This window comes from Saccharomonospora sp. CUA-673, assembly GCF_001942305.1.
Taxonomy (GTDB): domain Bacteria; phylum Actinomycetota; class Actinomycetes; order Mycobacteriales; family Pseudonocardiaceae; genus Prauserella.
On the sequence record NZ_MKKE01000022.1, the window covers coordinates 172325 to 228551 of the forward strand.

Sequence of the window (56227 nt, forward strand, 5' to 3'; positions counted from 1 at the left end):
CAGGCAGCGGGTCAGGATCACCGGCGGCGAGCGCTTCGAGGCGGTGGCGGGAGAAGGAACCGACGAGAAGTTCGACGGCTTTGCGGACCTGGGTGCCGAGGGCCTCGGTGATCTCCTCCGCCTCAAGCTCGCTGCGTTCGAGGAGTTTCGAGAGACGTTCGTCGGTGTCTTTGGCGCGGAAGCGGCGTTGGTCGATGAGGGTGAGGAAGGCGTCGCGGACCAGGTGCTCTTCGCCCCAGGTCGCGGCATCGGTGATCGCGGAGCCGGTCGGCTTGTCGCGGTGTGCCCAGACGATGGCCCACCAGCGGCCGTCGGTGACGAGGCCGATTTCGACGTCGGCTTTGCGCAGGAGCGCAGCCATGCGGTCGATCTCGGTGGCGGACCAGCCGTCGAGGCCGGGGCCGCGAAGGTCGTCGCTCGGGTCGACTATGCGTAGCAGGGCTGCGTGGTCGGCGACACGCCCCTTGAGGGCGCCGTCCGGGCGAACACGGATTTGCTCCCCCGGGGAGTGGATCTCGACGTCAGGCGGCAGATCTGGGGCGGGGACGCGGAGGCCTTCCCAGTCGACCAGCTGGTCGAGGACCGTGGCAATCCAGGTTCGGGCGATCTCGGCATACTCGTCGCGGTTGTCGGGCGTGCGGGCGTCGTAGGCGCGCAGCCAGTCGGCGTATGCCTGTTTGAACGTGACGGCGCGGTCGTTGGTGTCGCCGAGCCGGTCGACGCCGGTGGGCCAGACCGACTTCACCACCGGGAGGCTCAAGAAGGGCCCCTCGGTCTCGAACTGCCCGAGCCAGGAGTGATCGACTTCGGTTTTGCCGCGCTTGCTCATCGGATGGTCACCTTCCCAGAGGCGGCGTCCTCGGGTGCGAGCGCGAAGACCACCGCGGCGTGGAACGTGCGGGCCTGGACATCGGCATATCGGGCGTCGACGGCGGCCAGTTCGCGATCGCGCTCGTCTCCCAGTGCTTCGATGCGTTCGCGGATCTGTCGCAGGTCGCGCTCGGACTGGCGGCGTTCATCGTCGAAGAGGGCGAGTTGATCGTCGTCGGCGAGTTCCTTCGCCTGTTGCAGCGCGTCGGTGAGGGTGTGGCCGAAGCGGTCGAAGATCGCTTTCACTCGGTCGCGGTCGGCCTGGTGTCGCTGGGCGAGCTGCTGCTCGACGTCGCGGCGGCGTCGGCTGACGCGGTCCTCGACTGCACGGGCGACGCGGGCGCTGAGGTCGTCGGCGGCGGCGCTGCTCCATGCCTGGGCTAGCTGCTGAATGACGCTCGCCGGTGGGTGCTGGAGCTTGTCAGCGTCCAGTGCCTTCTCGAGCAGAGCTTCGGCCTTTTGCTCCCCGACTGCTTGGCGTTTGGCGAGGCGAGTGCCCGCGAGGAAGACTTCCTCGTGGAGCCGGAGTCCGGCTTCACCGATCAGAACCATGCGGGTGACCGCGGCGGCGAACGACTCCTCAAGGTCGGGGACCACTACGGCGGTGACGCGTTCGAGGGATCGCTCGGTGCCCCAGAGGGCGGCGCGGAGCCGTTTGGTGGCGCGCTGGAGGAGTGGGCTGCCGAGGTGTTGGTACACCACGTTCGGGTCGCCACCATCGTCGGCCGGAGCGAGGACCTGCGGGTCGAAGGCGATCGGCCGGAGGTTGTCGGGGTCGAGCCGCGTGCTCAGGCCGCAGGTGACCTGGTCCCAGGACTGATCGAGGTTCGGGAGCCGGAAAACCGGCACGTCGGTGCGGTCCGAGCCGATCTCCGCCAGCGGCGGGATGCGGTCGAGTTCGAAGGCGGTCTCGACGACACGCTGCAAGTTCGCCGGGCGCAGGTGGAGAGTGTCGCGGCTGGCGGCGAGCTCGTCGGCGAGCTTCGTGAGTTCGGCACTCATCCCGCGGCCGCCGGCGAGCATGGCACTCATCGGGTCCTTCTCGGCCTTCGTTTTCTTCGGGATCACCTCGACGCCGCCGAGCTGCCGCTGGATGTCTGGCGCGATGATCTCGTTGGCCGAACCGAGGTCCTTCATGATCTGCGAGACCTTGATCGCGACCCTCGCGAGGAGCTCGACGTCCGCTGCCAGGTCGTCATCAGTTGCGACGGGCTGGAAATGACGGATCTCCGGCGCAATGGCCTGACCGTAGCGGTCGACCCGTCCGATCCGCTGTTCGAGCCGATTGGGGTTGAACGGGATGTCGAAGTTGACCAGCCGGTGACAGTGGTTCTGCAGGTCGATGCCTTCTCCTGCTGCGTCGGTGGCGAGCAGGATGCGGACGCGCTCCTTGGCCGGGTCTTCGTTGAAGCGTTCGCGAATCAGCTCACGCTGCTCAGCGTCTGTGCTGCCGGCGATGACGCCGATCCGGTCAGGTTCCCAGCCCTTCTGCCGGAGGATGTCGCGGATCCAGTCGAGGGTGTCAACGTACTCGGTGAAAACTACGACCCGCTCGTTGTTCCATCGTCCGTCCGGTCTGCAGACCGCTTCGAGGTAGGTGAGAAGCGACTCGAGGCGGGCGTCGGGACGGGCGTCGTACCTGTGGCCCCAGTTGCTCAACCACTCCAGGTCCTGCTTGTCCTCGTCAGTGAGCGGCGGGAGGGCGTTCTTGGTCTTCTGTAGCGTTTGCATTTCCGGTTGCTCGACCTTGCCCTCCTCGGTCTCGTCGGCGTCGGAGCCGATGACCTCGTCGTAGAGGCGGTCGAAGTCGTCCGGGAGGCCGCCGGTGCGGGTCTGGCGGTAGACATCGAGAGTCCTGGCGAAGGCGGCTGGCGAAGAGAAGAACCGCTTCTTCAGCAGCAGCGTCGCCATGTCCTTGGCAGTGCGACTTCCGTTGGTGTCGGCGACAGCCTTGTCTCGCCGCTGAGTGAAAGCGAGGAGGCGAGCGTAAGCCTCGGACTCCCCTTCGGTGGGTTCATACGGCAGGGCTTTGACCTCACGCTGGACGAAGCGGCCCTCGATGTCGCGCTTGAGGCGACGTACGGCGACCTCCTCGAGCGACTTCTCATCCAGCGCCGTGCCCCGGACGAAGCGCTGCGGATCGATCATCTCCAGCAGTGCCGTGAAAGACTCGGTGTAGCCGTTGTGGGGCGTCGCCGAGAGGAAGAGGCGGTGCTCGCTTCGCTCAGCGAGATCGCGGACCGCGATGGTGCGCTGGGAATCGACGGCATACCCCTGGGTGCGGCCGATCTTGTCCCGCCGCGAAGGCGCACTCGGGGCGACGTGATGTGCCTCGTCGACGACAAGGATGTCGTAAGCGAACCGGGAGGCGGTGCGCTCATGGCTGTGGAAGGCATCGCGGAGCTGACGCTGTGCGCGGCGCCCGGCAGCCAGGACATCGACACGATGGTGCGTGGGAAGAGCGTGAACGGGTTCGCGTGGACTCCGTGGCTGCGGCGGACCTCGCGCATCGTGTCGGAGTTGATGATGGTGAAGTCGAGCCCGAACTTCTCGGCCATCTCTTCCTGCCATTTGAAGGTCAGACCGGCCGGGCAAACCACAATCGCGGTTCGGGCGCGGTGCCGAAGGAAGAGCTCCTGCATGACCAGGCCAGCCTCGATGGTCTTACCGAGACCGACGTCGTCGGCGAGGAGAAGGTTGACGCGTGGAGCGCGGAGCGCGCGCACAAGCGGCTCGAGCTGGTAGTGCTCGATCTTCGCACCGGAACGGAACGGGGCTTGAAGCGTATTGTCATCCGCGCTGGTCACCGCGCCCCACCGGAGCGCATCGATGAATGCCGCCAGTCGAGCCGGGTGATCGAACCGCTCAGCCTCAATCTCGGTGGGAAGGTCTTGGGGCGGCGTCAGGCTACGGCCAGGCTCCAGCTCCCAGACCACGCGAAGCTCGTCACCGAGGCGATCGTCCTCGACCGACTGGAGACTCACGGCATGCTGCAACTGCTGCACCGCGTCATCCTGCGCGCTGCGCGGCAGACTCTGCTGCTGTACATCAGTCACCGCCCAGTTGGCGCCCCGAACATTGACGATCTGGCCCGGCTCGGGCACCGCTGTCGCAGCTCCATGCGCTTCCTCCGCCATCACAAACCGATCCTAGCGAGAAGAAGCCCCTGGACTGGGGTGAAGCGCCGGGGAGTTGCTGCAACGATCTATGGGACCTGAGTTCGCTTGTTCAGAAGCAGGCGTGGACCGATGTCTGCCCACAGCGTGCAACCGGACCAGCGGACGCCACGCTCCGCACACGCCCAGTACACGCCCCGGTACACCAAGTCCGACAACGACGTCGCCTCACTCGCCGACCTCATCGCCGCACACAACGCGCAAACGACTTCCTAGAACGCGGTCCAGACCCACGGCCGGTCGACCTCGCCGCGTAGGCACGCGATGCGGTGGCGGGTCTCGCGGGCGGCATCAGCGCTGCCCGCCGCCTTCCCGAGCACGAAGGCGACCCAGCGCAGCTCCTGGATGTCGGCGAGGACGCGAAATGCCGGCGTGATCGTCACGTCGTGGCCACCGTAGGCGGTCACGAACTCCTCGTAGTCCGCGCGGCTCACGCGCGCGAAGTCGGCGCGGTCCACCGCTACGGGAATCAGGTCCCAGTCCTGGTAGCCACGGGAGACGTGTTCGAGGTCCAGCAGGATCGGCGGACCACCTGCCACGGGTACCGCGACGTTGCCCTGCCACGCGTCGCCGTGCACGACCCCGTCACGACCATCCGCCTCGACCTCGGCAAGCCGTCCGCGCAGGTCTTCGACCCGCTTGCCCAGCCAGGCTCGATCATCACCGGGCACATGATCCGCGGCGGCGATGCGCTCCGCGACGCCCGACAACGGGTCGAACCGAGGTAACTCCAGCTGGTCAGGAGGACGCAGCGCATGCACTTCGCGCAGGACGGCTCCCAGCTCGGCCGTGGTAGCCGGGCGATGCTCCGGCAACTCGTGCCACCACGTGACGGGACGTCCGTCCACCACCGTCGGGTGCGGGACCTCGTCGAGCGCCCTCACCACGGTGACGCCGGACGACGCGAGCCACCGCGACACATCGATCTGCCGGGGCGCGATGTCACCGGTTCCCGTCGGCCCGACCCTCGCCACGATCCTCCCCGGCAACCGGTACATCACGTTCGAGCCGTCACGGATCAACTCCGCTCCCGTGACATCCAAACCGGCCTCGCCTGCCGCGACGGTCAGGACTTCCTCTGCGCTGGTCAACGGTCGGGCCACCTCGCCGATGGTGTCACCCGAGGCGCGCGATCTCACGTCGCAGGTCGGCAACATCGCCGACCTGCGTATGCGCACTCGCCGCCTTCCCCAGGCCATGGAGTTCGGTGGCCAGCCGGGTCGAGCGCACGGCCGCTGCGGAAGCGCAGCGCATCGACGTCGTCTATCAACGATTCGCTACGACCCAGCCATCGCCTCCTCTATTACAGTGCCCCAGTGGCGCATTATTTGCTCGTGATCGGCGACCGTGAAGCCCTCGGGTGGGTGCTGACAGCGCAACGCATGGCCTTTCCTGCCATGAACCGCAGCGAGACACGCAGCCTGGTCCCAGGCGACACACTGCTGTTGTACACAACACGTGGCTGCTTCAAGAACCCGACCAGAGATCGAGGGCGAGTCATTTCCGCAGGCACGGCTCGCACCGCGGTCTCGCCCTTAGAAGAGCCGATCAGCATCGCGGGACGCGAGTTCAGTGCCGGGTGCGAAGTGACTTTCGACTTGGCCACGCCGTGGCCGACCGGCGTGGCGTTAAGTCCGCTAATAGCCGAGCTCGACACGTTCGCCGATGCCGGCGCGAATTGGAGTATCCGGCTGCGCCGCCCACTCGTACACCTGACTGACCGGGACGGCGGCACCATCCAGAACCGCCTCGCGGCCCTCGAACCTCAACCGCTGGACAAGGTGCTCGACGACTACGCTCGCTGGTGGCGCGCGTCGCGACGCCCGTGATGGCATTCCGCCCGTCAGGATTCAGCCTTGAGTCCCCAGATCAACCACTAACCTGAATCCAGTCGAGCACCACCGGACACCTCTGGGTATGGAGGAACTGGTCAAGGCCCGCGTAGACGTCCTCGAGCGGCACTTCCGCCTTCGCTGGCAGGTACGACGGGTGGAGGCCGCCAAGCATGTACTCCACCTCGTCCTCGTTCGTGCCGTGCGCGGGGACATAGTGCTCGTCGCCCTGGCCGAAGGCGAGCACACCGACTCCGGGCTTGTCGCTGATGCCGAACTCGAGCTCGACATGGTCAGCGGCGCGGACATCCTTCGGGCCCGCAGCGATCACCCAGAAATGACCGACCTCCAACCCCTGCGCAGCGAACTCACGGACACGGGCAACGAACGCGTCGACATCCGGCACGTCGTCGACGTGGAATCCGGTCAGCTCAAGCAGGTCGGTCATGGTGCTGCCCCCTGTAGGTACGTGTGAACGGCTTGCCATTGACGTCCGTGCCGAGCACGGTCAGTGAATACCCCGCCGGGAGGATAGCCGGCAGGTACTCGTGGCAACCGCCCGTCGCGCCCGGCTCCGAGCCACACGGCGCGTGATTCAGGACGAGCCTGCCCTCGCGCTCCCCGCGTCTGATCATCATCGTCGCTGTCTTGATCTCCACATGGTTCGCCAGACGGCGTGCAGCGGCACTTGGGATGCCGCGCTTGAGCATCTCGGTTTTCGCCTCCGCCGCCCACGGGTCGTCGCGGTTCGGCGTGATGTGGCCGAGCTTCCGACCTCCGATCTCGGGATACGCAACCACCCGCGGCGCACGTTCGCCTCGACGCGGACGCGGCGGCAGACGATCCGGCGTCGGTGCGGCGTCGGCCGGGTACCGGTCGCCGTGCGCGTTACGGACCTCGCGCGGCTCCGGGCGCTCCTGCGGCGCCGCCGGTGGGCGGGCACGTTCAGCCTTGAAATCGCTGCAGGGTGGTGTCGACGCCCTCCTTGAGCTGCGCCATCGCTGCCACCGCAGTACCCAGCGCGTCCGTGGCCTGGGCTGCCTGCCCGTGCAGCATGCCGCCCACCTCGGTGTTACCGAGCGCCGCCACCAGCTGCTGCATGATGCTGTCCACCTCGTGCGCCTGCGCGAGGATGCCGCCCTGGATCTCGTGACACCGCCCCGACGCCATGTGCAGCGCCGCCAAGGTTTCCTCATGCGAGGCCATCGCTTCCCCTCCCCTGACGCTCATCAGCGACTAGCGGGCCGGTCTGCCGCGGCGTGCGCGCCAGGCACAGCTCGCACGGCATTCCCGTCGGGTTGTCCACCCGCTGCAACTGCACCGGCGCGAACGACGCACCGCACAAGGCCGTGACCCGGTCTGGCGGCACCGTCGTGTCCGGCAGCCGGAACACATGGCTCACCCGCTGGCGCAGGCCCACCACTCCCGGCAGCGGCCTGGCCAACAACATCCCATCGCTCACGCGCCGGCCTCCCTGTCTCGGCGGCCCACCAGTCGGCGCACGACACCGCGCCGCACACCGTGCGCACGACGCGGTGTCGGAACAGCAGGCGCCAGCACCGCCGCACACGCACGGCACACGGGTCCGTTCGGCACGATCGCCGCCGACATCTCGACCACGTGTCCACACACCGCCGCGCACCGCCCACCGTTGGCACGCCCTATCGCGAACGCTTCGTCCTCCACCGCGTGATCGCGGCAATCGGCCGCGCACCGGAACCACGTGGTGTAGACCTTCGACCTCGCCGTCACGCTCGACGCAGCGTCGGTCGGAGTTATCGCATGTGTCATGTCGACCGCGTTTCTCCTGGTCATGAACAACAACACGACCAGCACACCAACTCGCGCCACCGGGAGGCAGTGGCCATGCCGTGGCCGCGGGGGCACCACGCCGTCACACGGCCGACTTCTAGGGTGTGCGTATGACGATTCGCGCGGTGTTCTTCGACGTCGGAGAAGTGCTCGTGGACGAGACCACCGAGTACGGCACCTGGGCCGACTGGCTCGGCGTTCCGCGGCACACGTTCTCGGCTGTGTTCGGCGCGGTCATCGCCCGCGGACTCGACTACCGCGAGGCGTTCCGGGTGTTCCGGCCCGGGTTCGACCTCGAGACCGAGCGACGTCACCGCGCCGAGGCAGGCGAGCCCGAAACCTTCACCGACGCCGACCTCTACCCCGACGCACGCCCCTGCCTCGCCGCACTCCGCGACCAGGGCCTGACCGTCGGCGTCGCCGGCAACCAAACAGCCCGCGCCGAGTCGATCCTGCGCTCACTCGACCTACCGATCGACGTCCTCGGCACCTCCGACAGCTGGGGCACCACGAAACCGTCGACCGCGTTCTTCGAACGTGTCATCGCCGAAGCCGGCGTTCCGGCCGAGCACATCCTCTACGTCGCGACCGCCTCGACAACGACATCCGCCCCGCCGTCGAACTGGGTATCCGCACCGCGGTCATCCGCCGGGGACCGTGGGGGCACATCCTGCGCGGCGATGCAGCCACCACCATCCTCGGCACCGACGTCGAAGCGGCCTGCCTGTTCCAGCTGGACAGCCTCGCCCCACTCGCCGACCTGATCGCCGCACACAACGCGCAGACGACTGGCTAGTCGACCGCCACAGCAGGCAGCCGCAACGCACGCGTCCGTTCGACGAGCTCGACGCCGGCCGGCGTGCCCGCCAACGCCTGTTGCACAGCGGGAATCCGCTCGACGGCCGCGCCATACGGGCGGTCGCTCAACATGTCGCACGCCCGATGCGCGAACGACGCCGCGTGCTCGGCGTCCGTCGGCGCGTGTGCTGCGGCCAGGTCGAGGAGGACGACCGCGCGCTGCTTGTCCGCCTGCGGATCCAACTCGGCAAGCGACCGGTCCAACCACCGTGCCGCCGCCTCGTGTCGCCCGGCGAGCAGCTCCGCATTGCCGGCGAACGACGCCAGGCGAGCCGGGCTGAAGAAGTCCAGCCACTCCGGATCCGTGCCGTTGGTGCCCAGGGCGTGCTCAGCCTGGCGAATCCGCTCCCGCGACGACTCACCCTGACCGGTGCGAGCATGCACCTCGGCCGTGACGCAGTGCAGCCAGGCCCGCAGGTTCGGGCCGCCGCCGAACCGTGCGTGCGCCTGCGCGACATCCAAGTGGCGCTGCGCGGCGACACCGTCGCCCGCGAACCCCGGCACGAACGCACGATGCGCGGCGATCGCCGCCGCCAGCGCGTGATCGCCCGCGTAGTCGACGGTCGATTCGGCCTGTTCGAAGCATCGTGTCGCCACCGCCGGGTTCCCGAGGTCGAAGAACGCGATCCGCGCCGCGAGCAACGCCGTTTCGGCCACCGCTGCTGCGAGCGGGTCGTCACCCTCGCGACTGGTGGTCGTCTGACCCAGCAACGTCAACCCGAGCCGGAGATGACCGAGCGCGGCATCCCACATGGTCTCCGCCGGCGTGGTCCAGTACAGCGCACGTTGCGCCGCGGTGGCGTTTGCGTACGACTCGACCGCGCGGGGGTCGCGTGCATGTCCGCGGCCGTTCCACGCCGCGTCTGCCTCACCGACGGCCACCGAAGCAAGCAGGGGCGACAGGCCTGCGGCGACGGCTGCGCGGAGAAACTGCTGGCGGCCCAACCCGCCGCGTTCGCTCATCAACAACCTCCTCAGCTCCGCGCTCACCATCGCATCCAACGCCCCACTCGGAACTGTGACCTCCTGCGGTTGGAACTCCCGTTCCTCCGGGGTCAACAGGCCGAGCTCACTGGCGGGAAGGTCGAAGATCAGAACGAGATGCTTGCGAAAGCGAGGCTCCGGCCATCGCTCGCCCGACTCCCAGCGGCGCACCGTGTGCGCGGTCAGCCCCGATTCGCCGTCGCCATGGGCGCGCATGCTCTCGGCGACCTGGTTGACGAGTTCGTCGCGGCTCCACCCGCGCTGCAGCCGCTCCCAGGTCAGCCGCTTGTTCGGCGGATGTCGACGATTACCGCCGTCGGCCATGTCTGATCACCCCTGCGCAAACCGGTGCACCACCGGTGACGGTATACGCAGCACAGACCGATCGGCCAGACATCGCAACGACTGGCCACCCAGTGGCCACTACATCCCGAGCCAAAGCATCTGCGCCCGGCAGCTCCACCGGAGCATGCGATTGGGCGCGTCTTGCGGGTCGTCCAACCGGACGGCACAGTCCGGGATTACACGGGAGAGGAGCCCTCATCATGAAGTTGGTCGCGGCTGTACCGACGTTCCGCGACGGTGTCGCGGGCGGCGAAAGCCTGACCCTCGCCACCGACGACGACGTGGCACGCCTCGTCAAGCTGCTGTCTCGCGACGACGCCGACACCGCCAACATCCAGGGCACCGACGTCACCCTCAGCGCCCACGTCGCGCACGGCTACGGGTACCTGCTCTACGCAGGGCCGGACGGCTACGTCGTCAGCGACGGCGACCCCACGTCGCCGGCCGTCGAATCGGAAAGCGGATTCCCCGCGCAGAGCGGCATCGCGCTCGACCGGTTCGCCGAAGCGCTCCGCCAGTTCGTCCGTACCGGTCGCCTGCCGGAGTCGATTTCCTGGCGCGATCTCTAGCGGCTGATCAACGACGACTCAGCTCAGCGGCCGGACGACGTCCGTAGCCTCGGCAGTGTGGATCTACTGCCGTTGGACGAGTACGTGCGATCGCTGCCCCGGCGACACCTGGCCGGCGGGGTGTTGTTCCGCAGTCCCGACGGGCGGGTGCTGCTCGTCGAGCCCAGCTACAAACAGAATTGGGACATTCCGGGCGGCGTGGTCGACGCCGGTGAGTCGCCGTGGGCCGCGGCCGTGCGCGAGGTCCGCGAGGAGATCGGCCTCGACGTGACACTCGGCCCACTGCTCGTCATCGACAACACCACCACGACGCCCGCATGCCCGAGAGCGTCGCGTTCGTCTGGGACGGCGGCACCATCACCGACGCCGAGGTCCACGCCCTCACGTTCCCCGACCCCGAGATCGTCTCCGCCGCGCTGCACACGCTCGACGAGATGACCGACAAGGTCGGGCCCATCGTCGGCCGGCGCATCGCCGCCGCCGTCACCGCCGCCCAGACCGGAACCCTCCTGCTCTGCAACGACGGCGCACCGGCGTAGATCAGTACGTCCACTCCCAGCCGGCAGGACCGTTCATCGCCATCCCGGGATCGAGCGCGAGCGACCCGCTTGCCTCGGGCACGATCAGCTCGATGGTGCCGCTGTACTTCTGATTCACCCCGAAGTTCATCGGCAGCGCCTTCTCATGGGCGGTGCAGGCGCCGAACTCCGCGCCGTGGGAAACGCCCGACGAGTCGATCTCGACGAAGTTGTACGGGTTGAGCGTGCTGGAGGCATCCATGGCGGTCAGCTGGTCGTCGCCGGTCGCCACGCGTACGTGCAGGACGAGGGTGTGCCCGGACTCCGGTGGCATGCCGTACGCATCGCAACCGGGGTCGACGTCGATCCTGTCGATGGTGAACGACGTGCCGGAACTGCCGCCTTCATCACCCACCGGACCCGTCCACGCCTCGTCGCCGAGGTTCATGGGCAGATAGTTCCGCTCGTTCGTCCCCGGCTGGTCGAACTCGTCCACCGGCTCCGGCGTCGGCAACGACGGCGCCGATTCGATGTCGACCGGCCCGGTCGGCGTGGCACCGGACGGCGCGTCGAAGTCCCGCGCGATGCGGTCCAGCTCCTCGACCGTGTGCTGCTGAACCAGCACCGTGATCGTCACGGCCGCAACGCACAACACCACCCCGATGGCCGCCACGATCCTCTTGGTCCCGAACAACCCGATGATCCCGAGGACGAATCCCACGGCCGCCGCGATCGCCGTGACGTTGTTGACGATGATCACCGGCGAGCGACCACGCCGACAATGCCGAGAATCAGGCCTGCCCAGGCCAGGGCGACGAACTTGGCCGGGGGCGGCTGCGCCGCCGCGACAGGTGGGTACGGCTGTGGATACGGATACCCGGACATGGGCAGCACCTTCGGGGGTTTCGGAGAACTTCGATGGACAACGTGGACGTGCTCAGTCAGTTGGGGCGCTCAGTCAGCGGAGGTGCTCACTCGCCGAAGCCGTCGCACGATGCGGCGGCGAACTGCCCCTGAGCGGTGCTCGTCTTCGCCTCCTGACCGTCGACCGACACCGAGCACGTCACGCTGCCGCCCTCCGGGCCGGTCATCACGGTGAGGCTGCCACCCCTGAGCAGGCCCTTCGTGGTGAGTTCCTTCGACCACGGCAACTCGCTGACGTCCTCCTGGTTCATCGCCATCCCGTCGTCGCCGAAGGTCGTGTAGTCGATGGACGCGTTCGGTGCATCGCCGGTCACCTCGTAGCGAACGGTCACCTCCCGTCCGGCTTCCCGGCTGACGTCGTTCGCGGCTTTCCCGAAGACGCCGACCCACAGAATGCACATCAGAAGACCCACGGCCGAACACACGATCCCGGCGATCGACAGCCCCTTGTTCGTCGCCTTGCCCCGCCGGGCACGCGAGAAACCGAGCAACGAGAAAATCAGACCCAAAATCACCAACGGCCACGCGACAACGCCCACCAAGGGGATGAACGAGAAGACCAACCCGACCAGTCCGAGCACAAAGCCCGCCGTGCCAAGGCCATTACGAGGCGGCGCCGCCTGCGAACCACCAGGGGCCAACGGGTTGGACTGATACTGCGGAACGGACATATCGGACCACTTCCTCGGGTGCAGAATTCAAGCGACAGCCGTTTTTCGCTCGCCCGAACCCGAGGGTTACATCGCGATACTAATTCGTTACCGACGACATTTCGACCACCAGGAAACCGAGAATCAAACCTGTTTCCCGACCATTTCTCGGCAATCTTGACCGGACCCAGATTTCACCGGAGTCGCCCAGCAACCCTCGCCCGCCGCGCAGCCCCGCCGCGCAGCCCCGCCACACAGCCCCGCCGGACCGGCCAGCGGACCCGGCGACACCGGATGCGCCCCTCGAGGGCCGATCATGACAAGCAAACCTGCCGACTCATCACTGCGTATTTCGCAGCATCTGAAGATTTATCTTGCTGATCTCGCAACTCTGGTCCTACAGTCAGTGTCGCCGGTCACACGATGCGAGGAGACGTCATGCTGTACATCAACGGCGCCCATGTCGACGGCGCCGGCACGGAGAACGTCGAGGTCATCAGCCCTATCAGTGGTGAGAGCGTCGGATCGGTTCCCGTTCCGGTGAGCACCGACATCGACGAAGCCGTCAAGGCCGCTCGCATGGCACAACCCCGCTGGGGCGCCACCAACGTCTGGGAACGCGCCAAGATCTGCCACGCCATCGGCGACGGTATCGCCGCCCGTGCAGACGAACTCGCCCGCCTGCAAACCCTCGAACAGGGCAAGACCCTCGCCGAGTCCAAGGCCGACATCGATGAAGCCGCCACCCTCTTCCATCTGCACGCCGAGGACGCCGTCCGCCTCAACGGCGAAACTCTGCCCTCCACCGACCCGCGCAAACGGATGTGGACGTTCTACCGCCCCGTCGGCACCTGGGCGATCATCACACCCTGGAACTTCCCCCTGCTGATGTTGGCCGAGTTCGTCGCCCCGGGGCTTGCCACAGGTAACGCCCACGTCGTCAAACCACCCGCACACACTCCGCTCACCGTGCTCAAAGCCATGGAGGTCCTTGCCGAGGCCGACCTCCCGCCCGGCCTCGTCAACATCGTCCCCGGCGACGGCGAGACCGGGAACGCACTCGTCACCCACGACGGCATCGACGCCATCGGCTTCATCGGATCGTCCGCCACCGGCGCGAGAATCCAGGCCAATGCCGGCCTCAAACGGTCCATTATGGAGTGTTCCGGCAACGGTCCGCTCGTGGTGCTCGCCGACGCCGACATCCCGGCCGCCGCCAAGGCCGCCGTCGACGGCGCCGTCATGTGCTCCGGGCAGGTCTGCTGCGCGACCGAACGCGTCATCGTCGACAAAGCCATCCACGACGACTACATCGCCGCGCTCCTCGCCGAGACGGACAAGATCCGTACCGGCGATCCGTTCGACCCCGACACCACCTACGGCCCCCTCAACAATGCCCAGGTCGCCGAGAAAATGGACCGGCACATGGCCGACGGCCGCGCCCACGGCGCCGACGTCCTGCGCGGAGGACAACGCACTGCCGGCATGCCCACGGACCTCTACTACGACTTCACCGTGGTCGACGGCGTACTGCCCGAAACCTTGCTCGCAAGCGAGGAATCCTTCGGCCCCGTCGTCCCCGTCATCACCGCCGACGGTGACGACGAGATCCTGCGCATCGCCAACGACGACAAACTCGGCCTGCAGGGCGCCGTGTTCACTCGGGACGTCGCCAAGGCATACCGCTTCGTCGAGGAACTCGCCGTCGGACAGGTCGTCGTCAACGACAACACCTGCTTCTGGGACATCAACATGGCCTTCGGCGGAGCCGGCGGACGCAACACCGGTTGGGGCCGCATCGGGGGCAAGTACACCCTGTTGGACATGACCGACCTGCGGACCGGCGTCGTCCATGTCTGACCCCGGCCCCACCCCGGTGGCCGCGAGCACGACCCCGTTCTGGCTCGACTGCAACGACAGGCCGCCGCCGCTGCCACCGCTGACCGAGGACATCTCTGCCGACCTCGTCGTCATCGGCGGCGGCTACACCGGGCTGTGGACGGCCCTCCACGCCAAGGAATCCCGGCCCGACGCCGACGTGGTGCTCATCGAACGCGACACGTGCGGCGCCGCGGCGAGCGGACGCAACGGCGGTATGTGCTCACCGAGCCTCACCCACGGGCTCGGCAACGGCATACAGCACTGGCCCCGGGACATCGACACCCTGCTCCGGCGCGGACACGAGAATTTCACCGCATTCCAACGAGATCTCGACCGCTACGGCATCGACTGCGGGTTCGTCCACACGGGAAAGCTCAGCATCGCACGTCAACCGTGGCAGTCCGACGCCCTCGCCGCCGAGGCACGGCTGAGCGCCCGGCACGGCGAACGCGCCGAGTTCCTCGACCACGACGCCGTGCGCAAGTACCTCAATACCCCCGCCGCCCTCACCGGGCTGTTCCAACCCGACTACGCGCTGCTCGACCCTGCCCGCCTGGCCGACGGGCTGCGCGAGGCCTGCCTCCGCCTCGGTGTGCGCATCGCCGAGAACACCACCGTGCAACGACTCGAGGTCCCGTCCACGGGCCATGTCCGCGTGCACACCGGACAGGCGATGGTCCGCGCGGGGCAAGTCGCGTTGGCTACCGGCGCGTTCACCTCCCTCCTGCGCCGACTCCGCTACCGGGTCGTGCCGGTGTACGACTACGCCCTCGTCACCGAACCACTTACCGCCGCCCAGTTCGCCTCCATCGGCTGGACCGGCGAGCACGCCTGCACCGACGCGGCGAACCAGTTCCACTACTTCCGGAAGACACCCGACGGCCGAATGCTGTGGGGCGGCTACGACGCCATCTACCACTACGGAGGGAAAACCGCGGACCATCTGACCAATCGCCCCGCCACCTTCCGCACCCTCAAGCGGACCTTCCGCGCGACGTTCCCCGCCCTCGATGACGTGCCGTTCACCCACTCATGGGGCGGTGTCATCGACATGTCGAGCAACTTCACCCTGTTCGCCGGCACCGCGGCACGCGGCCGCATCGGCTACGCGGCGGGATTCACCGGACTCGGCGTCGTCGCGACCCGGTTCGGTGCACTGGCCATGTTGGACCTTCTCGCCGGCCGTCACACCGCACGAACCACTCTGCCGATGATCCGGCGCAAACCCCTCCCACTACCGACCGATCCGCTGCGCTGGATCGGCGTCACCGTGACCCGCCGAGGACTCGCCACCGAGGACACCACCGGCAGACGCAGTCCCTGGCTGCATATCCTGGACCGGGCCGGGGTCGGATTCGGCTCGTGATGCCGGGCCGGCACGACTGGTCGGCACCGGCCGACCGACATGGTTGGTCGACGCAGATCCGTCGGGAGTCAGGCAGGAGTCACCATGGGGCAGCAACCGCTCGACGACATCGACAGCCGGATCATCGCGATCCTGCAGGCCGACGGGCGCAAGGCGTACAACCAGATCGCCACCGAGCTGAGCATCCCCGCCTCATCGGTGCGGTACCGCGTACAACGGCTGATGGACGCCGGCATCCTGCAGGTGGTCGGTATCGCCGATCCCCTGACCATCGGATTCGACCGGCTGGCCATGATCGGCGTACGCACCCGACCCGGTTCGAGCCACGCCGTGTGCGAGGCGCTCAAGGCGCTCCCGGAAACCAGTTACGTGGTGTTGGTGGCCGGACACTACGACGTCATGGTCGAGGTCATCTGCAGGGACGTCAGCCACTACACCGAGCTGATGACCACAGGAATCCAACGCATCGACGGCGTCCTGTCCACGGACTCGTTCTTCGTACTTGAGGTGCACAAACTCGCCTACGGGTGGGGTGTCGGCGACGTCGCCACCCCAGCCCTGCAGGTCGATCGTTCCGGCACGACCTAATGCCTCCCCACCTCGCGCCGCTGCCAGTGCAGAGCTCACAGTCCTGAGCGCTCGGCGAGCTGAACGCAGGGGCCCCCGAACCCGCAATACAGCGACGCGAGGTGCCAACACAGCGACGTGGGGTGCTGACACGACGACGTGGGGTGCTGACACGACGACGTGGGATGCTGACACGGCGACGTGGGATGCTGACACGGCGACGCGGGGTGCTGACACGGCGCCCGGCGGCCCGGCCCCGCCCGGGGTCAGCCGGACTGGGCTGCTCCTGGGCCGGCGGCCGGGAGGACCGGGTAGGCGACCTTGACGCCGGCCTCGTCGAGGCCGCGCTTGAGGTGGGCGCGGAGTTCGCGGCCCATGGACCACTGGTCGCCCGGCTGGGTCGTCACGATGACCCGCACGGTCACCGCGCCGTTGCCGATGCCGACGACGCCGTTGATGCTCGGCCGCTCGATGATCTTCGCCGCGAACTCGGGGTTGTCGGCGAACTCGTCGATGCTGCGCTGGATGACCGGCTTCGCGTCCTCGAGGTCCACCGAGTAGTCCAGGGGCAGTTCGACGACGGCGTTCGCCCAGTCCTGGTTCATGTTGCAGACGCGCATGATCTCGCCGTTGCGCACGTGCCACAGGCCGCCGTTGAGGTCGCGGATCTTCGTCACGCGCAGCGTCACCGCCTCGACGGTGCCGACCGCGTCGCCGACGTCCACCACGTCGCCCACGCCGTACTGGTCCTCGACCATCATGAAGATGCCCGACAGGAAGTCCTGCACCAGGCTCTGCGCACCGAAACCGATCGCCAGACCGATCACACCGGCGCTCGCGATGATCGGGCCGATGTTGATGCCGAACTGCCCGAGGATGGTCACGAACGCGATACCGAAGATCACGAACGACGCGACGCTCTTGAGCACCGACGCGATGGTGTCCGCACGCTGCCGCTGCCGTTCCCCACGAGTCGCGTCGGCCTGCTTCAGCACCCGGGGCGCCGCCTTCGCCTTCGCCCGGTCGATCCGCTCCCGCGAATTCATCATCCGCTTCGCCAGCTGATCGATCAGCCGGCCGACGACCGCCCGCATCACCAATGCGACCACGACAATGATCACGATGTTGATCAAACCGGACACGAGTTCCGACGAATTGTCGTTGAACCAGTCCACGAACGCGTTCGTCCGGACCTCAGGCATGGAAACGGGTCTCCCCTCATACACCGGCTGCGGACACCGTCGGGTGCCCCTCTGGCAGGGTAAGAACGCCCCCGTCCCGGCCCCGCAAGCGGGGGTGGGCCGGCCCGCGAAAACGGGCCCTCACCAGGGCGTCAGGAGCGACGCAACAGGCCTCCGCGCTTACGCGAACCCCGCACGTCGACCGCACCGCCGCGGACGTCGTCCAGCAGCCCCGCAACCGTTTCCTGTGCGCACGTCCGATTCGCGCCGATCCCGCCCGACGGGCCGCGTTTGATCCACCCCACGACGTACGTCGCGGCGCGGCCCTCGACCCGGCCCGCGGTGTTCGGGATCGTGCCCGTCGCCTCGTCGAACGGCAGGCCCGGCACCGGAACGCCGCGATAGCCCACGGCGCGCACCACCATTCCCGCGTCGATGTCCACAGTGGAATCCGCGCCCGTCGTGCGCAGACCCGACACGCTGCCGCCCTCGCCGAGCACCTCCACCGGCGACGAGTGGAACCGCAACACGATCCGGCGCCGTTCCTGCGCGGGCCGGCTCGACCAGTCGACGGCCTCCTGGCGCACATCGCGCAGCAGATACGCCTTGTCGCCCGGCCGCGCCTCGGCGATCGCCTTCGCCACGCGCTCGTCGTGGTTGTCGATCACGACGTCGAAATCCGGATGCTTGGTCAACGCCAGGATCTCCGGCTCGGTGTACGCCGCGTTCTCCGGGCCCCGGCGGGCCAACAGCACGACCTCGCGCACGTCGCTGTCGCGCAGCGCCGACAGCGCCGCCCGCGAGATCGACGTGTCCTCCAGCGAACCCGGGCGGCTCGACAGGATGCGCGCCACGTCCAGCGCCACGTTGCCGTTGCCGATCAGCACCGCGCGCCGCGCCGACAGGTCCACCACGTCCACCGCGTCCGGGTGGCTGTTGTACCAGGACACGACCTCGGTGGCCGCGACACTGCCCGGCAGCTGCTCCCCGGCGATGCCCAGCGACTTCGCCGACGACGCACCCACCGCGTAGATCACCGCGTCGTGCTTGGCCGCCAGCTCGTCGACCGTGACGTCCTTGCCGACCTCGACCCCGAGCCGCATCGTCAACCGCGGATGCTCGCGGTACCGCGCGAACGTCTCGTCGATGCGCTTGGTCGAGGGGTGGTCCGGCGCGACACCGAAGCGGATCAGCCCGCCCGCCACGTCGAGCCGGTCGATCAGCGTCACCCGCGCGCTCGTGTGCAACAACAGGTCCTCGACCGCATACATGCCCGCCGGACCGCTGCCGACGACCGCGACGTCCGGAGCGGGGAAATCGCTCGAGATCGTCCGGTCGAACGTCGGCGGACCCCAGTTGTGGAACACCGGCGACGAGCCCAGCACGTCGTGCGAGACCGGCCGCTCCTCGTAGTACCGGGCGTTCACCTCGGCATACGGCTTGAGCGACTCGCTGAGCATGTCCACCGGGAAGATCGCGTCAACCGGGCAGGCATCGGCACACGCGCCGCAGTTGATGCAGCTGCGCGGGTCGATGTAGAGCATGTCCGTGCTGCCGAAGTCCGGCTCGTCCGGGGTCGGGTGAATGCAGTTGACCGGACAGACCGAGACGCACGTGGCGTCGTTGCAACACGTCTGTGTGATCGCAAAGACCATGGGTTCGGGTCGCTCAGATCAGGTTGGCGCGCTTGTAGATGCGCTTGGCCGGCTTGGTCAGCAGGCCACACGAGTTGAGGAACTCCATCAGACCCGAGCAGCTCGAACGCAGCATGGCCTTGAAGTTCTCGTTGTGCTTGGCCTCGTGGAGCGCGCGCTTGGAGTCCAGACCCGCGTTCTCGTAGACCTTCGGGTTCCACATGGCGTCGACGATGAAGTAGGCGACGGTCGCGATGGCGACGGCGTTGGCCTGCCGGCGCGCCCAGCCGGCGCCCTCGAGGCGCTGCTTGGTCTCGTCGCGGGCGAACTTCATGTGCCGCGACTCCTCCACCACGTGGATGTTGTTGATCGTGCGCACGAACGGCACGACACGCTCGTCGCGCATCCAGTCGCGCTGCATGACGTCGAGGACCTCTTCGGCCACGAGGATCGCCGCGTAGGCGGCCTCGCCGCGGGCGGTCGCCGCGTACACGCGGCCGCCCTGCACGGCGTACCAGCGCGGCCGGTACGCCGGGGCGCGCAGCTTCTCGGCGCCGCGGGCGAACATGATCGAGTGCCGGCACTCGTCGGCGATCTCGGTGAGCGCCCACTGGAACTCGGGGGTCGTCGGGTCCTTGGCGTAGAAGTCCCGCAGCACCATCTGCTGCAGGATCATCTCGAACCAGATGCCGGTGCTGGCCACCGACGCCGCCTCCTGGCGCGTCAGCTCCTTGCGCTGCTCCTCGGTCATCTCCTCCCAGTAGGAGGTGCCGTAGAGCGTGCTCCACTCCGGCGAGGTGCCCCAGTACGAGGTGTCGAGTGGGGTTTCCCAGTCAACCTCGGTCGCGGGGTCGTACGACAGCATCTCCGACGAGTCCAACAGTCGCTGGGCGACCGAGTCCTGGCCCTGCTGCGCGTCCGCTTCGATGCGGTTGTCGACGCTGGTCATAGGAAGCTCCCTGACAACGAGATTGCCTGTTACCGAGGTTTACTGTTACTTAAGGTAACACGTGGGTCTTCAGCAGACCAGCGTCTCAGGCGCACGACCCCGTGACCAGGGGCGACGCGCCGAATTCACCCGGGTCGGGCGCCGCTGTCCCCCCCCCGTCGACCACGACACTGGCGCGCGTCATCCGACCGTGTTCAGATGGACGGTGATCAATGCTGATCACTCGCGCCGAAGGAGGCGTCCGTGGGCAAGGCGTACGTCGTGGGCACGTTCGACACCAAGGGCGACGAGCTGCGGTACGTCGCCGACCTGATCCGCGAGGCCGGCGTGGCCGTCCGCACGGTCGACCTGTCGACCGACACCTCTGCCGCCTCAGCCTCCCCCGCCGATGTCTCCCCCGCCGACGTCGCAGCCTGGCACCCCGACGGCGCCTCGGCCGTGTTCACCGGCGACCGCGGCAGCGCCGTCGGCGCGATGGCCACCGCGTTCGCCCACTTCCTGCCCGCCCAGCGCACCGGGGACGACGCCGTGGCCGGCGTCCTCGGCCTCGGCGGCTCGGGCGGCACGGCGCTCGTCACCCCGGCGATGCAGGCGCTGCCGGTGGGCGTGCCGAAGGTGATGGTCTCGACGATGGCCGCCGCGACGTCGGGTCCTACGTCGGCGCCTCCGACATCGCGATGCTCCACTCGGTCACCGACGTCGCCGGGCTCAACCGCATCTCCCGGCAGGTGCTCGGCAACGCCGCACACGCGCTCGCGGGCGCGTGCGCCCACCCGATCCCCGCGGGCGACGCCCGTCCCGCCGTCGGACTGACGATGTTCGGCGTCACGACCCCGTGCGTCGATGCCGTCACCCAGCGGCTCGGCGCCGATCACGACTGCCTGGTCTTCCACGCCACCGGCACCGGCGGCGCCGCAATGGAGAAGCTCGCCGACGACGGCCACCTCGCGGGCGTCCTCGACATCTCCACCACCGAGATCTGCGACCTCGTCGCGGGCGGGGTCCTCGCGGCCGGCGAGGACCGCCTGGACGCCGTCGCGCGCACGAAGATCCCCTACGTCGGCTCGTGCGGCGCACTCGACATGGTCAACTTCGGCGCACCCGACACCGTGCCCGCCCACTACGCGCACCGCCGCTTCTACCCGCACAACCCGCAGGTCACGCTCATGCGCACGAACGCGGACGAGGTGCGCTCCGTCGGCGAGTTCCTCGCCCGCAAGCTCAACGCCTGCGACGGCCCTGTGCGCTTCCTGCTGCCCGAGGGCGGAGTGTCCGCATTGGACGCACCGGGGCAGCCGTTCCACGACCCCGAGGTCGACGCGGTGCTGTTCGACACGCTCGAGCGCGAGGTCCACCAGACCGGCGACCGGCGACTCGTCCGCTCGCCGCGACACCTCAACGACCCGGAGTTCGCCGACGAGCTCGTGGCCGCATTCACCGACGCAGTAAGGAGTTAGGGTGCCCCGGATCGCCAGGCAGGAGTTGCTCGCCACGTTCACCGCGAAGGCCCGCAGCGGTGCGCCGATCATCGGCGGCGGCGCGGGAACGGGCCTGTCCGCCAAGTGCGAGGAAGCGGGCGGCATCGACCTCATCGTCATCTACAACTCGGGCCGGTTCCGCATGGCCGGGCGCGGTTCGCTGGCCGGACTGCTGGCCTACGGCAACGCCAACGACATCGTCGTCGAGATGGCCGACGAGGTGCTGCCCGTGGTGCGCCGCACCCCGGTGTTGGCGGGCGTCAACGCCACCGACCCGTTCCTCGACGTCGACCGCTTCCTGCGCACCCTCACCGACCTCGGCTTCTCCGGCGTGCAGAACTTCCCCACCGTCGGCCTCATCGACGGCACGTTCCGCGCCAACCTCGAGGAAACCGGCATGGGCTACCAGCACGAGGTGGACCTGGTCGCCGCCGCGCGCCGCGCCGACCTGCTCACCACGCCGTACGTGTTCTCCGCCGACGACGCGCGCGCCATGACCGAGGCGGGCGCCGACATCCTCGTGTGCCACATGGGCCTGACCACCAGCGGATCCATCGGCGCCGTCACCGCCAAGACCCTCGACGACTGCGTCGCCGCGATCGACGAGTGGTCCGCGGCGGCCCGCGAGATCCGCGACGACGTGCTCGTGCTGTGCCACGGCGGGCCCGTCGCCGCACCGGAGGACGCGTCGTACGTGCTGTCGCGCACCGCGCACTGCCACGGGTTCTACGGCGCCAGCAGCATGGAGCGCCTGCCCGTCGAGGAGGCCCTCACCGCGCGCACCCGCGAGTTCACCGAGCTGTCCCTGTCCCCGCAGTCCGACACCAGCGCAACCGCGAAGGAGAAGTAGATGCCACGGCCCTACGCAAGCGGAATCGTGCCCGGCGACGTCGACGAGGTGTGGCGGCGCGTCCGCGACTTCAACGGACTGCCCACCTGGCACCCGGGCATCGCAGCCAGCGAGATCGAACCCGGCCACGGAGCCTTCGAGATCGGCGCCGTGCGCACACTGACCCTCGCCGACGGCGGAGTCGTGCGCGAACAGCTGCTGGCCTTCGACGACCCCGGCCGCAGCTACACCTACAACATCCTCGACAGCCCGTTCCCCGTGCGCCGCTACATCAGCACCATCCGCGTCGCCCCGATCACCGCCACCGGCGACACGTTCGTCGAATGGTGGACCGAGTACGACGCCGACGCCGCCGACGAGGAAAACCTCGACAAGACGTTCGCCAAGGGCGTCTTCGCCACCGGCATCAAAGCCCTCGCCGGAGGCTGACCCCTCGGTCCGGCAGGCGCGACGACCGGACCATGACCTTCGGCACTGGGCAGGCCCCGCGCGGCCGGGTGTACTGAGCTCGACTCGATCGCCCGGCAGGAGGCACCGCAGTGGGTTCGCTGGGTTCGCCGGATTCCCCGGGTTCATGGCTCGGGGTCGGCGGGGCGGTGCTGTTCGTCGTCGTCTTCGTCGTCGACGGCTGGACCAGGCCCGGGTACTCGGCCGTGCGACACCCGGTGAGTGCACTCGCGCTCGGACGTCGCGGCTGGGTGCAGACGGCGAACTTCCTGCTGTGCGGTGCCGCCGTCACCGTCGGCGCTGTCGACCTGTCGATCACCGGGCCCAGCACTCCACTCGGGATCGTGCTCGTCGTCTTCGGACTGGGCCTCGTCGCCTCCGGCGTGTTCCCGATGGATCCCATGCTCGGCTATCCGCCGGGCGCGCCCACAGGCATCCCCGCCGAACACACTGTTCGGCACCGTCTCCACGACCACGCCGGCGCGGTCGTGTTCTTCTCGCTGCCGGCGGCGACGGCGATCGGCGCGCTCACCCTGCCCGACCTTGCGTGGCAGCTCGTCTCTGGCGCCGCCGCGATCGCCTTGTTCACCGCGACCTCTCGCTTCGCCAAGGCATGGGAAGCGCGGTCCGCACGCATCGGTCTGATCCAACGGGCCGTCATCATCCCCGGCTGGGCGTGGCTCGCCGCGGTGTTCGCCCTCTGACCTGTCCACCGTCGGGTTGCCGGACGGCCCGACGGCTCACGGACGGGCACGTGGCGGCCTCACTGTGAGCCACGACCCGTTCCGAAATATCGGGTACCGCGGCGTCGTTGGTCGTGGTGGAGCACTCCGTGTCCGCAGCTGCCTACCCGTGACGAAAGGCCGACCACCATGACCCTTCCGCTGTCCGTCCTCGATCTGGCCACGGTGGGCAAGGAAGAGTCCGTCGGGGACGGCCTGCGCGCGAGCGTCGCGCTCGCCCAGCGGGCGGAGCAGCTCGGTTACCAGCGGGTCTGGTACGCCGAGCACCACAACATGTCGGCCATCGCCTCGTCGGCCACCAGCGTGTTGATCGCGCACGTCGCCGCCAACACCGAGTCGATCCGGCTCGGCTCGGGTGGCGTCATGCTGCCCAACCACTCGCCGCTCGTCATCGCCGAACAGTTCGGCACCCTCGCCGAGCTGCACCCGGGGCGCATCGACCTGGGCCTCGGCCGCGCGCCCGGCACCGACCAGAACACCCTGCGCGCGCTGCGCCGCGACCCGAGCGCAGCCGAGTACTTCCCCCAGGACGTGCAGGAACTGCAGGGCTACCTGGGCGAGCGTTCCCTCGTCCCCGGGGTCAAGGCGACGCCGGGCAAGGGCACGAACGTGCCGCTGTACATCCTCGGCTCGTCGCTGTTCGGCGCCAAGCTCGCCGCCGCACTGGGCCTGCCGTACGGGTTCGCGTCGCATTTCGCGCCGGACGCGCTCCAGCAGGCCGTGGCCGCCTACCGCGCCGAGTTCCAGCCGTCCGAGCAGCTCACCGAGCCGTACGTGATCGCCGGGGTCAACGTCATCGCCGCCGACACCACCGAGGAAGCCGAACAGGACAACCAGGTGGTCAAGCGGCAGCGGCTGCGTCTGCTCGCCGGCCGCGGGCGCACGTTCACCGACGCCGAGGCCGACGTCGTGCTCGACTCGCCGCAGGGCAAGCCGATCATGGACATGGTCCGCTACTCCGGCGTCGGCACCGCCGACCAGGCCGCCGAGTACGTCGAGTGGTTCGGCAAGCACGCCGACGCCGACGAACTCATCGTCGCCCACCAGTCGCCCACGCTCGAGAAGCGCCTGCACTCCGCCGAGCTGCTCGCCAAGGCCACCGGCATGACCGCCTGAGCCGCCCGTCGATCCCGATCGGGCCGTGGCGCGAGCCCGGCCCGGCCGGTGAGCGACCATGGGAGGAGTCCGCACTCGGCGAGGAGGTGCCCCGTGTCGCTGTTCGCGCGGATCTTCCTGCTCAACACGGTCGTGCTGTGCGCGGCCACCGCGCTGCTGCTGTTCGCGCCGATCACCGTGTCCACGCCGGTGCTGTCGAACGAGATCCTGGTGCTCGTGCTCGGCCTCATCGCGGTGCTCGTCGCCGACGCGGCGGTGCTGCGGCTCGGCGTCGCCCCGTTGAAACGGCTCCGGCGCACCATGACGTCGGTCGACCTGCTGCGCCGCAAACCGCGTCCCGTCGTCGAGGGCCCGCGCGACGTCGCCGAGCTGATCACGACGTTCAACGACATGCTCGACCGGCTCGAGGCCGCCCGCGACTTCAGCGCCGCACGCGCCCTGTCGGTGCAGGAGGCCGAACGCCGCCGCGTCGCGCAGGAGCTGCACGACGAGGTGGGCCAGTCGCTCACGGCCGTGCTCCTCGGGCTCAAACGCGTCGCCGACCAGGTTCCCGAACCGGTACGCGCCGAACTCACCGCCGTCAGCGAGACCACCCGCACCACGCTCGACGAGATCCGCCGCATCGCCAGGAGCCTGCGTCCCGGTGTGCTCGAGGAACTCGGCCTGACCAGCGCGCTCAAGGAACTCGTGTCCGAGTTCGACGACCACAGCGACGTCACGGTGCGCGGCCGGTTCGACCCCGACCTGCCGCCGCTGCCGGACAACGTCGAGCTCGTCGTCTACCGCGTCGCGCAGGAGGCGGTCACCAACGCCGTGCGCCACTCCCGCGCCGGCGAGGTCACCGTGTCCCTCGCGCCCACCCCGGACGGCATCGAACTGCGCGTGCGCGACGCGGGCCGCGGCATGGGCCGCGCCGAGGAGGGCGCGGGCATGACCGGCATGCGCGAACGGGCACTGCTCGTCGGCGCCGCGCTCACCGTGCACTCCGCAGGCGGCACCGAGGTGCGCCTGCACGTCCCGCTCCCCGCGCCGGACGCTGCGACCTCGGACACGGCGCCCGACACCGCCTCCGCCGGGGAGGCCGCGCGATGACCGAACCGGTGCGGATCCTGCTCGCCGACGACCACGTGCTCGTGCGCCGCGGCGTGCGCCTCATCCTCGACGGCGAACCCGACCTGACGGTGGTCGCCGAGGTCGGCGACGGCCCCGACGCGATCGAACGCGCCCGCGAGCTCGAACCCGACCTTGCCGTGCTCGACATCGCCATGCCGCGCCTGACCGGCCTGCAGGTCGCCCGCGAACTGGCCCGCGACCTGCCGCAGCTGCGCATCCTGCTGCTGACCATGTACGACAACGAGCAGTACTTCTTCGAGGCGCTCAAGGCGGGCGCCTCGGGATACGTGCTCAAGTCCGTGGCCGACCGCGACCTCATCGAGGCGTGCCGCGCGGCGATGCGCGACGAACCGTTCCTCTACCCGGGGGCGATGCGTTCGCTCGTGCGCGACTACCTGGACCGCGCACAGGGTGACGGTGACGTTCCCGACAAGGCGGTCACCGACCGCGAGGAGGAGATCCTCAAGCTCGTCGCCGAGGGCCACTCGTCGAAGGAGATCGCCGACATCCTGTTCATCAGCGCCAAGACGGTCGAGCGACACCGGGCGAATCTCCTGCACAAGCTCGGACTGCGCGACCGACTCGAACTCACGCGCTACGCGATCCGCGCCGGACTCATCGAACCCTGACCCGTCCGGTGGTGTGAACCACACCGGACATTCGGCGTAAAAGCCGTGTAGGGCAACGAAAAATGGGTGTCAGCACCCATGGACAGCATGGCCGACCAACGGCAGCTTTGCGGTGGCCCGCGCGCGGCTGAGCTCCATCCCCCGATTCATCAGCTCGCCGCCACCGACGCGGGCCGCCGACGTCGATCGAGAGGTTTGCCCGCAGTGCTGTCATTGTCGCGCGCCGACGAGTCCGTGCCCACGGAATCGGACGGGCCGACCAAAAAGGACACAACGACCATGGGCTTCCGGCCCGACGTCGAAGGGCTGCGCGCACTCGCGATCGGCGCCGTGCTGCTGTACCACGCCGGAGTGCCGTTCGTGCCCGGCGGCTACGTCGCGTCGACATCTTCTTCGTCCTGTCCGGATTCCTGATGACCCGGCTGATCCTCGGCGAGATCGAGGCCACCGGGTCGCTGTCGCTCAGCCGGTTCTACGCGCGCCGCGCGCGGCGCCTGCTGCCCGCCGTGGCGGTAGTACTCGCCGCCGTCGCACTCGGCTCGTGGGTGCTGCTCTCCCCCGTCGAACGGGACGCGGTGACCCCGGACCTGATCGCGTCCGCGCTCTACGTCGTCAACTGGTGGCTGGCCGGACAGGCCGTCGACTACTTCGAGACGGGCTTCCAGGCCAGTCCCGTCCAGCACTTCTGGACCCTCGCCGTCGAGGAGCAGTTCTACCTCGTCTGGCCGTTGCTGCTGCTCGGCGCGGTGTGGGCGATGCGGCGGATGCTGACCTCACGGCGTGCGCTGCTCGCCGTCGTGCTGGGCGTGGGCGTGCTGTCGCTGGCCTACTCGATCGTCGCGACGCTGCAGGCCGCCGACACCGCCTACTTCAACACGTTCTCGCGCGGCTGGGAGTTCGCCGCGGGCGGCGTGCTCGCACTCATCCCGCACGGCGGACTGTCTCGGCGCGTCGCGGCGACGTTGGCATGGGGCGGACTCGCCGCGATCGGCGCGGCCGTGCTGCTGTTCGACGAGCAGACCCTGTTCCCGGCGCCGTGGGCGCTGCTGCCCGTCCTCGGCACGGCGGCCGTCATCGCCGCGGGCACCGCCGCGCCGAACCTGCTGCCGCAACAGCTGCTGAGCACGCCGTTCATGCGGCACTGTGGACGCGTCTCCTACTCGTGGTACCTGTGGCACTGGCCTGCCCTGGTGTTCGCCGCCGCGGTGTTCGGCGACCTCACCCCCGCGCAGGGGCTGGTCGTGGTCGCCGGCGCGTGGGTGCTGGCGGTGGTGACCTATCACGTCGTCGAAGAACCGTTCCGGAGGTCGCCGGTGTTCCGCAAGCCCCGCCGTTCGCTCGCCCTCGGCGCCGCGTGCACGGTCATCGCCGCGATCCCGGCGATCCTCCTGCCGTTGACGATCCCGTCGCTGCCCACGAAGTCCGAGGACCAGATCACCGGAGCGCCCGCGCTGTCGCAGGGCGACGAGGCCGTGCAGCAGTCGGTGCAGGCCGTGCGGCCGGAACCCCGGACGGCGCCGCAGGACTGGCCGCGCAACTACAACGACGGCTGTCACGCCGACCGTCCGGAGACCGCCTCCGGCGAATGCGTGTACGGCAACCCGAACTCCGACCGCACCGTCGTCCTGTTCGGCGACTCCCACGCGATGCAGTACTTCCCCGCACTGGAGAACATCGCGCAGGAACGCGACTGGCGGCTCGTGCCGCTGACCAAGTCCGGCTGCGCCCCGCCCGACGTCAGCCTCTACAACGACGCGCTGCGCCGGTACTACGCCGAATGCGACACGTGGCGCCAGGCCACGCTCGACCGGATCAAGGAGCAGGAGAAGCCCGACCTGGTCATCACCGGCGGCCGCGACACGTACGCCACGATGGACGGCGAGGACCACGTGAGCGCCGCCGAGAGCACCGACACGCTCCGCGAGGGCTACGTGTCCACATTGGAGCAGCTGCGCGACACGGGCGCGCGGGTCGTCACCATCAAGGACAATCCGCACCCGGACAAGGACATTCCCAGTTGCGTGTCCGGGGCGCCGGACAGTCTCGAGGACTGCGCCGTGCCGCAGGACGTCGCGTACAACTACCCGCACGTCGCCGACCACGCCGCCAACGAGGTCCGCGGCGTGCGTCTGCTCGATCCGACGTCGATGTTCTGCCGGGACGGCACGTGTCCGGCGGTGATCGGCGACGTCGTCGTCTACGGCGTCACCACGCATCTCACGGCGACCTACGTCGAGACGCTCACCCCGTGGCTCGACAACCAGCTCGCCTCGCTGTCCGCACTGCCGTAACCAGGTTATTCAACTGACTGGTTGACAAGGCCGAGCCGGCGTCGTACGTTGTATTCAACCGAGAGGTTGAACACGATGAACGACACGACGGCAACGGAACGGCTCAACCGGGCATTCGCCGCACTGGCCGACCCGACGCGACGAGACCTCGTCGCCCGGCTCAGCCGCAGCGACGCCACGGTCGGCGAACTCGCCGACCACTACGACATGAGCCTCCAGGCGGTCTCCAAGCACGTGAAGGTGCTCGGCGAGGCCGGAATGGTCACGCGCACCAAGGACGCCCAACGACGTCCCGTCCACCTCGACGCGGAGGTATTCGACCTGATGTCGACATGGATCGAGCGCTACCGCAGGGAAGCCGAGGAACGCTACAGCAGGCTCGACGCACTGCTCGCCGAACAGGCTTCCGTCAACGACGACAAGGCACACGCACGAACCGACACGAAGGACGCATCATGACCACCACCAAGAATGAGGTCGAGATCAAGGCCGACCCCCAGGTGCCCACCATCGAGATCACCCGGGAATTCGACGCCGCACCCGAACAGGTCTTCCGTGCCCACGTCGACCCCGAGCTGTACGCCCGCTGGGTCGGACCGCACGCCCTCACCACCCGGGTCCTCAAGTGGGACGCCCGCACCGGCGGCGAATGGGCCTTCGCCAACGACCAGGACGGCCGGGAAGTCGCGTCCTTCTACGGCAGCTTCCACGAGATCCGCGCCAACGAACGCATCGTCTGGACCTTCACCTTCGAAGGCATGCCCGACGGGGTCTCCCTCGAGACCGTCACCTTCGAGGAACTGCCCGACGGACGGACCCGGTTGCGGGTGCTGAGCGTTGTCGAGAGCTTCGAGATTCGCGACGCGATTCTCGCCAGCGGAATGGACAGCGGGGTCCGCGAGGGCTACGAGTCCCTGGACGCCCTCCTGGCCGGCTGAGCACCGGGGATTGCTCGGGTGACGTGGTGACGTGGGGTGCCGTGTCAGCACCCCACGTCACCGTGTCAGCAATCCGCGTCGCCGTGTCAGCAATCCGCGTCGCTGTGTTGGCAATCCGCGTCGCGAGGGCTGCGTTCACCACCTCCCCGGTGGTCGCCGATGGACAACCGGGCCGTGCCTTCCTAGCGTCGTGGCCATGACCGACACCGAGCACCTCATCCGCTTCTTCGGCCGCGGCGCCTTCAGCCCCCTCGTCATCGACCGTGCCCTGGGCAGCTCGGTGTTCACCACCGACGGGCGCGAACTGCTCGACTTCACCTCCGGGCAGATGAGCTCCATCCTCGGCCACTCGCACCCCGCCATCGTCGACACGATCACCAAGCAGGTCGCGCAGCTCGACCACCTCTACAGCGGCATGGTCAGCCCCGCCGTGCTGGAACTGTGCCGCCGACTCGCCGAATCCCTGCCCGAACCGCTGTCGAAAACGATGCTGCTCAGCACAGGCGGCGAAGCGAACGAAGCGGCCCTGCGCATCGCGAAGCTCGTCACCGGCGGCCACGAGGTGGTGTCGTTCGCGCGATCCTGGCACGGCATGACCCAAGCCGCCGCCGGCGCGACCTACAGCGCAGGCCGCGGCGGCTACGGACCGGCCGCACCCGGCAACTACGCGCTACCCGTGCCCGACCGGTTCCGCCCCGACATCGTCGACGCGCAGGGGGAACTCGACTGGCAACGCCAACTCGACCTCGGCTTCGACCTGATCGACGCCCAAACCACCGGCAACCTCGCCGCATGCCTCGTCGAACCCATCCTCAGCTCCGGCGGCGTCGTCGACCTGCCACCCGGCTACCTCGCCGCCCTCCGCGACAAATGCCACGAACGCGGAATGCTCCTCATCCTCGACGAAGCCCAAACCGGCCTCTGCCGCACCGGCGACTGGTACGCCTTCGAACGCGACGGCGTCGTCCCCGACATCATCACGCTGTCCAAGACCCTCGCGCCGGCCTCCCCCTGTCCGCCGTCGTCACCAGCCCCGACATCGAACAACGCGCCCACGAACGCGGCTTCCTGTTCCTCACCACCCACGCCAACGACCCCCTCCCCGCCGCCGTCGGCAACACCGTCCTCGACGTCCTCACTCGCGACAACCTCGCCCCGCGCGCCGCCCAACTCGGCACCCGCCTCCGCGGCGGCCTCGACGAACTCGCCACCCGCCACCCCGTCATCGGCGACGTCCGCGGACGCGGCCTGCTCGTCGGCCTCGAACTCGTCACCGATCGCCCCGGCAGCACCGACACCGACCGACTCGGCGCCGCCGTCACCCAGCGCTGCGCCGAACTCGGCCTGCACATGAACATCGTCCAACTCCCCGGCATGGGCGGCACCTTCCGCATCGCCCCACCCCTCACCGCCACCGACGACGAGATCGACCGCGGCGTCGAGATCCTCGACAAGGCGCTCGGCGACACCACCGTCTGACCGACCGAGCCCGGAAACGACAAGGCCCGCACCGGAAACGGATTCCGGTGCGGGCCCTGTGCCGGTTCGCGGCTACTTCTCGGTGCCGGACCCGCCGTCCGCGGACTGCTCGCCGCCGTTGACGTACTGATCGAGCAACTCCTGCGACCGGTGCTCGGCACCGACCGCCGAATCCTCGAACTCCGGCGTGTCGAAGACCTCGTCGGCCGTGGGATCGGTCCGCACGGCCTCGTCGTCGATCCCGATCGAACCGGTCTCCGGATCGACCCTCGTCGCGTAGGCAGGAACGTCCTCGACCGCCAGGATCGTGCTGTCGTCCTCGGCCCACGCAGTGGCCGCCCGCGGCCCGGCCGCCGTCGCATCCAATCCGGCCAGCGTCGCCGACGCACGCCGGATGTCGCGCCGTCCACGCGCACCACCGTTCTGCGCCCGCACCAACTCCCGCAGGCTCTTCGCCATCTCCCGTTCCGTGTCGGAAGCCTCCCGCGCGGCCGACACGAGCGCCGTCGGCGTCGCCTGCGAACGGATCCGCACGTAGCGCGGCATCGTGGCCACCTCGAGGCGGAACATCTTCCACAACGAGACCATCGCCAGCACGTACACCACCGACAACGGCCCGGCGCCCGCCAACGAACTCACCTGCAGCACGGTCAACGCCGCCTCGCCGCCGGCCATCAACAACAGGGCGGCCGCGGCACCGACGAGCACCGCCCAGAACACCCGCGTCGTCCGCGGCGTCTCGCTACGACCGTTGTGCGCCAACACATCCACGACCAGCGAGCACGAGTCGGCGCTGGTGATGAAGAACAACGTGATCACCAGGATCGCGATCACCGACAGGATGCTGATCAGCCCCGGCGTCACCGGCAGCTCGCCGAACAACGTGAACAGCGCCGTGTCGGCGTTCACGGTGCCGTCGTCGCCGACCAGACCGCCCTCGTTCAACTGATGGGCGATGCCCGTGCTGCCGAAGATCGTGAACCACACGAGCGAGACGAGGGTCGGCGCGAGCAGCGCACCCAGGATGAACTCGCGGATCGAGCGGCCGCGCGAGATGCGCGCGATGAACATGCCCACGAACGGCGCCCAGGCCAGGAACCACGCCTGGTTGAACAGCGTCCAGTCCAGCGTCCACGAGTCGTTGACACTCGAACCCGTGACGAACGCCAACTCGGGCAGGGTCTGCACGTACTCGCCGAAGTTCTGCACCAACGAACGCAGCAGGAACACCGTCGGGCCGATGAGCAGCACCGCGATCGCCATGACCGTGGCCAGGCTCATGTTCGCGTTCGACAGCCACCGCAGACCCTTGTGCAGACCGGTGACCACGGAGATCGTGCCGATCGCGGTGATCCCGACGACGAGCACGACCAGCAGCGTGTCCGACGGCTCGAACCAGCCGAGCGACGACAGACCCGCCTGGATCTGCAGCACACCCAGCCCCAGCGACGTCGCCACACCGAAGACCGTGCCGACGATGGCGACGACGTCGATCACGTGGCCGACCCACGACTCGATGAGCTTGCGGCCGAAGATCGGCTCGAGCAGCCAGCGCACCGACAGCGGCCGCCCGCGGCGGAACGTCATGTAGGCCAGGCCGAGGCCGACCACGGCGTAGATGCCCCAGGCGTGCAGCCCCCAGTGGAACATCGCCTGGCCGATGGCGGCGCGACCCGCCTCCTGGGTGTTCGCGTCGACGCCCACCACCTCGGGCGGCCCGACGAGATGACTCAGGGGCTCCGAGACGCCGTTGAAGACGAGGCCGATGCCCATGCCCGCGGAGAAGAGCATCGCGAACCACGAGAACAAGGAGAATTCCGGGCGCTCGTCGTCCCGACCGAGCCGGATGTTGCCCACTTTGGACAGTGCCGCCCACAGGCAGAACAGCAGCATCGCGGTGACGACGATGATGTACCACCAGCCGACGTTGACGCCGATGGCATCCCGCAGGCCCGTGAACGCCTCCGTGGCGTCATCGCCGTACTGCGCGCCGTACCACGTCGCGAACCCGAGCGCGGCCACGATCGCCACGACCGCCGGGATGAACACCGGCGCGAGGAGTCGCGCCTTGGGCTGCGTCTCCTCGTCCTCCTGATCAGCTTCCACCTGCGAAGCCACGAAATCTCCCCTGACTCACATCGACGCACTTCAGGCGAATCAACGCCTTCCCCGCGCATGGTATACAGACCGGTAACCGGCCGCCCGGCAGGCTAGGTATACAGATTTGTCAGGTCAAGGAGTGCGCGATGGCCGAGAGACGTTCCCGTCTCGAGTTCGGCACGGGCTTTGACGTGGCCACGCTGACCCCCGGGGCCCGCCGGATCCTCGACGTCGCATCACGGCTGTTCTACGAACAGGGCATCCACGCTGTGGGCGTCGACACGATCGCGGCCGAGTCGAAGGTCACGAAGCCGATCCTCTACAAGAACTTCGGCAACAAGGACGGCCTCGTCGTCGCCTACCTGCGCCACCGCCACGACACGTGGTGGGAGACCTTGGAGGCGGCGATCGCCGCCGCGGCCGCACCACGCGCCCTGGCCTTCTTCGACGTCTACGCCGAGGACACCAGGACCATCAAGCGCGGCTGCGCCTATCTCAACGCGGCCGCGGAACTGCGCGAGGGCCATCCCGCGTACCCGGTGATCCGCCACCACAAGCACGCCGTCTGCCGACGGCTCGCTGAGTTGATCACCGAGGATCTGCCGCACGTGGCGAAACCGAAACTGCTGGCCGACCACCTCTTCCTGCTGTTGGAGGGCGCGTTCGCGCACCACCAGATCTACGGCGCCGACCTGCTGATCGAGGCCCGCGAAACCGCCGAGAGCCTGCTGCGCTGCTGACGGAACGCCGACACGACGACCCAGGATGCTGACACGGCGACGGGGGGTGCTGACGCGGCAGGCTCAGGCGGTGCCACCTCGCAGGAGGCCGCGGCCGACGATGACGCGCTGGACCTCCGAGGTCCCCTCGTACAACCGCAGCAGGCGCACGTCCCGGTAGATCCGTTCGACGACGACCTCGCGCATGTACCCGCTGCCGCCGTGCACCTGCACGGCCAGATCGGCGACGCGGCCGACCATCTCGGTGCAGAACAGCTTCGCGGCCGACGGCGCGATCCGCCGATCCTGCCCGGACCGGTACTTCCGCGCGGTCTCGCGCACCAACGCCTCCCCCGCCAACACGTCGGTCTGCATGTCCGCGAGCATGGCCTGGACCAGCTGGAACTCCCCGATGGGCGTGCCGGCCTGGGTCGCGTCGGCGGCGTAGGCGACCGACTCGTCCAACGCCCGCCGCGCGGTGCCGACGGCGACCGCCGCGATATGCACCCGCCCGCGGGCCAGGGACGTCATCGCGGCGCGGTAGCCGACCTCCTCCGACCCGCCGACCAGCGCATCAGCCGGCACGCGGACCTCGTCGAAGTGGACGTCGGCGGTCCACGCGCCCTCCTGACCCATCTTGCGGTCCTTCGGCCCGACCGAGACACCAGGCGCATCGGCCGGGACCAGGAACACGGCGATGCCCGGGTCCTTGCCGCTCGCCTCCCGGGTGCGGGCGAACGTGACGAACAGGTTCGCGACGGGCGCGTTGGTGATGAACCGCTTGCCGCCGGTGATCACCCAGTCGTCGCCGTCGAGCACGGCCTTCGTCTGCAGGCCCGCGGGGTTCGACCCGGCGCCGGGCTCGGTGAGCGCGAACGCGGCGACGACCGCACCGGAGGCGAGCGCACCGAGCCACGCGCCTTCTGCGTGGCGGTGCCGTAGTTGACCAGCACCTGGCCGGCGATGCCGTTGTTGGTGCCGAACAGCGACCGCAGCGCCAGGCTGGTGTACCCGAGCTCCATGGCCAGCTCGACGTCCTGGACGAGGTCGAGCCCGAGTCCGCCCCATTCCTGCGGGATGGCGTACCCGAACAGGCCCATCTCCGCCACCTGCGCACGCAGGTCGTCCGGGATCGCGTCGGCGTCCATGATCTCGGTTTCGCGGGGGATCACCTTGTCCCGCACGAACTTCCGGGTCGCGGCGAGGATGTCGGCGAAGTCGTCCGCACCGACCTGGGCGGGGTGCTCGGCGTCGGCGGGACCGGGCCGGGTGTTCGCATCGTTGCGCATGCAGGCGATCCTGCCAACGAGACGTATCGCCCATCAATCGCACAGACGCCGCAACCTCGACTCCGGCCCGATCAGCCCTGGCCGACCCGATCGACGCCGACTCAGCTCCAGCCGGTCATTCGGTGCGCCTGTTCGACGAGTTCCAGCACACCGACGGCGTCGTTCGGGTCGACGGGCACCTCGCCGGTGCCGGCGATGGCGCCCGCCAGCCCGGAGTAGAACTGGCCGTAGTCGCCGCGGACGGGTTCGATGCGCCGCTGGTCGTCGCGGGTGCCGACGAGTGCCCACTGCGCCTCGTCGCGCACGCCCAACGCCGGGTCGCCGGGCCGGGCGCCGCCGCGCAGGGCGTTCTCCTGCGGGTCGAGTCCCCAGATGGTGAATCCGCCGCGGGAGCCGTGGACATGCAGGCGCGGCGCGGGCAGCGCGGCCAGCGCCGACATGATCAGCCGCGAACGGGCGCCGCCGGCGTGCCGGAGGACGACGATCGCGTCGTCGTCGGCGGTGTCGGTCCCGCGACCCTGCACGTCGGCCCACAGGTCCTCGACGGGCCCGAGCAGTTGGCACGCCTGGTCGATCAGGTGGGTGCCGAGGTCGAAGAGGATCCCACCACCCGCGGCGACGTCGGTGGTGGCCTTCCAGCCGCGCCCACCGCCGGGTCGCCACCACTCGAAACGCGATTCGAAGGTGTGGACCTCGCCCAGTTCGCCCGAGTCGACGAGTTCGCGCAGCGTGAGGAAGTCGCCGTCCCACCGCCGGTTCTGATAGACGGTCAGGATGCGGCCGGCGGCGCGCGCCTTCTCGACCAGTCCGCGTGCCTGCTCGCTGCTCGGCGCGAACGGTTTGTCGACGACGACGTGCAGGCCTGCGTCCAGTGCCGTGGCCGCGAGGTCGACGTGCGTCTCGGGCGGGGTGGCGACGATCACGAGGTCCAGTTCCGACGCGCGTTCCCACAGCGCCGCGACGTCCGGCAGCACCGTCACACCGGGGTAGGTCTCGCGGGCCCGACGGGCTCGCTCGTCGTTGCCGGTGACGACGATGTCGAGCGTGTAGGCGTCGTCGTGGTGGACGAAGGGCGCGTGGAAGACCTGGCCTGCGAGGCCGTAGCCGATGACGGCGGTACGTACGGGCATGCCCGTCACCCTAAGCCCGGCGCGCCCTAGAGTGGGTCCGTGACCACCTCAGTTCTCAGTTCGACGGCACTCCTCGGCAACCGGCCCGTGCACCGCATCGGCTTCGGCGCGATGCAGCTCGCGGGCCCGCACGTGTTCGGACCGCCGTCCGATCCGGAGGCGGCCGCGGCGGTGCTGCGCCGTGCCGTGGAGCGCGGGGTCGATCACATCGACACGGCGCAGTTCTACGGACCGGATGTGGTCAACGAGCTGATCCGGTCGGCGCTGCACCCGTACCCGGAGGGGCTGCGGCTGGTGACGAAGGTCGGCGCGGCCAGGGACGCGGACGGTGCGTGGCTGCCGAGCGGCGATCCGGCGGACCTGAAGCGGCAGGTGGAGCAGAACCTGCGCACGCTCGACGTCGAGCGGATGGATCTGGTGAACCTGCGCCGGTTCGACCGCGACAAGCCGGATCTGGTGCAGCCGCCGCTGGCCGATCAGCTCGGGGCGCTGGCGGAATTGCGCGACGAGGGAAAGCTCGACCTGATCGGTGTGTCGAGTGTGGACGAACAGAGCGTCCGATTCGGTATCGAGCAGGGTGTCGCATGTGTCCAGAACGCCTACAGCGTCGTGGACCGCACCGACGACGGAATCGTCGAGCTGTGCCGCGAACACGGCGTGGCGTTCGTGCCGTACTTCCCGTTGGGTTCGGCCTGGGGCGGCAAGGAGAAGCTGGCCGAGCACGCCGACGTCGCGGAGGTCGCCGCCAAGCACGGTGTGACGATCGCGCAGGTGGCGTTGGCGTGGCTGTTGGCACGCTACGAGCGCATCTTGCTGATTCCCGGCACGGCGTCGCTCGAGCACCTCGAGGAGAACCTCGCGGTCGAGGGCATCACGCTGGACGCCGACGACCTGGCCCTCCTCGGCTGAGCACGGTTCGGCTCGTGCTGCTCAGCGAGGAGGTTGATTCCGTACACGGCGAGCACACCGCAGACGATGCCCCACAGGACGATCGAGACGACCTGCCAGAAGATGACGAGGTTCCTGGTGGCGCCGAAGGACACGATCAGGGCCGAGGTGATCTGGCTGGGCAGCACGAGTTGGCCGAGAAGGCTGACGCCTGCGACGCCGTAGCGGTCGAAACGATCCTTGACCTTCTGTGTGCGCGGACTGCGCGGTGGTTGTTCGCGGTCGCGGGTGACGCGGGAGCGGATCCCGTGTGCGCCGAACACGAACGCGAGCATGGACACGACGTTGCCGATGACAGCGGCGACGACGGCGACGACCGGGTTCAGTCCGGACACGACGCCGATGATCGAACCGAGGTACGACTCGACGAACGGAATCGCGCCCAGTGCGAGCACTCCCACCCAGTGCAGGAACCAGGGCAGTGACAGTGCCCATTCCTGGATGTTCTCGATCATGCCGGTTGCCTCCACCCCAGTAGTACGCTGTACTAGCACACCGTACCAGAAAGGGGCGACATCATGCCCGATCGACGTGACGACATCGTGGCGGCGGCGAAGGAGCTGGCCACGGAACACGGGTTGCGCGCGGTGAGCGTGCGGGCGGTCGCGGCGCGCGCGGGCGTGGGCGCGAGCACGTTGCGGCACTACTTCCCGACGCAGCGGGCGTTGTTCGACGCGACGGCGGATGCGACGTTCGACGAGCAGCTGTCGGATCTGCGGATCCGCGACCGCCGGGTGTCACCGGCACGGCGTCTCGTGGAATGCCTGCGGCAGTTCGTACCGGAGGGGGCCCAGCTGGAACAGTGGGCACTGTCGGTGTCGGCCGTGGCCGCGGTGGACGCCGACCCCGAACGGCGGCGCCTGTGGACGCAGCTGACGCGGCGCGCGCACGAGCGGGTCGAGGCGTGGTTGGCGGTGCTGGCCGAGGAGGGCGCGCTGCGCGACGGCGACCCGGCGCGGCAGACCAGGCTGCTCCTGCTCGGCGTCGACGGCATGGCACTGCGCCTGCTCACCGCCGAGGACCGAGCCGACACCGACGTCGACGAACTCCTGCACGACCTGGTCGCCGTCGTCCTCCGCTAGTCGGCCCCGAACTCGGCGTCGAATCGTTGCCGGGCCTGTTGGACGGCGGGAAGGTTGTCCGCACTCCATTCCAGCAGTGCGTCGATGAGGTCCTGCAGGGTCTTCCCGAGCGGCGCGATCCGGTACTCGACGCCGAGGGGGCGGGTGGACACGATCACCCGCTCGACCATGCCGTTCCGCTCCAACCGTCGCAGCGTGGTGGTCAGCGACTTCTGCGTGATCTCCGGAACCGTCTTCCGCAGTTCGTTGAATCTCCGTGGCCGCTCGCAGAGCCGGTCGAGCACCTCGAGCGACCACTTGTCGAGCACCTGTCCGAGCAGTTCACGGTGTTGCGGCCCCAACCTCGCGTGGCCGGCCGGGTCGCCGGGGGTGGTTTCGTCCATGACACCTGGTCTCGTTGAAGTTCCCTTTCGATACAAGGTAGACGTTGGATACCTGGTTTGACCAGGCCCGATATCGATTCCACGAAAGGCATCGCCGACATGACCGTCCAGACCTTCAGCCCGGAGGGAATGTTCCAGCCGGTCCCCTACAACCACGTCGCCGTGGCGACCGGCACGCGGCACATCCGGCTCGCGGGCCAGATAGCCCGCGACGGCGAGGGCAACCCCGTCGCCACCGGCGACCTCGCCGGTCAGGTCGCGCAAGCACTGCGCAATACCGCACGCGGACTGGCCGGCGCCGGCGCGAGCTTCGACGACGTCGTCCACATGCGATTCTTCGCGGTGGACTGGGCTCCGTCCAAAATGGAGCCGTTTCTCGCCGGAATCGCGGCGGTACAGGAGGAACTGGGGGTCCCGGACCCACTGCCGCCGGTGTCGCTGATCGGCATCGACTACCTCTTCGAACCGGACGTGCTCGTCGAGATCGAGACTCACGCCATCGCCGACTGACCCGCACGGACGGTGTCGGCGGCGAGTGAAATACCCGGCGCCGACGCCGTCCGCCGTACCCGAATCACCAACACGGCGACGTGGGTTGCTGACACGGCGACGCAGAACGCTGACACGGCGGTCTTACGCCGGGACGGGTTCCTTCGCCGGAGGTGTCTGCGCGAGGCGGACGTTGCGCAGCAGTACGGCCGCCTGGATTGCGGCGCCCAGCAACAGAAGTCCGCCGACGACGGCGCTGATCCGCATGCCGTTGACGAACGCCTCGTGGGCGGCGGTCAGCAGTGCCTGTGCGTCCTCGTCCGGCAGGGCGCCTGCGGTGGCGACGGCGCCGCCGAGCGTCTCGCGCGCGGCCGCACCCGCATCCGCGGGCACACCCGCGTAATAGATCGACATCGCGACACTACCCAGGACGGCCGTGCCGAGCGCGCCACCGAGCTCGAAGCTCGTCTCCGACACGGCGGCCGCCGAGCCGGCCCGCTCGGGCGGGGCCGTCGTCAGGATGAGGTCGTTGGTCAGCACGTCCGCGAACGGGATACCGAACCCGACCAGTACCAGCGCCGACACCACGACCGCCAGGCCGGCGCCGTCGCCCCACACGGCGAGGACGGCGAAGCCGATCGCCGCGAGCGCCAGGCCGGATCCGATCAGCCACGCCACCGGGACGTAGCGCGCCAACCGCGTGACCACGAGGGAGCCGACGACGCTCAACAGGGCCATCGGCAGCAGCCAGAACGCCGCCACCAACGGCGAGAGCCCCAGCACGAGCTGCAGGTACTGCGGCAGCAGGAACAGCAGGCCCATCATCGCGAACACGCCGAGCATGTTGGTGCCGATGGAGACGCTGAACTCGCGACGCCGGAACAGCTGCAGGTCGAGCATCGGGGCGGCCAGCCTGCGCTGCCTACGTCCGAACACCACACCGAGCACCACACCGACACGAGTGCGCCCACCGCGGCCGCGCCGACGCCGTTCTTGGCGACGTCCTTGATCGCGTAGACCACGGGCAGCACCGCGGCCAGCGACAGCGCCGCCGACCAGAGGTCGAACCTGCCGGGATTCGGGTCCCGCGCCTCGGGCAGCAGCAGCGGGCCGGCGATCAGCAGCAGGATCATCACCGGCACGTTGATGAGGAACACCGAGCCCCACCAGAAGTGCTCGAGCAACCAGCCTCCGATGACCGGCCCGAGCGCCATGCCCGCGGAGAAGCCGGCGCCCCAGATGGCGATCGCGAGCCGGCGCTGCCTGCGGTCGACGAACATCGCGCGAATCAGCGACAACGTCGACGGCATCAACGTCGCACCGCCGATGCCCAGCAGCACGCGCGCCACGATCAGCATCGCCGCGCTGGTCGAGAACGCCGCCAGCACCGAGGCCGCGCCGAACGCCACCGCGCCCGCCAGCAGCAGTCTGCGCCTGCCGATGCGGTCGCCGAGCGAGCCCATCACCACGAGCAGACCGGCCAGCACGAACGAGTAGATGTCGACGATCCACAGCTGTTCGGCGCCGGTCGGCGCCAGATCCTCACTCAAGTACGGCAGCGCGAAGCCGAGCACCGTCATGTCGACGCTGATCAGCAGCACCGGCAGCACCAGCACGCCGAGTGCGATCCACTCGCGCCTACCTGCCCTGTCCACAACTCCTCCGATTTCTAAACCGTCCAGTCGGTATAGTTTCAAACTAGACCGTCCGGACGGTTTAGTCAAAGGGGTATGGTGGAGGTCATGGGACGACCATCAGCGCGCGAACAGATCCTCGACGCCTACGAGAACCTGTTGATCGAGGACGGCCTGGCCGCCGTGACGCTGGACGCCGTCGCCGCACGGGCCGAGGTGTCCAAGGGCGGCCTGCTCTACCACTTCAGATCGAAGGACGCCCTGCTCGACGGCCTGCTCGACCGGCTGCTCGAACGCACCCGCACCGACCTGGCCTACGCGAGGACCGCACCCGAGGGCATGGTGCGGTACCTGCTGACGTCATCGGTGACCGACGCCGACATGACCAAGGCGTTCCACCGCACGTCCGTCGCCACGCTCCGGCTGCTGGGCAGCGAGCCCAAGGCCGACGAGGCCCTCGCCACGTCGTTCGGCATGTGGACCGACCTGGCGGGCGAGTACGTCGACGACCCGCTGACCGCCGAGCTCATCGGCCTCCTCAGCGACGGGCTCTACCTGCGCGCCACACTCCAGGGCCGCGACATGCGCAGCCCCGTGCTCGACAACCTCGACGAGGCGCTCCGGCGGCTCGGCTACGACGACAAGGCGCCCTAGCCCGAACAGGCCGGCCGCCGGCCCGCGCAGCGGATCAATAGCGCAGCAGGGCGCCGACGCCGTCGGGGAATCCGGCGCCGTCGACCACGAGCACGTCGGCGCCGGCCGCGAGGGCCGCGGCCGGCAGCGCCTCGTCGGCGCGATGGTCGCGCACCTGCCCGTCGGACAGGCCCTCGTCCTGCGCGGCGACGCGGAGCACGTCGTCGCCGCGCAGCACAGTGCGGTCGCCGAGCCCGCGGCGGTCCACCAGCAACGTGCCACCCGGCCGTCCCGCAGCGCGGCGGCCACCTCCGGCAGCCCGGCCGCGGCCTCCCCGTTCCTGCCGGTCGCGGCGTGGAAGCGGCGGACGACGTCGTCCCGGTCCTCGGCCTGCTGCCGGGTGACGAGCTCGGCGATCCACGTGTCGTACTCGGCGAGGTCGGGTTCGCCCTCGGCCGGACCGCGTTCGATCTCCACCGCGATCTCCTCGCAGCGCGGCGACAGCTCGGCCCGCAACGCCGAGCGGGTCTGCGCCTCACCGCCGATCGCCAGCAGCCGGGCGCTCACCTTCTGGGCGAGCAGATCGGCCTCGTCGGCGATGTCCCGCGCGTTGCGCTTCACCGTCTCCTCCGCGTACTGCTGGATGCGTCGGTGCGACCAACCACCGCTGCGGGGTTTGTGCACGTGGTGGTCGTCCCCGGTGACGTGCTCGCCGGCGACCGGCTCACCGGTGCGGTCCACGGCCTTCAGCCGGGCCTCGGTGCGATCGGCCACCACCGCGACATGCGGCACGGGCCGGTCCAGACCGGCCAGCAGCGGCAGGAGGTACGGCATGTCCGAGTAACGGGCCACCGTCTCGGGGGCCGACGGGAGCCATTCGTCCACCAGCACCGTGCCCCGGGCCGCGACGAGCGCCCGTCCCGCGGTGCCGACCGGCGGCCGGCCGTCGGCGACGGCACGCTCCATCGCATCCACAGTGGACTCGTCGGCGCCCGCATCGGTCAACTGCTCGCGGACCGAACGCCACTGCAACCGCACCCGGTCCGCGCCGTCCTCCGTGTCCTGCGAGGCGTCGAAACACGCCGACGCGAACGGTCCCTCGGTCGCCAGCACATCCTGCAACTCGCTGCTGTGCATGTCCCTCCTTCCGTCACCGGAGCGCCGGTAGGTGTCCGGTCACCCCTCACGCGGCGAGGTGTCCGGGCGTTCCTCCGCGAGGCGCTGCTCCAGTGGTTCGCCCTCGCTCTGCTCGAACGGGGTCGTGCCCCACCGGTCGACACCGGACCAGTGTTCGGGTGGTTCGGCCCCGCCTTCCAGCGGATCCTCCTGCAACCTGTCCTCGTCGAGGTCCTCGGCGCTGCTCAGCGCAGCCGGATCCTCCTCGACGCTGTCCGGATCTCCGGAATCCTGCGGCGGGGTGGCCGCATCGTGCCGCGCCTGGTGCATCACCGCTCCTCTCGTGGCTGATTCGGGCGTCAGCTGCCGAGGCGTTGGCGCAGCAGTTCCTTGCCCTGTTCGGCACCCTTGCGACTGTCGGCCTGAGCCTTGCGGAAGAACTCGGCCAGCACGGTGTCACCTTCCCGTTCGGCATCGCCGATGTAGGTCTCCAGCCGCAGCGCGTTGCTCAGGCACGCCTCGACGAACCAGATGATGTTGTAGTTCTTGTCCTGGGTTCCGGTCACGTGACCGGCCTCGGCCGTCGTCATCGGTTCTCCCTTCGGGTACTCGTGTCGTTCTCCTATGCCGGGCGTGCATGCGGACCATCGGTCGCCGTCTTTCCCACGCGATACCGCGCGAGGCCGACGATCAGGCCGACCAGTGCCGTCACCAGGTGCAGCACGTTGTCGGCCCAGCCGACCGGGAACACCCGATCCATGTCGATCGGCTGCGTGGCGATCGCGGCGGGGATGCCGTACGCCGCCAAGGCGATGAATCCCACGGCCAGGAACCAGCCCAGCGCCGTCGCCGACGTGCGTGGGTGCAGCGCCGACAGGCACAGCAGGCCGACCGCCGTGCGCACGATGTCCAGCAACAGTCCCGAGCTGAAGATCAGCACCTCACCGGGACCGGTCGCCAGGCCCGCGACGCCGAGCATCAGGTACACCACGCCGACGGTGCTGATGAGCGCGCGCTCCCAGCCGCCTCGCCGCAACCCGTGCGTGTCCTCGTGTGCGTGCCTACCCGACATGGTCGAGGTGTTCCCGTGCCGGCACATGCCAAACTCCGCGACCGAAGTCCGTATCCGAATCCCACGGCAAACCACCGTGGGTCACCGGGCGTCTCGGTTGGCCGGGCGACGCTCCGGGTACGCCTCGGGACATGAGCACGTCCAGCCGACCCACGACAGTGACCTCGACCCCCACCGCGGAGACGATCCGGTCCGACCGGCCACATCAGACCTCGGACACCGCGTCGGCCGCCGAGACCGCGCGGGTCGCGGCGACGGTGTTGGCGCCTGCGATCGGCGCGGGGCTGATCAGCCGCCGGCCGGCGGTGCTGCAGTTCCTGGAACGGTTCGATGTGGACCGGAAGGCCATCAGGACGCTGCGCGCTCTGCGACGCGAGCACTCCGGCCGGCCCGTCCGGTTGCGATTGCCGGGGCGTTCGGTGACCGTACTGCTGGACCACACCGACGTCGGACATCTACTCGCCGGCGCACCGACGCCGTTCAGTCCGGCAACCCTGGAGAAACGGGCCGCGCTGAGCCGGTTCCAACCACACGGGGTCCTCATCAGCGAGCGCGGCGAACGCGAGCAACGGCGTGCGCTCAACGAGAGCGCGCTCGAACCCGGACACGCCCTGCACCACCTCGCGGGCCACTGGGTCCGGCCGATCGACAGCCACGCCGCGGAGCTTCCGCACACCATCGACTGGACGAGCTTCTCCGACGTGTGGTGGCGCATCGTCCGCGAGGTCGCGCTCGGCGGTGACACGGCCGCAGATCGGGAGATCACCGATCTGCTCGGCGAACTTCGACAGTCGGCCAACTGGGCCTATCTGCTGCCGGCCCCGCGACGCCGCAGGCAGCGGTTCCTCGACCTCGTCCGGCAGCAGGTCGGCCTGAACCGGCCGAACAGCCTCGCCTCGGCACTCGGCGCTGCGGCCTCGGCGGGCTCGGCGGACTCGGCGGAGGCCGATCCCGCCGACGCGGCGGACCAGGTCCCGCACTGGTTGTTCGCGTTCGACGCGGCGGCCATCGCGACCTTCCGTGCCTTGGCGCTCGTCGTCACCGACCCCGACGTGCACGACCGCGCGCGGCGCGAGGCGGCGGACGCGGAATCCGGCGCGCCCCACCAGTTGCCGCTGCTCCGCGCGTGTGTCCTCGAGTCGCTGCGACTGTGGCCCACCACGCCGATGCTCCTGCGGGAGGCACGCGCCGGCACCGAGTGGGGCCGGGACGGCGCGGCGTTCCTGACGTTCACGCCCCTGTTCCACCGGGACTCCGCACGGTTGCCCTACGCCGACCGCTTCGAACCGGACATCTGGCTCGACGGCAGGGCCGAGCAGCAACCCGCACTCGTCCCGTTCAGCGGCGGGCCGGCCGCGTGCCCCGGCAGGGACGTGGTCCTGTTCACCACGGCGACCCTGCTCGCCGCGATCCTTCGCCGGCGTACGCGACGTTGACCGGTACCGGAGGCGCGCAGCTCGACCCGCGGCGCCTGCCCGCATCGGTCAACCACGCCGCACTCACCTTCTCCGGATGAGCACCCGCGCACGCGGGAACGGGTGCGCACACACCGGCGCCGCCGGGCCCGATGGACCCGGCGGCGCCGACATACCCCCACGACTCAGTCGGAGGCCGAGCTCCACGCGCGCGTGAGCTTCACCTTGCCGCCGGTCTGCAGCAGCGAACCGGTGTAGATGCGGGTGGCCAGCAGTGTGATGGACACGATCGTCACGGCGAGGATGCCCATGGACGCGAACGCCTCCCACGCCTGCGCGTCACCGGTGAACATGCGCAGCGGCATCGCGATCGGCGCGCTGAACGGGATGTACGACATCGCCGTCATCGCCGTCGCGTTGTCCTGCAGGAAGATCACGGCCATGTACGGGCCGAACACGAGCATCATCACCAGGCCCGTGGTGGAACCGAGATCCTCCTGACGGCTCACCAGCGAACCGGCGACGGCCCACATCGTCGACAGCAGCATGAACCCGAGCACGAGGAACGGCACGTACCAGCCGAGCGCAGGCAGCAGCGTCGTCAGCAGTGCGTCGTTGCCGCCGGCCTGCAGCGCGATCGGTCCCACGACGGCCAGCACCAGCACCTGGGCGACGGTGAGCACCGTGTGGCCGAGGATCTTCCCGGCCAGCAACGCGCGCACCGGCAGCGTGGACACGAGGATCTCGACCACTCGCGTCTGCTTCTCGGTGACCGTGCTCTGGGCGATCGCCATACCGCCCATCGCGAACATCATGAACACCAGCGAGAACACCATGGCGACGAGCCCGCGGTGGCCGTCGTCGACGTCACCCGGGTTGAGCACGTCGACCGGTGGCGGGGAGCCGAGGACCGCCATCAGGTCGCTCGCGGCGACTCCAGCGCCACGACCCGCACGCCTGCAGGCGACTCGCCCGTGGTGTCCGGGACGACCGCTGCCTCGACCTCCTCGCTGCGCACGAGGTCCTCGGCCTGGGCGGCGTCGGAGGCCTCGCGCACCTCGAACTCGCTCGCCTGCAGGACGCGCGACACCTCCGGCCCCACGGCCGCGACCTGCGTCGGCCCGCCGCCGATCACGCCCGGAAGGATCGACGCGGCGAACAGACCGACGATGATCGCGCCGAGGCCGATCCAGAAACCCTTCGTCTGCAGGAAGGCCTTGATCTCGCGTTCGGCGACCAACCAGGTCGCCTGCATGAACGACACGCCGCCGCTCTCGGGCCGCGTCTCCGTAGGACGCACCTGTACCTCGGTCATCAGATGGCCTCCTTGAAGATCTCGTCCAACGACGGGACGAGCGGCGTGAACGCGCGGACGTCCCCGCGGCTCATGGCTTCCTTCAGCACCCGCTGGTCGAGCGGTTCACCGCCGTCGCGGAACCCACCGGCGACCGCGGGCTCGATCACGGCCCGCGGACCGTCCACAGTGGTCACGCGAATGCCCGGCATGTCGCGCAGCCACCCCGCGTCGCTGCCCACGACGATCTCGTACCGCGGCGTCCCGAACCGTTCGCGCAGTTCGTCCTTACCACCCGAGGCCTTGATCGACCCGCCGGAGATGATCACCAGGTCGTCGCAGAGCCGCTCCACGACGCTGAGCTGGTGGCTCGAGAAGAGCACCGGGACCCCGCCGGCCGCGCGCCGGCGCAGCACCCGCAGCACCGTCTCGACCGCGATCGGGTCGAGGCCCGAGAACGGCTCGTCCAGGATCAGCAGTTCCGGCTCGTGCACCAGCGACGCGGCGATCTGCGCGCGCTGCTGGTTACCGAGCGAGAGGGCCTCCAACTTGTCGCCGGCCCGCTCGTGCAGATCCAGCTCCTCGAGCAGCGCGTCGGTGTTGCTCGCCGCCTTGGCCGCCGACATGCCGTGCAGTCGTCCGAACCAGCTGATCTGCTCGGCCACCTTCATCTTCGGATACAGGCCGCGTTCCTCGGGCATGTACCCGAACCGCTGCCGCACCGTCTGCGTGACCGGGTCCCCGTTCCACGTCACGGTGCCCGAATCCGACTTCAGAACCCCCAGCATGATGCGCATCGTGGTGGTCTTGCCGGCCCCGTTGGCCCCCAGGAACCCGGTCATCCGCCCGGGTTCGACGTCGAACGACACACCGTCGAGCACGCGCTTGTCGCCGAAGCTCCGGCTGATGTCATTCACCTTCAACATGCCACCGAGCCTAGGGTCGACGGCCGCCGCGCGCGTCGGGCCGGCGATGTATCCCGCACGTCCTCCCCGAGGAGGATCAGGCCATCCCCGGGGCGACGATGCCGTGCTCGTAGGCGTACACCACGGCGTGCGTGCGGTCGCGCAGGCCGAGCTTGGCCAACACGCGTGAGACGTGCGTCTTCACGGTGGCCTCGCTGACGACGAACCTGCTCGCGATCTCCCCGTTGCTCGCCCCTTTGCCCAGCATGACCAGCACCTCGTACTCGCGGTCGGTCAGCTCGTCGGGCCTGCGCTCGGGGACCGGCGCAGCCGCGGGTTCGGTGAACCGGGCGATGACCCGCCGCGTCACCTCCGGCGAGAGCAGCGCGTCGCCGCGCGCGACCACGCGCACCGACTCGACGAGGTCCTCGGGCGCCGCGTTCTTCAGCAGGAACCCGCTCGCCCCGGCCTGCAGCGCCTCGAACAGGTAGTCCTCGCGGTCGAACGTCGTGAGGATGACGATCTTCGGCGCGGTATCGGGGTGTTCGCCCAGGAGCCGGCGCGTGGCCTCGAGCCCGTCGATGTTGGGCATCTGCACGTCCATCAGCACGACGTGCGGATGCACCTCCCCCACCAGCCGCAGCGCCTCGAGTCCGTCGCTCGCCTCACCGACCACGTCGATGTCGGGCTCCGCCCCGAGGATGACCCGGAACCCGGCGCGCACCAGCGCCTGATCGTCCACGAGCAACACTCGCAACGGCGCGTTCATCGGGTCCCCTCCCGTTCGGTGTGCATGCCGGCCGCATCCGTCCGGTCGGCTTCGGCCCGGTCGGCTTCGGTCCGGTCGACGGAGCGCAACCCCAGCGGCAGGCTGACCCGCACCCGATAGCCGCGGCCGTCGTCACGTTTGCCGATCTCGACCTGACCGCCGTGCACGGCGACGCGCTCACGGATGCCGACCTGCCCCAGACCACTGCCGCCGGTTCCGCCGCGGCCGTAGCCGTCGTCGATGACCTCCACCTCGAGGGCGGCCGCAAGGAACCGTACCCGCACGTCGACGTTCCGCGCGCCGGAATGCTTGACGACGTTGGTCAACGCCTCCTGCACCACGCGGTACGCGGTGAGGGCGACCGCGTCCGGCACCGGCCGCGGTTCGCCGTACACGCCGTAGTTCGCGACGATCCCCGACGAATCCATTCTGGACACGAGCTCGGGCAGGTCGTCCAGACCGGGCGACGAGGCGTGCTCGCCGACCTCGTCGGACGCGCGCGTGTCGACGTCGGCGTCGGCGCGCAGCACGCCAAGCAGGCCGCGCAACTCGCCGATCGCGGTCCGCGCGGTCTCCTCCACGGTCTGCAACGCCTCCCCCGCCAGCACGGGATCGCGGTCGAGCACGCGACGGGCGGCACCGGCCTGGATGCCCATCACCGACACGCTGTGCGCCACGACGTCGTGCAGGTCGCGGGCGATCCGCACGCGCTCGGCCACGACGGCGCCGTGCAGGTTCTCGTCCTGCGACTCCCGCAACTGCTCGTTGCGTTCCTCCAGTTCGTAGCGCCGGCGCGCGGTCTCCCAGGCCAGGTTGCCGAAGAAGTACGCCGAACCGAAGAACGCGACGTTGATGACGAAGCTGTACAGAATCGCCGCGGTCACCGGGTCGATGTGGCCGGAGGGCTGCAGGAAGTCGGCCGGTTCGTCCGCCGACGGCGTGATGACGATGAAGACGACGAGCCAGACGAACATGGCCACGATCACGGCGATCCGCGACCAGCGCGCCCACAGCCGGTTCCGTCCCCAGGCGCCGACGCTGTAGCAGGCGAGGAACAGGCACAGCGACGGTCCGGTGTTGTCGCCGATCTCACGGACCTGCGCGGCGATGAACAGCGTGCCGATGACGAACAGCACCGTGACGGGCAGGCGCCTGCGCGCGACCAGCGGCACCGACAGTGCCAGCCCCCAGGCCAGCTGCTCGGCCAGGGACGGCGCGGACCCGAACGACAGCAGGCCCATGCTGTTGACCAGCACCTGCAGCACCGTCATGCCCCCCGCGACCGCGAGCATCGTCACAAGGTCGGAACGCTGGATTCCCGGTTCGGGCCGTGGCCGGCGCCAGCTGCTCCAGGCCGTGCCCCTGCGCATCGCCGGCCCCATGCTCCAGGTGGTTCCCGCACGTGAGGAGGCCGCGGCGGGGTCACCGGTTCCGGATGTCATGCCGGCTACGTTATCCGCCGTCCGATTCCGCGGTGCCCATCCGCACCCGCGACACCGGGCGTGTCCCGGGTGCCCCCTTGTGCGACGACGCGCGATGGGGGCATGTTGGAACAGTAACTACTGAGCAGTAGATAACGGGAGGGCCAACGGTGTCGCTCGCGAAGCAGACCGTGCGCTGGGGGCTGACGCATGCGTTTCCGCGCGCGCTGCTCAACACCGCCGCGCGCAAGGGGGACCTGCAGGCCAGGTTGTTCCGGGAGTCGGCGGAGATTCCCACGCTGAGCCTGACCGGATTGTTCGACGAGATCCACGACCGCTCGTCGGTGATCCGCGGCAAGTACTCGTACCTGGTGTCCCGGCATGCGGTGGTCCGCGAGGTACTGACCTCGCCGGACGTGCGGGCCGGCATCGAGCGGGTGGACGGTCCGCTCGGCACGATGGCCAACTGGGCGATGTCGGATCACCTGCACCCGATCGAGCCGCCGAGCCTCCTGGCGACGGAACCGCCCGACCACACGCGCTACCGCAAGCTGGTGACCAGGGTCTTCACGGCGCGTGCGGTCGAGAAGCTCCGCACGCGCACCGAGGAGATCGCGACCGAACTGCTCGACGACATGGCGGCGCGCGCCGACCGCGGCGAGGCGGTCGACCTGATCGAGTCGTACTGCAGCCTGCTGCCGGTGACCGTGATCGCGGAGATCCTGGGCGTACCGGACCACGAACGGCACAGGGTTCTGACGTTGGGCACCGCGGCGGCGCCGAGCCTGGACATGGGCATGTCGTGGCGCCAGTTCCGCGACACCGACCGGGCGCTGCAGGAGTTCGACGACTGGCTGGGCCACCACCTGGCGAAGCTGAAGGCCGAACCGGGCGACAACCTGCTCAGCCAGCTCGTCGCGGCACGCGAGGACGGCGTCGGACTCGACGACAAGGAGCTGCGCGCGACGGCGGGGCTCGTGCTGGCCGCGGGCTTCGAGACGACCGTGAACCTGCTGGGCAACGGCATCTCCCTGTTGCGTGCGCACCCCGAACAGCGGGACAAACTGCGCCAGGACGCGCAACTGTGGCCGGGTGCGGTCGACGAGATCCTGCGCATAGATCCGCCGGTGCTGCTGACCGGCCGCACGGCCGTGCGCGACACCGAGATCGCCGGCGAGCCGGTGCGCGCCGGGTCGATCCTGACGACCCTCCTCGCGGGCGCCAACCGCGACCCCGAGGTCTTCGACGATCCGCACACCTTCGACGTCACGCGGCACAACGCGCGCGAGCACATCTCGTTCTCGTCCGGCCGGCACTACTGCCTCGGCGCCGCGTTGGCGCGCATGGAGGGCGAGGTGGGCCTGAACGCGTTGTTCGACCGCTTCCCCGACCTGGAGTTGCTGCCCGGCGCGCAGCACCGTCCGACACGGATCCTGCGCGGGTTCGAGACCCTGCCTGCCAAGCTCCGGTAGCCCGTCCCCGAAGTGCCAACACAGCGACGTGAGTTGCTGACACGGCGACGTGAAGTGCTGACACGGCGTCGTGGGGTGCTGACACGGCGTACTTGACAACCCTGTTTGTCAGTTGGATGCTGACGTGCGCCGTGCAGGAACCGGCGCGGTACTCGCCGATCAGCGCAAGGAGGCGCCGATGGGACTGGGCAACATGGTGCGCGGACGTCTCGGCCGCCGGCCGCGGCCGATCGAGGGTGCGGTCGTCACGATCACCGGCGGCGCCCGCGGAATCGGTGCGACGACGGCCGCGGCGCTGGTCGAGGCCGGCGCGGCGGTTGCCGTGGCCGATCTGGACGTCTCGGTGCTGCCCGAGGCGCTCGCCGAGCATCCGCGCGTGCGCGCGTGGGAGCTCGACGTCACCGACACGGCCGCCTACACCCGCTTCCTCGACCGGGTCGAGGACGAGCTCGGACCCGTCGACGTGGTGATCAACAACGCAGGCATCATGCCGCTCGGGCGGATCGACGACGAACCCGACGAGGTCACCGCCAAGCAGCTGGCGATCAACCTGCACGCGGTCATCCACGGCAGCAGGGAGGCCGTCCGCAGGATGCGCCCGCGCGGCCGCGGCCACATCGTCAACGTCGCCTCCGAGGCGGGCAAGATCGGCTTCGAGGGCGCGGCCACCTACTGCGCCACCAAGCACGGCGTCGTGGGTTTCTCCGAGGCCCTGCGTGCCGAACTGCACCGCAGCGGGCTCGAGGTCTCCGTCGTCATGCCGTCGGTGGTGCAGACCGAACTCGCCGCCGGACTGGGCGAGTCACGCGCCATCCGGCCCGTGACGCCGGAGGACGTCGCTGCGGCGATCGTCGGTGCGCTGCGCCGACCGAGGTTCGACGTGTACGTGCCCCGCGACCTGGTCGTGGCCAACACGCTCGGCGCCCTGCTGCCCCGGTCGCTGTCGGACGCACTGCTGCGTGCCACCGGCGCGCACCGTGTACTCGGCGGCGCCGACCACACGGCCCGCAAGGAGTACGAGGCACGGGCCGTCGGCTCGGCCCGCGACGTCGGCCACTGAGCGGAATCCGAGGGCCGGTGCCCGGATCCGGCCCGCGGTCGGCTCTCGTGCTCAGTCCTGGGGTCGGTCCGGGATGACCTTGCCGGGGTTGAGGATGTCGTGCGGGTCGAGGGCGGCCTTCACGGCGCGGTGCATCGCGATGACCTCGCCGTCGAGTTCCTCGCCCAGGCCCGGCCGTTTGAGCAGGCCCACTCCGTGTTCGCCCGTGACGGTCCCGCCGAGCGCCAGTGCGTCGCGGATGATGTCGTCGAACGCGGCGTGCGCCCGGCCGCGCGCCGCGTCGTCGCCGGCGGGGGTACTCAGCAGCGGGTGCAGGTTGCCGTCGCCGGCGTGGGCAATGTTGGCGATGGTGATGTCGTGGCGCCGCGCGGCGGCCTCGATGCGCCCCAGCATCTCCGGCACGGCGGCCTTCGGCACGCACACGTCCTCGGTCAGGAGCGGTCCGAGTCGTTCCAGGGCGGGGTAGGCCAGGCGGCGCGCGGCGAAGAGCGCGTCGGCCTCCTCCTGGTCGGTGGAGCGTGCGGCCCACGTCGCGCCGCCCTGTTCGAAGCAGTCGAGCATGCGCTGCGCCTCGGCCTCGCCCGCCTCGCCGGGCGCGTCGGTGCGGCCGAGGAGGACGACGTCGGCGTCGACGGACAGGCCCATGTTCTTCCACGCGTCGACGGCGGCCAGACAGTGCCGGTCGACGAGTTCGAGCGCCGATGGGGTGATCCCGGCATCGGCCACGGCGGCGACGGCGCGGCCGGCGTCGACGACCGACGAGAAGTAGCCGGCGACCGTGTGCTCGGGGTCGCGCAGGGGCCGCAGTTTGACGGTGATCTCGGTGACGACGCCGAGCGTGCCCTCGGAGCCGACCATCAGACCGGCCAGGTCGTAACCGGCGACGCCCTTCGCGGTGCGGCGGCCGAGGCGCACGAGCTCGCCGGTGCCGGTGACGACCTGCAAGCCCAGGACGTAGTCGCGCGTCACGCCGTACTTGACGCAGCACAACCCGCCCGCGTTGGTGGCGACGTTGCCGCCGATGGTCGACCACGGCGAGCTCGCCGGGTCCGGCGGGTACCAGAGTCCGCGCTCGGCGCACGCGGCGCGCAGATCGTCGTTGACGACGCCCGGTCCGACGACGGCGAGACGTTCGGACGCGTCGATCTCCGTGACGGCGGTCATCAGCTCGGTGGACACCACCACGCAGCCGTCGACGGCGTTCGCGCCCCCGGACAGGCCCGTTCCCGCGCCTCGGACGACGAGCGGGGTGCGATGCTCGATGCACGCGCGAACGGTGGTCTGGACCTCCTCGGCGGTGCGCGGACGCACCACCACGACCGGCTTTCCGTACGGAGCCCATTCGGCCTCGTCGTGCACGTACCCGGAGGCGACGTCGGGGTCGTCGACGAGCCGGTCCGCCGGCAGGTCCCTGCGCAGATCATCGAGCAGCATGACCCCCACGATAGGGCAAGCTGCAGGCGACGAGTGCGGTCAGCACGAGGGCCGCGGGCAGGCCCGCGGCGGCCCAGGCGCCGAGCAGCAGCAGTCCGGCGAGGTCGGTGCCGACGCCCGCCACGGACGTCACGGTCGCGCGGGTGTCGCTGTCGGTGATGCGGTCCTGCAGGCGGGCGCTCACGACGATCAGCACGCCGCGGTACAGCGCGTAGAACGCGGCGACCAGCACGAGCGCGGGCGGGTCGGCCCACAGTCCGGCGGCCGCGAACATCGCGACGCCGGCCAGCAACAGGGGTGCGGTCCAACGGTCGCGGATCCGCCCGGCCACCAGGGATCCGGCGGCACCGGCGAGGTGGATGCCGAGCGTGGCCGCCGGAACCCACTGCGCCGACACGTCCCACTGCTCGGCCAACAGCGGGAAGAACTCCTCGACGTCGTCGACGGCCGTCACCAACGCGACGACGGCAACAGCCCCACGCACCCCCGGCGTCCCGACGAGCACCCGCACCCCGGCCCCGAGGGTGCCGCGGGCACTGGGGTTGCGTGGGGAGCTTCTGGCGGGGCGGGCGGGTTCGGGGAGGCGGGCTGCGAGGACGGCGGCGGTCAGGCAGGTGGTGACGCTCGCCCAGCCGACGAGTTCGAAACCGCCGAGCGGCAGCAGCACGGTGGCCGCGCCGGCCGCGGGGATCTGGGCGAGCAGTTCGACGGCGCCGAGCCTGCCGTAGAGCCGTTGGAACCGGTGTGGTTCGCCGAGTTCGGTGAGGCTGTCGTACAGCCACGCCTCGCACGCACCGGACACCAACGACGCGCCGGCGCCCCACAACGCGAAGCCGACGGCGAACACGACGAGACCGGGCCAGGCCGTCCACAGGACGTACGCGGACGCTTGCGCCACCGCACCCAGCGCCATCGCGCCCGTGCGCGAGAACCGGTCCGCCCCGATGCCGGCGGGGACCTGGAACACGACGCCGGAGACCGACCAGATCGCCAGCAGTCCCGCGATCTGTGCCTCGGACAGCCCGCTGTCGGCGAACAACAGCGCGTACAGCGGGTACAACGGCACCGCATCGGCGACCAGCGCCCACACGGTCGCCCGCCGGCCCAGACTGCCCGCGTCCGGTCGGCGGTTCGGGCCATCGGCCCGATTCGGTTCATCGGCAGGGCGTCACGGTGGAGACATGACCCCGACGGTACCCGCGGGCCCGCCCCCGGTCGAGGCCTCGGCGGTCACCTGCGGTGAGCGCCGAGGCGTCCGATCCGGATGGTCGGGTCGTGATTCAGCGGAACCTGCGGGGACGGTCATCAGGTCGATGCCCCACAGTTGCGGAAGTATCACGAGTGCGGCCGCGACGAGGACCACCAACGCCGCGATGTTGAGCCAGAATCCGATGCTGATCATCTCTCTGATGGTGATCTTTCCCGTGCCGAAGATGATGGCGTTGGGTGGCGTTCCCACCGGCAACATGAAGGCACAGTTCGCCGCCATCGCGGTGGGCACCATCAGCGCGTAGGGATGGACACCGAGAGCCAGGGCCAGGGCCGCCATCACCGGCAGAATCATGGTTCCCGTCGCCGCGTTCGAGGTGATCTCGGTCAGGAACAGCACCAGCGCGGCGGCGACCACGATGGTGACCACCAGGTTCACGCCGTCGAGCACCATCAGCTGATCGCCGATCCACTCGGACAGCCCGGTGTCGGTGAAGCCGGCCGCGATGGCGAGACCGCCACCGAACAGCAGCAGGATGCCCCACGGGATCTTGGTGGAGTCCTCCCATTTCAGCACGCGCGGCTCCTCGGCGTCCCGGGTCGGGATGGCGAAGAGGATCACGGCGGCGGTCACCGCGACCATCCCGTCGCTGAGGCCGGGAATCAGGTCCTCCCACAGGAATGTGCGGGTGACCCAGAAGAAGGCTGCCCCGAGGAACACGGCCAGCACGGCCTTCTCCTCGTTCGACATCGCACCCAGCGAGCGCTTCTCGTTGCGGATGACCTCACGACCGCCGGGCAGCGTCGTGAAACCGAACCGGAACCGGACGAGCGTCAGATAGCACCACGCGAACACGAGGAGCACGATGACCAACGGGACACCGAACGCCATCCAACCGGCGAAGGAGATGGTCTGGCCGAACATCTGCGATGTCGTGGCAGCCAGGATCGCCAGCGGCGGCGTGCCGATCAGGGTGCCCAGACCGCCGATGGTCGCCGCGTAGCCGATCGCGAACACGATGCACTTCTCGAACTTCGGTACCTCGTGGGCATATTCGCCGTCGCGCAGTACTCGCGCCGTCTGATAAGCCACCGCGAGACCCACCGGGATCATCATCATCGTGGCCGCCGTGTTGGACACCCACATGGACAGGAACGCCGTGGCGACCATGAACCCGAGGATGATGCGACGCGGGCTCGTGCCGACCATCAACACGATGGACAGCGCGATGCGTTGATGCAGGTTCCACTTCTCCATGCGATGGCCAAGGCGAACCCGCCGAGAAAGAGGAACACGATGTCGTCGCCGTAGGACGAGACGACATCGTCGCCCTCCATGGCACCGGTGACCGGCAACAGGACGATCGGTAGCAGCGAGGTCACCGGGATCGGCACGACCTCCGTGATCCACCACGTGCCGATCCAGAGCGTGCTGGCGAGAACGGCAACGCCT

General features: G+C 69.3%; 53 protein-coding genes and 9 pseudogenes (2 of these 62 cut by a window edge). 29 read left to right on the plus strand and 33 right to left on the minus strand.

The window, feature by feature from the left end; all coding sequences use genetic code 11:
• The 3 genes and pseudogenes from BJF85_RS12035 to BJF85_RS30050 form a co-directional block, all read right to left on the minus strand.
• Positions 1-829, minus strand: partial view of a DNA methyltransferase gene (locus tag BJF85_RS12035; protein WP_075847394.1) — the 5' end (the start) only. Its footprint begins 3203 nt before the window's first position; 829 of the gene's 4032 nt are visible here — the first part of the coding sequence; the start codon lies at positions 827-829; its stop codon lies off the left edge, out of view.
• Positions 826-3441 carry a DISARM system SNF2-like helicase DrmD gene (gene drmD, locus BJF85_RS12040; RefSeq protein ID WP_255375577.1) on the minus strand — a complete coding sequence of 872 codons (2616 nt, stop codon included), beginning with the start codon at positions 3439-3441 and terminating at the stop codon, positions 826-828. The genes BJF85_RS12035 and drmD overlap by 4 nt, the downstream gene beginning before the upstream one ends.
• 8 nt (positions 3442-3449) lie before the next feature.
• Positions 3450-4007 (minus strand): annotated as a pseudogene (locus BJF85_RS30050) (ATP-dependent helicase); the annotation flags it as partial.
• A gap of 111 nt (positions 4008-4118) precedes the next feature.
• Here BJF85_RS30050 and BJF85_RS27970 point away from each other — a divergent pair.
• A complete protein-coding gene (locus BJF85_RS27970) occupies positions 4119-4262 on the plus strand; it encodes a hypothetical protein (RefSeq protein WP_158056911.1) in 144 nt (47 codons plus the stop codon).
• Here BJF85_RS27970 and BJF85_RS12045 read toward each other — a convergent pair.
• On the minus strand, positions 4259-5137 hold the full coding sequence (locus BJF85_RS12045) for a phosphotransferase (protein ID WP_075847562.1): 879 nt from the start codon (positions 5135-5137) through the stop codon (positions 4259-4261). The genes BJF85_RS27970 and BJF85_RS12045 overlap by 4 nt on opposite strands.
• Before the next feature lie 225 nt (positions 5138-5362).
• Here BJF85_RS12045 and BJF85_RS12050 point away from each other — a divergent pair, with 225 nt between their 5' ends.
• A complete protein-coding gene (locus tag BJF85_RS12050; RefSeq protein ID WP_075847396.1) occupies positions 5363-5875 on the plus strand; it encodes a hypothetical protein in 513 nt (170 codons plus the stop codon).
• Between the two features lie 40 nt (positions 5876-5915).
• On the opposite strand, the gene BJF85_RS12055 is transcribed toward BJF85_RS12050, so the two are convergent.
• The 4 genes from BJF85_RS12055 to BJF85_RS12070 form a co-directional block, all read right to left on the minus strand.
• Positions 5916-6326, minus strand: a complete 411-nt coding sequence (locus tag BJF85_RS12055) for an Imm1 family immunity protein (protein WP_075847398.1) — start codon at positions 6324-6326, stop codon at positions 5916-5918.
• Positions 6310-6678 carry a DddA-like double-stranded DNA deaminase toxin gene (locus BJF85_RS27975; protein ID WP_075847399.1) on the minus strand — a complete coding sequence of 123 codons (369 nt, stop codon included), beginning with the start codon at positions 6676-6678 and terminating at the stop codon, positions 6310-6312. Before BJF85_RS27975 ends, BJF85_RS12055 begins: the two co-directional genes overlap by 17 nt.
• 145 nt (positions 6679-6823) lie before the next feature.
• Positions 6824-7084: a hypothetical protein gene (locus tag BJF85_RS27980; RefSeq protein WP_075847400.1), complete on the minus strand. Its 261-nt coding sequence runs from the start codon at positions 7082-7084 to the stop codon at positions 6824-6826.
• Complete coding sequence (locus tag BJF85_RS12070) at positions 7071-7340, minus strand: hypothetical protein (protein ID WP_187346904.1); 270 nt, start codon at positions 7338-7340, stop codon at positions 7071-7073. Before BJF85_RS12070 ends, BJF85_RS27980 begins: the two co-directional genes overlap by 14 nt.
• Positions 7341-7800: 460 nt before the next feature.
• On the opposite strand from BJF85_RS12070, the gene BJF85_RS12080 reads away from it, so the two are divergent.
• A complete protein-coding gene (locus tag BJF85_RS12080; protein ID WP_255375578.1) occupies positions 7801-8454 on the plus strand; it encodes an HAD family hydrolase in 654 nt (217 codons plus the stop codon).
• A 28-nt stretch (positions 8455-8482) separates the two neighbouring features.
• Here BJF85_RS12080 and BJF85_RS12085 read toward each other — a convergent pair whose 3' ends face one another.
• A complete protein-coding gene (locus BJF85_RS12085) occupies positions 8483-9856 on the minus strand; it encodes a helix-turn-helix transcriptional regulator (protein ID WP_075847402.1) in 1374 nt (457 codons plus the stop codon).
• Positions 9857-10077: 221 nt separating this feature from the next.
• On the opposite strand from BJF85_RS12085, the gene BJF85_RS12090 reads away from it, so the two are divergent.
• The 3 genes and pseudogenes from BJF85_RS12090 to BJF85_RS31380 all read left to right on the plus strand — a co-directional run bounded on the left by BJF85_RS12090 (position 10078) and on the right by BJF85_RS31380 (position 10985).
• On the plus strand, positions 10078-10446 hold the full coding sequence (locus BJF85_RS12090) for an Imm1 family immunity protein (RefSeq protein ID WP_075847403.1): 369 nt from the start codon (positions 10078-10080) through the stop codon (positions 10444-10446).
• A gap of 147 nt (positions 10447-10593) precedes the next feature.
• Positions 10594-10674 (plus strand): annotated as a pseudogene (locus BJF85_RS31375) (NUDIX hydrolase); the annotation flags it as partial.
• An 89-nt stretch (positions 10675-10763) separates the two neighbouring features.
• Entirely contained in the window at positions 10764-10985 is a 222-nt protein-coding gene (locus BJF85_RS31380) for a hypothetical protein (RefSeq protein WP_369822154.1), read from the plus strand.
• A gap of 1 nt (position 10986) precedes the next feature.
• On the opposite strand, the gene BJF85_RS12100 is transcribed toward BJF85_RS31380, so the two are convergent.
• The 3 genes from BJF85_RS12100 to BJF85_RS12105 all read right to left on the minus strand — a co-directional run bounded on the left by BJF85_RS12100 (position 10987) and on the right by BJF85_RS12105 (position 12559).
• Positions 10987-11724, minus strand: a complete 738-nt coding sequence (locus tag BJF85_RS12100; protein WP_075847404.1) for a hypothetical protein — start codon at positions 11722-11724, stop codon at positions 10987-10989.
• Complete coding sequence (locus tag BJF85_RS30055; RefSeq protein ID WP_255375579.1) at positions 11721-11849, minus strand: hypothetical protein; 129 nt, start codon at positions 11847-11849, stop codon at positions 11721-11723. The genes BJF85_RS12100 and BJF85_RS30055 overlap by 4 nt, the downstream gene beginning before the upstream one ends.
• Before the next feature lie 86 nt (positions 11850-11935).
• Complete coding sequence (locus BJF85_RS12105; protein ID WP_075847405.1) at positions 11936-12559, minus strand: DUF4190 domain-containing protein; 624 nt, start codon at positions 12557-12559, stop codon at positions 11936-11938.
• A gap of 417 nt (positions 12560-12976) precedes the next feature.
• On the opposite strand from BJF85_RS12105, the gene BJF85_RS12110 reads away from it, so the two are divergent.
• The 3 genes from BJF85_RS12110 to BJF85_RS12120 all read left to right on the plus strand — a co-directional run bounded on the left by BJF85_RS12110 (position 12977) and on the right by BJF85_RS12120 (position 16373).
• Positions 12977-14398: an aldehyde dehydrogenase gene (locus BJF85_RS12110; RefSeq protein ID WP_222844538.1), complete on the plus strand. Its 1422-nt coding sequence runs from the start codon at positions 12977-12979 to the stop codon at positions 14396-14398.
• Positions 14391-15785 carry an FAD-binding oxidoreductase gene (locus BJF85_RS12115; RefSeq protein WP_075847407.1) on the plus strand — a complete coding sequence of 465 codons (1395 nt, stop codon included), beginning with the start codon at positions 14391-14393 and terminating at the stop codon, positions 15783-15785. The genes BJF85_RS12110 and BJF85_RS12115 overlap by 8 nt, the downstream gene beginning before the upstream one ends.
• A gap of 84 nt (positions 15786-15869) precedes the next feature.
• Positions 15870-16373: an Lrp/AsnC family transcriptional regulator gene (locus BJF85_RS12120; protein ID WP_083666273.1), complete on the plus strand. Its 504-nt coding sequence runs from the start codon at positions 15870-15872 to the stop codon at positions 16371-16373.
• A gap of 245 nt (positions 16374-16618) precedes the next feature.
• Here BJF85_RS12120 and BJF85_RS12125 read toward each other — a convergent pair whose 3' ends face one another.
• From BJF85_RS12125 to BJF85_RS12135, 3 genes are all read right to left on the minus strand, one after another.
• On the minus strand, positions 16619-17554 hold the full coding sequence (locus BJF85_RS12125) for a mechanosensitive ion channel family protein (RefSeq protein WP_075847409.1): 936 nt from the start codon (positions 17552-17554) through the stop codon (positions 16619-16621).
• Positions 17555-17685: 131 nt separating this feature from the next.
• On the minus strand, positions 17686-19188 hold the full coding sequence (locus tag BJF85_RS12130) for an FAD-dependent oxidoreductase (protein ID WP_075847410.1): 1503 nt from the start codon (positions 19186-19188) through the stop codon (positions 17686-17688).
• A gap of 13 nt (positions 19189-19201) precedes the next feature.
• Entirely contained in the window at positions 19202-20116 is a 915-nt protein-coding gene (locus BJF85_RS12135; RefSeq protein ID WP_075847411.1) for a diiron oxygenase, read from the minus strand.
• Between the two features lie 243 nt (positions 20117-20359).
• Here BJF85_RS12135 and BJF85_RS12140 point away from each other — a divergent pair.
• The 12 genes and pseudogenes from BJF85_RS12140 to BJF85_RS12195 all read left to right on the plus strand — a co-directional run bounded on the left by BJF85_RS12140 (position 20360) and on the right by BJF85_RS12195 (position 31200).
• Positions 20360-21573 (plus strand): annotated as a pseudogene (locus BJF85_RS12140) (Tm-1-like ATP-binding domain-containing protein).
• 1 nt (position 21574) lies between these two features.
• Positions 21575-22444, plus strand: a complete 870-nt coding sequence (locus tag BJF85_RS12145) for a phosphoenolpyruvate hydrolase family protein (protein ID WP_075847413.1) — start codon at positions 21575-21577, stop codon at positions 22442-22444.
• Positions 22445-22873 carry an SRPBCC family protein gene (locus tag BJF85_RS12150; RefSeq protein WP_075847415.1) on the plus strand — a complete coding sequence of 143 codons (429 nt, stop codon included), beginning with the start codon at positions 22445-22447 and terminating at the stop codon, positions 22871-22873.
• 110 nt (positions 22874-22983) lie between these two features.
• On the plus strand, positions 22984-23595 hold the full coding sequence (locus BJF85_RS12155; protein WP_255375580.1) for a DUF998 domain-containing protein: 612 nt from the start codon (positions 22984-22986) through the stop codon (positions 23593-23595).
• A gap of 168 nt (positions 23596-23763) precedes the next feature.
• Entirely contained in the window at positions 23764-24750 is a 987-nt protein-coding gene (locus BJF85_RS12160; protein ID WP_075847417.1) for an LLM class flavin-dependent oxidoreductase, read from the plus strand.
• A 93-nt stretch (positions 24751-24843) separates the two neighbouring features.
• On the plus strand, positions 24844-25842 hold the full coding sequence (locus tag BJF85_RS12165) for a sensor histidine kinase (protein ID WP_075847419.1): 999 nt from the start codon (positions 24844-24846) through the stop codon (positions 25840-25842).
• Positions 25839-26492, plus strand: a complete 654-nt coding sequence (locus tag BJF85_RS12170) for a response regulator transcription factor (RefSeq protein ID WP_075847421.1) — start codon at positions 25839-25841, stop codon at positions 26490-26492. Before BJF85_RS12165 ends, BJF85_RS12170 begins: the two co-directional genes overlap by 4 nt.
• Positions 26493-26696: 204 nt before the next feature.
• Entirely contained in the window at positions 26697-26906 is a 210-nt protein-coding gene (locus tag BJF85_RS12175) for a hypothetical protein (RefSeq protein ID WP_075847423.1), read from the plus strand.
• Entirely contained in the window at positions 26906-28783 is a 1878-nt protein-coding gene (locus tag BJF85_RS12180; protein ID WP_075847425.1) for an acyltransferase family protein, read from the plus strand. Before BJF85_RS12175 ends, BJF85_RS12180 begins: the two co-directional genes overlap by 1 nt.
• A gap of 75 nt (positions 28784-28858) precedes the next feature.
• Positions 28859-29242, plus strand: a complete 384-nt coding sequence (locus BJF85_RS12185; protein ID WP_075847427.1) for a helix-turn-helix transcriptional regulator — start codon at positions 28859-28861, stop codon at positions 29240-29242.
• Complete coding sequence (locus BJF85_RS12190; protein ID WP_075847429.1) at positions 29239-29721, plus strand: SRPBCC family protein; 483 nt, start codon at positions 29239-29241, stop codon at positions 29719-29721. The genes BJF85_RS12185 and BJF85_RS12190 overlap by 4 nt, the downstream gene beginning before the upstream one ends.
• Positions 29722-29917: 196 nt before the next feature.
• A pseudogene (locus BJF85_RS12195) lies at positions 29918-31200 on the plus strand (aspartate aminotransferase family protein).
• 72 nt (positions 31201-31272) lie between these two features.
• On the opposite strand, the gene BJF85_RS12200 reads toward BJF85_RS12195, so the two are convergent.
• Positions 31273-33318, minus strand: coding sequence for a BCCT family transporter (locus BJF85_RS12200; RefSeq protein WP_255375581.1), 2046 nt, complete (start codon positions 33316-33318; stop codon positions 31273-31275).
• Between the two features lie 128 nt (positions 33319-33446).
• Here BJF85_RS12200 and BJF85_RS12205 point away from each other — a divergent pair, with 128 nt between their 5' ends.
• Positions 33447-34040, plus strand: a complete 594-nt coding sequence (locus tag BJF85_RS12205) for a TetR/AcrR family transcriptional regulator (RefSeq protein WP_075847431.1) — start codon at positions 33447-33449, stop codon at positions 34038-34040.
• 63 nt (positions 34041-34103) lie between these two features.
• Here BJF85_RS12205 and BJF85_RS12210 read toward each other — a convergent pair.
• Positions 34104-35308 (minus strand): annotated as a pseudogene (locus tag BJF85_RS12210) (acyl-CoA dehydrogenase family protein).
• A gap of 101 nt (positions 35309-35409) precedes the next feature.
• Entirely contained in the window at positions 35410-36438 is a 1029-nt protein-coding gene (locus BJF85_RS12215) for a Gfo/Idh/MocA family oxidoreductase (protein WP_075847570.1), read from the minus strand.
• Between the two features lie 39 nt (positions 36439-36477).
• Here BJF85_RS12215 and BJF85_RS12220 point away from each other — a divergent pair, with 39 nt between their 5' ends.
• Complete coding sequence (locus BJF85_RS12220; protein WP_075847433.1) at positions 36478-37347, plus strand: oxidoreductase; 870 nt, start codon at positions 36478-36480, stop codon at positions 37345-37347.
• On the opposite strand, the gene BJF85_RS12225 is transcribed toward BJF85_RS12220, so the two are convergent.
• Positions 37236-37841 (minus strand): hypothetical protein, encoded by a 606-nt coding sequence (locus tag BJF85_RS12225; protein ID WP_075847435.1) that lies wholly within the window; start codon positions 37839-37841, stop codon positions 37236-37238. The two genes, BJF85_RS12220 and BJF85_RS12225, sit on opposite strands and share 112 nt — an antisense overlap.
• A 63-nt stretch (positions 37842-37904) precedes the next feature.
• Here BJF85_RS12225 and BJF85_RS27985 point away from each other — a divergent pair, with 63 nt between their 5' ends.
• Positions 37905-38468 carry a TetR/AcrR family transcriptional regulator gene (locus tag BJF85_RS27985; RefSeq protein WP_075847437.1) on the plus strand — a complete coding sequence of 188 codons (564 nt, stop codon included), beginning with the start codon at positions 37905-37907 and terminating at the stop codon, positions 38466-38468.
• Here BJF85_RS27985 and BJF85_RS12235 read toward each other — a convergent pair.
• Entirely contained in the window at positions 38465-38851 is a 387-nt protein-coding gene (locus BJF85_RS12235) for a helix-turn-helix domain-containing protein (protein ID WP_075847439.1), read from the minus strand. The two genes, BJF85_RS27985 and BJF85_RS12235, sit on opposite strands and share 4 nt — an antisense overlap.
• A gap of 99 nt (positions 38852-38950) precedes the next feature.
• Here BJF85_RS12235 and BJF85_RS12240 point away from each other — a divergent pair, with 99 nt between their 5' ends.
• Positions 38951-39361, plus strand: a complete 411-nt coding sequence (locus tag BJF85_RS12240) for a RidA family protein (protein ID WP_075847572.1) — start codon at positions 38951-38953, stop codon at positions 39359-39361.
• 123 nt (positions 39362-39484) lie between these two features.
• Here the strand turns inward: BJF85_RS12240 and BJF85_RS12245 are convergent.
• A pseudogene (locus BJF85_RS12245) lies at positions 39485-41022 on the minus strand (MFS transporter).
• Between the two features lie 60 nt (positions 41023-41082).
• Between BJF85_RS12245 and BJF85_RS12250 the strand changes: the two are divergent.
• Positions 41083-41628 (plus strand): TetR/AcrR family transcriptional regulator, encoded by a 546-nt coding sequence (locus BJF85_RS12250; protein WP_075847574.1) that lies wholly within the window; start codon positions 41083-41085, stop codon positions 41626-41628.
• A 378-nt stretch (positions 41629-42006) separates the two neighbouring features.
• Here BJF85_RS12250 and BJF85_RS31385 read toward each other — a convergent pair.
• The 4 genes and pseudogenes from BJF85_RS31385 to BJF85_RS12270 all read right to left on the minus strand — a co-directional run.
• Positions 42007-42744, minus strand: a pseudogene (locus BJF85_RS31385) (Vms1/Ankzf1 family peptidyl-tRNA hydrolase); the annotation flags it as partial.
• 45 nt (positions 42745-42789) lie between these two features.
• Positions 42790-43053, minus strand: a pseudogene (locus BJF85_RS12260) (hypothetical protein); the annotation flags it as partial.
• Between the two features lie 29 nt (positions 43054-43082).
• Positions 43083-43313 (minus strand): hypothetical protein, encoded by a 231-nt coding sequence (locus BJF85_RS12265; protein ID WP_075847441.1) that lies wholly within the window; start codon positions 43311-43313, stop codon positions 43083-43085.
• A 32-nt stretch (positions 43314-43345) separates the two neighbouring features.
• Positions 43346-43795, minus strand: a complete 450-nt coding sequence (locus BJF85_RS12270) for a DUF4383 domain-containing protein (protein ID WP_075847576.1) — start codon at positions 43793-43795, stop codon at positions 43346-43348.
• A gap of 131 nt (positions 43796-43926) precedes the next feature.
• Here BJF85_RS12270 and BJF85_RS12275 point away from each other — a divergent pair, with 131 nt between their 5' ends.
• On the plus strand, positions 43927-45231 hold the full coding sequence (locus BJF85_RS12275) for a cytochrome P450 (RefSeq protein WP_255375582.1): 1305 nt from the start codon (positions 43927-43929) through the stop codon (positions 45229-45231).
• Positions 45232-45395: 164 nt separating this feature from the next.
• Here the strand turns inward: BJF85_RS12275 and BJF85_RS31390 are convergent, their stop codons facing one another.
• From BJF85_RS31390 to BJF85_RS12295, 5 genes are all read right to left on the minus strand, one after another.
• On the minus strand, positions 45396-46127 hold the full coding sequence (locus tag BJF85_RS31390; RefSeq protein ID WP_369822148.1) for an ABC transporter permease: 732 nt from the start codon (positions 46125-46127) through the stop codon (positions 45396-45398).
• Positions 46127-46525, minus strand: a complete 399-nt coding sequence (locus BJF85_RS31395) for a hypothetical protein (RefSeq protein ID WP_369822149.1) — start codon at positions 46523-46525, stop codon at positions 46127-46129. The genes BJF85_RS31390 and BJF85_RS31395 overlap by 1 nt, the downstream gene beginning before the upstream one ends.
• Positions 46525-47430 carry an ABC transporter ATP-binding protein gene (locus BJF85_RS12285; protein ID WP_075847443.1) on the minus strand — a complete coding sequence of 302 codons (906 nt, stop codon included), beginning with the start codon at positions 47428-47430 and terminating at the stop codon, positions 46525-46527. The genes BJF85_RS31395 and BJF85_RS12285 overlap by 1 nt, the downstream gene beginning before the upstream one ends.
• Positions 47431-47506: 76 nt before the next feature.
• A complete protein-coding gene (locus BJF85_RS12290) occupies positions 47507-48178 on the minus strand; it encodes a response regulator transcription factor (protein WP_075847445.1) in 672 nt (223 codons plus the stop codon).
• Complete coding sequence (locus tag BJF85_RS12295; RefSeq protein ID WP_369822150.1) at positions 48175-49620, minus strand: sensor histidine kinase; 1446 nt, start codon at positions 49618-49620, stop codon at positions 48175-48177. The genes BJF85_RS12290 and BJF85_RS12295 overlap by 4 nt, the downstream gene beginning before the upstream one ends.
• Before the next feature lie 149 nt (positions 49621-49769).
• Between BJF85_RS12295 and BJF85_RS12300 the strand changes: the two genes are divergently transcribed.
• Positions 49770-51071 (plus strand): cytochrome P450, encoded by a 1302-nt coding sequence (locus BJF85_RS12300; RefSeq protein WP_255375583.1) that lies wholly within the window; start codon positions 49770-49772, stop codon positions 51069-51071.
• A gap of 193 nt (positions 51072-51264) precedes the next feature.
• Positions 51265-52131: an SDR family oxidoreductase gene (locus tag BJF85_RS12305; RefSeq protein ID WP_075847578.1), complete on the plus strand. Its 867-nt coding sequence runs from the start codon at positions 51265-51267 to the stop codon at positions 52129-52131.
• 51 nt (positions 52132-52182) lie between these two features.
• On the opposite strand, the gene BJF85_RS12310 is transcribed toward BJF85_RS12305, so the two are convergent.
• The 3 genes and pseudogenes from BJF85_RS12310 to BJF85_RS12320 all read right to left on the minus strand — a co-directional run.
• On the minus strand, positions 52183-53565 hold the full coding sequence (locus tag BJF85_RS12310) for an FAD-binding oxidoreductase (RefSeq protein WP_075847451.1): 1383 nt from the start codon (positions 53563-53565) through the stop codon (positions 52183-52185).
• Positions 53552-54655, minus strand: coding sequence for an MFS transporter (locus BJF85_RS12315; RefSeq protein ID WP_255375584.1), 1104 nt, complete (start codon positions 54653-54655; stop codon positions 53552-53554). The genes BJF85_RS12310 and BJF85_RS12315 overlap by 14 nt, the downstream gene beginning before the upstream one ends.
• Before the next feature lie 78 nt (positions 54656-54733).
• Positions 54734-56227: pseudogene (locus tag BJF85_RS12320) on the minus strand (SLC13 family permease); it runs 251 nt beyond the window's last position.

Excerpts from the sequence above, each read along its gene's own strand:
- drmD (WP_255375577.1), bottom strand. The coding sequence starts at position 3,441 with ATGGCAGGAAGAGATGGCCGAGAAGTTCGGGCTCGACTTCACCATCAT.
- BJF85_RS27970 (WP_158056911.1), top strand. The coding sequence starts at position 4,119 with ATGTCTGCCCACAGCGTGCAACCGGACCAGCGGACGCCACGCTCCGCA.
- BJF85_RS12055 (WP_075847398.1), bottom strand. The coding sequence starts at position 6,326 with ATGACCGACCTGCTTGAGCTGACCGGATTCCACGTCGACGACGTGCCG.
- BJF85_RS27980 (WP_075847400.1), bottom strand. The coding sequence starts at position 7,084 with ATGGCCTCGCATGAGGAAACCTTGGCGGCGCTGCACATGGCGTCGGGG.
- BJF85_RS12080 (WP_255375578.1), top strand. The coding sequence starts at position 7,801 with ATGACGATTCGCGCGGTGTTCTTCGACGTCGGAGAAGTGCTCGTGGAC.
- BJF85_RS12085 (WP_075847402.1), bottom strand. The coding sequence starts at position 9,856 with ATGGCCGACGGCGGTAATCGTCGACATCCGCCGAACAAGCGGCTGACC.
- BJF85_RS12090 (WP_075847403.1), top strand. The coding sequence starts at position 10,078 with ATGAAGTTGGTCGCGGCTGTACCGACGTTCCGCGACGGTGTCGCGGGC.
- BJF85_RS31380 (WP_369822154.1), top strand. The coding sequence starts at position 10,764 with ATGCCCGAGAGCGTCGCGTTCGTCTGGGACGGCGGCACCATCACCGAC.
- BJF85_RS30055 (WP_255375579.1), bottom strand. The coding sequence starts at position 11,849 with ATGTCCGGGTATCCGTATCCACAGCCGTACCCACCTGTCGCGGCGGCG.
- BJF85_RS12105 (WP_075847405.1), bottom strand. The coding sequence starts at position 12,559 with ATGTCCGTTCCGCAGTATCAGTCCAACCCGTTGGCCCCTGGTGGTTCG.
- BJF85_RS12110 (WP_222844538.1), top strand. The coding sequence starts at position 12,977 with ATGCTGTACATCAACGGCGCCCATGTCGACGGCGCCGGCACGGAGAAC.
- BJF85_RS12115 (WP_075847407.1), top strand. The coding sequence starts at position 14,391 with ATGTCTGACCCCGGCCCCACCCCGGTGGCCGCGAGCACGACCCCGTTC.
- BJF85_RS12120 (WP_083666273.1), top strand. The coding sequence starts at position 15,870 with ATGGGGCAGCAACCGCTCGACGACATCGACAGCCGGATCATCGCGATC.
- BJF85_RS12125 (WP_075847409.1), bottom strand. The coding sequence starts at position 17,554 with ATGCCTGAGGTCCGGACGAACGCGTTCGTGGACTGGTTCAACGACAAT.
- BJF85_RS12130 (WP_075847410.1), bottom strand. The coding sequence starts at position 19,188 with ATGGTCTTTGCGATCACACAGACGTGTTGCAACGACGCCACGTGCGTC.
- BJF85_RS12135 (WP_075847411.1), bottom strand. The coding sequence starts at position 20,116 with ATGACCAGCGTCGACAACCGCATCGAAGCGGACGCGCAGCAGGGCCAG.
- BJF85_RS12150 (WP_075847415.1), top strand. The coding sequence starts at position 22,445 with ATGCCACGGCCCTACGCAAGCGGAATCGTGCCCGGCGACGTCGACGAG.
- BJF85_RS12160 (WP_075847417.1), top strand. The coding sequence starts at position 23,764 with ATGACCCTTCCGCTGTCCGTCCTCGATCTGGCCACGGTGGGCAAGGAA.
- BJF85_RS12170 (WP_075847421.1), top strand. The coding sequence starts at position 25,839 with ATGACCGAACCGGTGCGGATCCTGCTCGCCGACGACCACGTGCTCGTG.
- BJF85_RS12180 (WP_075847425.1), top strand. The coding sequence starts at position 26,906 with ATGACCCGGCTGATCCTCGGCGAGATCGAGGCCACCGGGTCGCTGTCG.
- BJF85_RS12185 (WP_075847427.1), top strand. The coding sequence starts at position 28,859 with ATGAACGACACGACGGCAACGGAACGGCTCAACCGGGCATTCGCCGCA.
- BJF85_RS12190 (WP_075847429.1), top strand. The coding sequence starts at position 29,239 with ATGACCACCACCAAGAATGAGGTCGAGATCAAGGCCGACCCCCAGGTG.
- BJF85_RS12205 (WP_075847431.1), top strand. The coding sequence starts at position 33,447 with ATGGCCGAGAGACGTTCCCGTCTCGAGTTCGGCACGGGCTTTGACGTG.
- BJF85_RS12215 (WP_075847570.1), bottom strand. The coding sequence starts at position 36,438 with ATGCCCGTACGTACCGCCGTCATCGGCTACGGCCTCGCAGGCCAGGTC.
- BJF85_RS12225 (WP_075847435.1), bottom strand. The coding sequence starts at position 37,841 with ATGATCGAGAACATCCAGGAATGGGCACTGTCACTGCCCTGGTTCCTG.
- BJF85_RS27985 (WP_075847437.1), top strand. The coding sequence starts at position 37,905 with ATGCCCGATCGACGTGACGACATCGTGGCGGCGGCGAAGGAGCTGGCC.
- BJF85_RS12235 (WP_075847439.1), bottom strand. The coding sequence starts at position 38,851 with ATGGACGAAACCACCCCCGGCGACCCGGCCGGCCACGCGAGGTTGGGG.
- BJF85_RS12240 (WP_075847572.1), top strand. The coding sequence starts at position 38,951 with ATGACCGTCCAGACCTTCAGCCCGGAGGGAATGTTCCAGCCGGTCCCC.
- BJF85_RS12250 (WP_075847574.1), top strand. The coding sequence starts at position 41,083 with ATGGGACGACCATCAGCGCGCGAACAGATCCTCGACGCCTACGAGAAC.
- BJF85_RS12265 (WP_075847441.1), bottom strand. The coding sequence starts at position 43,313 with ATGACGACGGCCGAGGCCGGTCACGTGACCGGAACCCAGGACAAGAAC.
- BJF85_RS12270 (WP_075847576.1), bottom strand. The coding sequence starts at position 43,795 with ATGTCGGGTAGGCACGCACACGAGGACACGCACGGGTTGCGGCGAGGC.
- BJF85_RS12275 (WP_255375582.1), top strand. The coding sequence starts at position 43,927 with ATGAGCACGTCCAGCCGACCCACGACAGTGACCTCGACCCCCACCGCG.
- BJF85_RS31390 (WP_369822148.1), bottom strand. The coding sequence starts at position 46,127 with ATGGCGGTCCTCGGCTCCCCGCCACCGGTCGACGTGCTCAACCCGGGT.
- BJF85_RS31395 (WP_369822149.1), bottom strand. The coding sequence starts at position 46,525 with ATGACCGAGGTACAGGTGCGTCCTACGGAGACGCGGCCCGAGAGCGGC.
- BJF85_RS12285 (WP_075847443.1), bottom strand. The coding sequence starts at position 47,430 with ATGTTGAAGGTGAATGACATCAGCCGGAGCTTCGGCGACAAGCGCGTG.
- BJF85_RS12290 (WP_075847445.1), bottom strand. The coding sequence starts at position 48,178 with ATGAACGCGCCGTTGCGAGTGTTGCTCGTGGACGATCAGGCGCTGGTG.
- BJF85_RS12295 (WP_369822150.1), bottom strand. The coding sequence starts at position 49,620 with ATGACATCCGGAACCGGTGACCCCGCCGCGGCCTCCTCACGTGCGGGA.
- BJF85_RS12305 (WP_075847578.1), top strand. The coding sequence starts at position 51,265 with ATGGTGCGCGGACGTCTCGGCCGCCGGCCGCGGCCGATCGAGGGTGCG.
- BJF85_RS12310 (WP_075847451.1), bottom strand. The coding sequence starts at position 53,565 with ATGCTGCTCGATGATCTGCGCAGGGACCTGCCGGCGGACCGGCTCGTC.